Source organism: Pseudomonas yangonensis (assembly GCF_009932725.1).
Classification (GTDB): domain Bacteria; phylum Pseudomonadota; class Gammaproteobacteria; order Pseudomonadales; family Pseudomonadaceae; genus Aquipseudomonas; species Aquipseudomonas yangonensis.
In genome coordinates this window covers 169,402-221,730 of sequence record NZ_BLJU01000009.1, presented here as the reverse complement: position 1 = coordinate 221,730, position 52,329 = coordinate 169,402, and the positions used below count along the sequence as shown (strand labels likewise).

Genomic DNA, 52,329 nt, shown 5'->3' with positions numbered 1-52,329 from the left:
CTGGGGCCTTAAGGCTGGACTGCATCGTGGACCGAAGTGGCCGGCAAGCGCCAGGCCGGAGGCCACCATGCTGATGGATCGCGCCGGCTGGCTGAAGCGGCTACAGGCTGCAGGCCGCAAGCCTGAAGCCTGAAGCCTGAAGCCTGAAGCTTGCAGCTTGCAGCTTGCAGCCTCCGGCTGTTTTACTTCGACGCCCCGCCTAGCCGGGGCGTTGTCTTTTTCCGGAATCGAGGAATCCGCGTGCCGCATCCCGTCCAGCGTCGCTGGTATCCCATCGTCCTAGCTGTCGCCGCCCTGGTGTTGATGCCGCTGTCGGTCTTGCTGCTGAGCTGGCATGAGGTCGATCAGCAGATCTGGACGCACTTGTGGCAGACGCAGATGGCGCGGCTGATCGGCAACACGGTGACCCTGGTGCTTGGTGTTGGTGTGGGCGTGACGCTGCTTGGCGTCAGCCTGGCCTGGCTAACCAGTCTCTGCGAGTTCCCCGGTCGGCGCTGGCTGGACTGGGCACTGATGCTGCCGTTCGCCATTCCCGCCTACGTGCTGGCGTTCGTCTTCGTCGGCCTGCTGGATTTCGCCGGTCCGGTGCAGACGCTGCTGCGTGAGTGGTTCGGCAGCGGCTTTCGGTTGCCCCGCGTACGCTCCACCGGCGGGGTGATCATCGTCCTGGTGCTGGTCTTCTACCCCTATGTCTACCTGCTCGCCCGCGGCGCGTTCCTGGCGCAGGGCAAGGGGTTGATGGAGGCGGCGCGGGTGCTCGGGCAGAGCCCCTGGCAGGCCTTCTGGCGCGTGGCGTTGCCGATGGCGCGCCCGGCTATCGGCGCCGGCCTGGCGCTGGCGATCATGGAAACCCTGGCCGACTTCGGCGCGGTAGCGGTGTTCAACTTCGATACCTTCACCACCGCGATCTACAAGACCTGGTACAGCTTCTACAGCCTGACCAGCGCAACCCAGCTGGCCAGCCTGCTGCTGCTGGCCGTGGCCCTGGTGCTCTACGGCGAGCGTCGCGCCCGCGGCGCAGCGCGGCCGGCCAACGAGCGCCCACGTGGCAAGGCCTTGTATCACCTGCACGGCTGGAAGGCTTTTGCCGCCAGCGCCTGGTGCGGTCTGGTGTTCGCCTGCGCCTTCGTCATTCCGTTGCTGCAGTTGCTGATCTGGTTCTGGCAGCGCGGTCGCTTCGATCTCGACGAACGTTATGCCGGGCTGATCCTGCACACCCTCTACCTGGGCGGCATGGCGGCTTTGATCACAGTCGGCGTGGCCATGCTGCTGGCGTTCGCCCGTCGTCAGGCGCCGACGCGGGGGGTGCGGCTTGGCGTGGCACTGGGCAACCTGGGCTATGCCTTGCCGGGTTCGGTGCTGGCGGTGGCGATCATGCTGGCGTTCAGCTTTCTCGATCGCGAGCTGGTGATACCGTTGTCCAGCGCATTGGGCGGTGCCGGCAAGCCGCTACTGCTGGGCAGCCTGTCGGCGCTGCTGGTGGCCTATCTGATCCGCTTCATGGCGGTCGCCTACGGGCCACTGGAAACCAGCCTCGCACGAATCCGCCCGTCGCTGCCGGAGGCCTCGCGCAGCCTGGGCGTTGGCGGCGTTGGCCTGTTCTTCAAGGTGTATCTGCCGTTGCTGCTGCCGGGCACCCTGTCGGCCGCGTTGCTGGTGTTCGTCGATGTGCTCAAGGAGATGCCGGCGACCCTGCTGATGCGGCCATTCGGCTGGGACACGCTGTCGGTACGCGTATTCGAGATGACCAGCGAAGGTGAGTGGGCACGCGCTGCGTTGCCGGCCCTGACCCTGGTGCTGGTCGGTCTGCTGCCGGTGATCCTGCTGATCCGCCGATCGGCCCGCAGTTTCGCTTGAAAGCCTCTGGTTCCGGCTCTGGGCTGACACAGATCAAGGCTGGGAGCACTGCGCGACCTTTGGTCAGATGACCCCCGCCCACCTTGCGGCTACAATGCGCGCCATTCGCGAGCCGGCCCATCCGGCAGACGTGTCGAGAAGCGTAGGCGACGACTGCATGGATGCAGGAGGTAGAGCGAAGCAGGATGCTCGAGCCGAGGCGGCCAGTGCAAGGCGCAGCTAGGTGAAAAACGCAGTGTGCTTTTGCACATGAGCATTTTGAGTCTGGCTGTAACGCAGCAATGGCAACGCAGCTAGCTTCTCGGGGTCTGAATCGCTTCGCCAAGCCCGGAAGGAGATTTACCCATGGGACAGCGCACCCCCCTCTATGACCTGCACCTGGCGCTGGGGGCCAAGATGGTGGACTTCGGCGGCTGGGACATGCCGCTGCACTACGGTTCGCAAGTGGAGGAGCACCATCAGGTGCGCCGCGACTGCGGCGTGTTCGACGTCTCGCACATGTGCGTGGTGGACCTGAGTGGCAGCCAGGCGCAGGCCTACCTGCAGCGTCTGCTGGCCAACGACGTGGCGCGCCTGGAGAGCCCCGGCAAGGCGCTGTACAGCGCCATGCTCAACGAGCAGGGCGGGGTGATCGACGACCTGATCGTCTACCTCACCGGCTCTTCTTCCCAGGAGCAGGGTTACCGCCTGGTGGTCAATGCCGGTACCCGCGACAAGGATCTGGCGTGGATGCACGCTCAGGCGGGCGATTTCGATGTGCAGCTTAGCGAACGACGCGACCTGGCCATGCTTGCCATTCAGGGGCCGAAGGCCCGCTCGCGCGTCGCCGAGTTGCTGACCCAGGCACGTGCCGCGCTGATCCACGAACTCAAGCCGTTCCAGGGGCTGGCCGAAGGCGACTGGTTCATCGCCCGCACCGGCTATACCGGCGAAGATGGCCTGGAGATCGTCCTGCCGGTGACCGAGGTGGCCTCTTTCCTCAACGACCTGGTCGGCGCCGGTATCTCGCCGATCGGCCTAGGTGCCCGAGACACCTTGCGTCTCGAAGCGGGCATGAACCTCTACGGCCAGGACATGGACGAGCAGGTCAGCCCGCTGGCCGCCAACATGGCCTGGACCATCGCCTGGGAGCCTGTCGCGCGCGACTTCATCGGGCGCACGGCGCTGGAGGCGCAGCGCGCCGCCGGCTGCCCGAGCAAACTGGTTGGTCTGGTGCTGGAAGAGCGCGGCGTGCTGCGCGCACACCAGGTCGTACGTGTAGATGGCATCGGCGAGGGTGAGATCACCAGTGGCAGCTTCTCGCCAACGCTGAACAAATCCATCGCGCTGGCACGGGTGCCGGCACAGACCGGCGATCGTGCCGAGGTGGAGATCCGCGGCAAGTGGTACCCGGTGCGCGTGGTCAAGCCGAGCTTCGTGCGCCACGGCAAAACGCTAATTTGAATGATCGGGCCGCGGCGCTGGCTTTCCCTTCTGCCGCGGCCTGCTAAATTGTCCTGACGGCCCGCTTGCCGTCATCGCTTACGAGGAACGACACATGAGCAATATCCCCGCCGATCTGCGTTATGCCGCCAGCCACGAGTGGGCTCGTCTGGAAGCTGACGGTAGCGTGACCGTGGGCATTTCCGACCACGCCCAGGAAGCCCTCGGCGACGTGGTGTTCATCGAGCTGCCGGAAGTCGGCAAGCAACTGAATGCCGGCCAGGAAGCCGGTGTGGTGGAGTCGGTCAAGGCCGCCTCCGACATCTACGCGCCGGTGGGCGGCGAAGTGATCGCCATCAACGAAGCGCTGGCCGACAGCCCGGAAAGCGTCAACAGCGACCCTTACGGCAGCTGGTTCTTCAAACTCAAGCCGAGCGATGCCGGCGAGCTGGACAAGCTGCTGGACGCGGCTGCCTATGAGGCTGCCGCTGACGCCGACGCCTGATTCATCTGGCTTCGACCTGGAAACCCGCCAAGGCGGGTTTTCGCGTTTCTGGGCTCCGCTAATGAATTCGCATGTAGGGCGTCAGTGGTAGCCCGTATGTAACCCTGGGAGTGACGATACCCCGTGTGGGAGGCGCTTCAGCGGCGAGCTCTTGTCGCGGCTAAAGCCCCTCCCACGATTTGTACTGTGCATGCATCGGTTGATTCAGGTAGGCGCGCTCTTGTAAGGCCCGTTCAATCCCCTCTTTAACCGCTGGTCAGCATGGGTAGCACTTTCATTCAATACAATATATAAAAATACATATTGTATTTAGTTAAGGTGTCCCGTGGCTGAATCCATCGATATCCAGCAATTGCGTGCCAATGCCGATGCTGCCGGACAGTTGCTCAAGGCGCTGGCCAATCCGGATCGTCTGCTGCTGCTCTGTCAGCTGTCGCAGGGCGAGCGCAATGTCGGTGAGCTGGAGGCATTGCTCGGCATTCAACAGCCGACGCTGTCGCAACAGCTCGCCGTGCTGCGTCGTGAGGGGCTGGTAGAGACCCGCCGCGACGGCAAGCAGATCTACTACCGCATCAGCAGCCCCGCGGCGCTGGCAGTCATCGAGACACTCTACCGGTTGTTCTGCGAGGGCCGGCAATGAGCATCGACTGGGCCAGCTTCACGCCCTGGAGCGCGCTGGCGGGCGGTGCCCTGATTGGCCTGGCGGCATCGCTGTTTGCTCTGCTCAATGGCCGTGTGGCCGGAATCAGCGGGCTGCTCGGCAGCCTGCTGCCGCGTCAGAGTGAAGGGCGAGGTGAAAAAGCGGCTTTTCTGTTTGGCCTGTTGCTGGCGCCGGGGCTCTGGGCGATGTTCGCCGCGTTGCCGCCGGTTCACTTCGGCGTCGGCAGCTTCGGCTTGATTCTCGCCGGCCTGCTGGTGGGTATCGGCACCCGCTACGGCTCCGGCTGCACCAGCGGCCACGGCGTTTGCGGCCTTTCCCGGCTGTCGCCGCGTTCGCTGGTGGCCACCTTGTGCTTCATGGCTACGGGGTTCGCTACGGTGTTTGTCCTGCGTCATCTGCTGGGGGGCTGATATGCCCAGACTGAGCGCATTCATCGCCGGGCTGCTGTTCGGCCTCGGTCTGCTGCTGGCGGGCATGGCCGATCCGGCAAAGGTGCTGGCATTTCTCGATCTGGCGGGTGACTGGGACCCATCGCTGGCACTGGTGATGGCCGGTGCCATTGGGGCGGCTGCGTTACCGCTGAATCTGGCGCAGCGGCGTACCAAGGCGTTGCTCGGCGGCGCCATGCATTTACCGACCCGGCGCGATCTGGATGCCCGACTGGTCGGCGGTAGTCTGCTGTTCGGCGTCGGTTGGGGCGTCGCCGGCATCTGTCCGGGGCCGGCGCTGGCCATTCTGTTGGCCGGGCACTGGCAGGCACTGTTGTTCGTCGCCGCGATGCTCGCCGGCATGTTGATCTTTACCGCGCTGGAAGGCCGGCGCGGGTGTTGACCTGGAGAACCTCGATGAAAGCCAATGTTGGAACGCTCGATCGTAGCCTGCGTATTGCCGTGGGTCTGGTGCTTATTGCCCTCAGCCTGGCCGGCGTGATTGGCCTGTGGGGCTGGATTGGCGTGGTGCCGCTGGCGACCGGTGTCTTGCGTTTTTGCCCGGCCTATCCCTTGCTGGGTATCAACACCTGCAAGATGAAATGAAGCCTGTACCTCCATACGGCTGAACGAAAACGCCCGGCAGATGCCGGGCGTTTTCATGCTGCTGCGGTAAAGAGCTGTCAGGTTCCCTGCGGGGCCGGCTGTTGCTGGGTGATGCAATGGATATTGCCGCCACCCAGGAGGATTTCTCGGCCGGGCACCATCACCACGCGATGCTCGGGGAAGATGCGCTGCAGAATCGCGCGCGCCTCTTCATCCTTCGGATCATCGAAGCTCGGCGCGACGATGCCGCCGTTGACGATGAGGAAGTTGACGTAGGAACCGGCCAGGCGCACGTTCGGGCTGCGCTCCTGACTGCCCTCGACCATGTCGACGCCGGCGCACTCTTCGACGCTGGCGTGAAGCGGGCCCGGGATCGGCATCTTGTGCACGATCAGTTGGCGTCCCTTGGCATCACGAGCCTCTTCCAGCACGCGCATGGCAGCCTGGCAGCGCGAGTAGTTGGGATCGTTCTGATCATCGGTCCAGGCCAGCAGCACTTCACCCGGGCGCACGTAGCAGCAGAAGTTGTCGACGTGGCCGTCGGTCTCGTCGTTGTACAGGCCGTCCGGCAGCCAGATCACTGCATCGACGGCGAGGTGCTCGCGCAGCACGGCTTCGATCTCTTCACGCGACAGGTGCGGGTTGCGGTTCCTGTTCAGCAGGCATTCTTCGGTGGTGATCAGAGTGCCTTCGCCGTCGACGTGGATCGAGCCGCCTTCGAGGACGAAACCTTCGGTTCGATAGCGCTTGCAGCCTTCGATCTCGAGAATCTTGCGGGCTACCTGATCGTCGCGCTGCCACGGCCAGTACAGGCCGCCGTCGAAGCCGCCCCAGGCGTTGAAGGTCCAGTCCACGCCGCGCACCTCGCCGCTGTCGTTGATCACGAAAGTCGGGCCGGTGTCACGCACCCAGGCATCGTCGGTGGTGATTTCCACCAGGCGGATGTTGTCGTCGTCCAGGCGGGCACGGGCGTTTTCGTACTGCGCGGCGGAGACGCAGACGGTCACCGGCTCGAACTGGGCGATGGCCTTGGCCACGGCGGTGAAGGCCGCCTGCGCCGGCTTGCCGCCGTTGCGCCAGTTGTCCGGACGCTCGGGCCAGACCATCCAGGTCTGGCTGTGCGGGGCCCATTCGGCGGGCATATGGAAACCGTCGGCGCGTGGTGTGGTGTTGAGGGGGGTCATGTTTCACCTGTAGCCCGGATGCAATCCGGGGAGTCGTGAGAAAAAGCCCCGGATGGCATCCGGGCTACGTTTATTCGGATGGGGTTTCGCCATCGAGCGTGGAAAGTGGCCAGTATAGGTTCGGCCGGCGGTCGCGGAACACACCCCAGGCGGTACGCACCTTTTCCAGTGCGTCCAGGTCGAAGCTGTGCACCAGGATGCCTTCTTCGGTCTGGTTAAGCTCCTTGACCTTCGCGCCATACGGGTCGGCGATGAACGAACTGCCATAGAAGGTGATGTCGTAGCCGTCCTGTTCTTCACGGCCGATGCGGTTGCTGGCTACCAGTGGCATGACGTTGGCGCCGGCATGCCCCTGCTGCACGCGCTGCCAATGCTCGCGCGAGGAAATGCCGGCGTCGTGGGGCTCGCTGCCGATGGCGGTGGGGTAGAAGAGGATTTCCGCACCCATCAGCGCCATGCTGCGCGCGCATTCCGGGAACCATTGATCCCAGCAGATGCCCACGCCGATGCGCGCATAGGCGGTGTCCCAGACCTTGAAGCCGGTATCGCCGGGGTTGAAATAGTACTTCTCGTGGTAGCCGGGGCCGTCCGGGATGTGGCTTTTTCGATAAATCCCCAGATTGCTGCCGTCGGCATCGATGATGGCGATGCTGTTGAAGCGGGCGCGGCCGGCACGCTCGAAGAAGCTGATCGGCAGCACCACCTCGAGCTCTGCAGCGACTTTGCGGAAATGCGCGATGGCCGGGTTGTCCTCGACCGTGGTGGCCAGTTGGGTGTAGTCGGCGTTGGGCTTCTGGCAGAAGTAGGGAGTCTCGAACAGCTCCTGGATCAGGATGATCTGCGCGCCCTGAGCGGCTGCCTGGCGCACCAGCTGTTCGGCCTTGGCGATGTTCGCGGCAGTATCCCAGGAGCAGGCCATCTGGGTCGCGGCAACGGTAACGATACGGGACATAACGCACTACCTCTCTAGCTCGTCATAGGCCTCTGCGGCTATATCGAAAGGCCTTTCGTAGTGCCATGGCGGAACATCGACCATAGCGGGACGGTCGATTTATATCCGATAAATATCGATATTAGAAGGCGTTGGAAGTCTGTGAACAGAAAAATATCGATTTCTGTCGGATTTCTACTGGTTTTTTGTTCTGGCGCTAGGGTGCTCGACCGCGCACCGCCTGGAAGCCGGCGGCTTGCGCGGATCAGGCTAGCGGAGCCGGCCTTTTCGGCAAGGCCGCCGGCAGGTACAGACCCAGGTAGGCATCGAACACGCGCATGCCTTCCTCGGCCAGGCGTTGAGTGATTGCGCCGTGCAGTTGCACCGAGCGGGCATAGACGCGATCACCCAATGACATCGCCAGGCTGAATACCTCGATATCCGTCGGCAATTGCGGCAGGGGAAAGTGGCGGTCGAACAGCGCACGCATCAGCCGGCCCAGCTCCAGGTCGTGCTGGTGATCGGCCTGGGTGACTTCCGCCAGGCCGTGCTGGGCCAGGATCAGCTGGCGCGCTGCGGCATCCGCTTCATAGATCGCCAACATGCGCTGCTCGATCAGGCGTGACAGGTCGTGCCAGCTGCGCAGGGCGGCATGGTCGACCGGCTCCAGCAGGCTGGCACGAAAGGCCGCATGCACGTCGGCGGTCAGCCCTTCGAGCAATGCTGGAACGCTGGCGAAGAAGTGATACACCGACGACGGCGGAATGCCCGCGCGCTCGGCGACTGTGTAGATCGATAGGCTGGCCATGCCCTGCTCGGCCAGCAGTTCGCGCGCTGCCTTGAGGATGACGGCGATACGGGCCTGGCTGCTGGCGCGCGGCTTGCGGGTGCTGGCTGGGCGCGACATGAACAAGCTCCTCTGGTGTGAGGCGCTATTGGACGTCAGGCAGGGTCACTTGGGCAAGCATGCTCAGCCGCCCGCACCCAGGCTTGGGCATGGGCGGCCTAAGTGCTTACACGGTATGCAGGTACCAGTTGTACTCGAGGTCGGAGATGGTGGTTTCGAACTCCTGCAGCTCGGCTTCCTTGCACGCGACGAAGATGTCGATGTATTTCGGATCGATGTACTTGTTCAGCACTTCGCTGTCGTCCAGCTCGCGCAGGGCATCGCGCAGGTTGTTCGGCAGGCTGGGTTCGAGCTGCTCGTAGGCGTTGCCCTCGATCGGCTCGCCCGGTTCGATCTGGTTGGTCAGGCCGTGGTGGATACCGGCGAGGATCGACGCCAGCATCAGGTAGGGGTTGGCATCGGCGCCGGCCACGCGGTGTTCGATACGCACCGCGTCGGCGCTGCCGGTCGGTACACGCACGGCCACGGTACGGTTGTCCAGCGCCCAGCTTGGCGCGTTGGGTACGTAGAACTGCGCGCCGAAGCGGCGGTAGGAGTTGACGTTGGGGCAGAGGAAGGCCATCGACGCCGCCATGGTGTCGAGGATGCCGCCGACGGCATGGCGCAGCGAGGTGTTCTCCAGCGGATCTTCGGCGGCGAAGATGTTCTTGCCGGTCTTCTTGTCCAGCAGCGAGATGTGCACGTGCAGGCCATTGCCCGCCTGGCCCGGATAGGGCTTGGCCATGAAAGTGGAGTCCATCTCATGGTCATAGGCGATGTTCTTGATCAGGCGCTTGAGCAACAGGGCATAGTCGCAGGCCTTGATGGCGTCTTCGACGTGGTGCAGGTTGACTTCGAACTGCGCCGGGGCGCTTTCCTTGACGATGGCGTCGGCCGGGATGCCCTGCTCCTTGGCGGCTTCGAGCATGTCCTGCAGGCAGTCGACGTACTCGTCGAGGTCATCGATCAGGTAGACCTGGGTGGAATGCGGGCGCTTGCCGGAGATCGGCGAGCGCGGCGGCTGCGGGCGGCCGTTCACGTTCTCCTGGTCGATCAGGTAGAACTCCAGTTCGAAGGCTGCGCAGATACGCAGGCCCAGTTCGTCGAACTTCTGCACCACCTGGCGCAATACCTCGCGCGGGTCGGCGAAGAAAGGCGTGCCGTCCAGCTCGTGCATGGTCATCAGCAGCTGCGCGGTCGGGCGCTTCTGCCAGGGTTCATTGCACAGGGTATTGGGGATGGGGAAGCAGATACGATCGGCGTCGCCGATGTCCAGGCCAAGGCCGGTGCTCTCGACGGTGGCGCCGTTGATGTCGAGGGCGAAGAGCGAGGCGGGCAGGTTGATGCCTTTCTCGTACACCTTGTGCAGGGCGTTCCGGTCGATGCGCTTGCCGCGCACCACGCCATTCATATCTGCAATAAGAAGGTCGACGAACTGGACCTCGGGATGTTCCTTGAGGAACGCGTTCGCTTCGTTAAGCTGAACGGCACGCGGGGGTACCGACATGATGCAACACCTTTTTGTTAAATATATCAATCATGCGAGTGCATGGGTGTGAGTCAATCCGAAACGCACTTTACTGTCAAGCTGGCTACATAGTGCCCTGTGGTGGGGCGTGATGGCCATTTTTGGGGCATTTCAAGGCCTTTCAAAACACTCCCAAGGCTGATCTTTCAGGGTGCTCAGTGGGGTGTGTTCGATTTTTTACAGAGCTATTGTGTAAAAAAATGAACAAGGCTAAGCTCGGTTCAAACCCATAACAGCAATAATACGGGTGTCTCATGTTTTGCCTGCCGGCCATAGGTGTCAGCACTTGCGTCAGGACCATCAGCCACGCTCCTGCTTCTCTTCTCAGGGCGCCAGCGGTGAACAGGGCAATGGCCACTGCGACGCGGCAACCTCTCTCTTTCGCGGCTTCTGTGCCGCGCCGCCTGTCTCATCGGATTTTTCCATCGACTCCCCAGCTGCACGATAGCGCAGGTCGCCGCCTGGCGCTGGCGGTTGTGCGCCTTGGCCCGGCTTGTGCACCGAACACATCCGCAGCGGGCTTTACCGCGGGCGCGCTGCACTGCGAGCCAGACCGCTTGATGAGGGCGGGGCAGGGTGAGCGCTTAAATTTCGGTGGAGTGAAATGCCAGGTGCCGGAGGTGCCGCACCCCTAGTAGCATCCACACGAATATCTCGCCTTCTTCCAGGCCTTTGGTGAGGCTTGCAGGGGGAGGGCGGGGCAACGCTGAACCCGCTATAACTCAAGCTGGTTCTACAACCCTGAGGTCTCTATGAGTACCAAGCTAGACCAGCTCACGAGCTGGCTGAAAGAACGCAAAATCACCGAAGTCGAATGCCTGATCAGCGACCTGACCGGCATTGCCCGCGGCAAGATCTCGCCGACCAACAAGTTCCTCGACGAGAAGGGCATGCGCCTGCCCGAGAGCGTGCTGCTGCAGACCGTGACCGGCGACTATGTCGAGGACGACATCTATTACGACCTGCTGGACGAGGCGGACATCGACATGTTCTGCCGTCCGGACCCCAATGCGGTATTCGTCGTGCCCTGGGCCATCGAGCCCACCGCCATGGTGATTCACGACACCTTCGACAAGCAGGGCAACCCCATCGAACTGTCGCCGCGCAATATCCTCAAGAAAGTGCTGCAGATGTATGCCGACAAAGGCTGGAAGCCCATCGTCGCACCTGAGATGGAGTTCTACCTGACCAAGCGCAACAGCGACCCGGACTTCCCGCTGGTCGCACCGGTAGGGCGCTCAGGCCGGCCGGAAACCGGTCGTCAGAGTTTCTCCATCGACGCGGCGAACGAGTTCGACCCGCTGTTCGAGGACATGTACGACTGGTGCGAGTTGCAAGGCCTGGATCTGGACACCCTGATCCATGAAGAAGGCCCGGCGCAGATGGAAATCAACTTCCGTCACGGCGACGCACTGCATCTGGCCGACCAGATTCTGGTGTTCAAGCGCACCATGCGCGAAGCCGCGCTCAAGCATGACGTGGCGGCCACCTTCATGGCCAAGCCGATCACCGACGAGCCGGGCAGCGCCATGCACATCCACCAGAGCGTGGTGGACATCAAGACCGGCAAGAACATCTTCTCCAACGATGACGGGACGATGAGCGAGCTGTTCATGCATCACATCGGCGGCCTGCAGAAATACATCCCCGAGCTGCTGCCGCTGTTCGCACCCAACGTCAACTCGTTCCGTCGTTTCCTGCCCGATACCTCGGCGCCGGTGAACGTGGAGTGGGGCGAGGAAAACCGCACCGTGGGCCTGCGCGTGCCGGAGGCCAGCCCGCAGAACCGCCGCGTGGAGAACCGCCTGGCTGGCGCTGACGCCAACCCCTACCTGGTGCTGGCAGCGACGCTGCTGTGCGGCTACATGGGCATGGTCGGCGGAGTGAACCCCGGCGCGCCGGTCAAGGGGCGTGGTTACGAGCGGCGCAACCTGCGTCTGCCGGTGACCATCGAGAGTGCTCTGGAGCGTATGGAAGCCTGCAAGGACGCTGAAAAGTTCCTCGGCGAGAAGTTCATCCGCGGTTATGTCGCGGTCAAGCGTGCCGAGCACGAGAACTTCAAGCGGGTGATCAGTTCCTGGGAACGCGAGTTCCTGTTGTTGTCGGTGTAATTCGGCTGCCGGCCGTGCCTGGCGCGGCCGCTGCCACGAATCCCTGCGTAGCGTCGCTGGCGCTGCGTGTTAGCAAGGTGTTGGTATGAACAAGCAAGCGAGCAACCCCAAGACTGCCCAATGGCACGCCCTGAGCCAGGCCCACCACCTGGCGCCGTTCAGTGACTACAAGCAGCTGGCCGAAAAGGGCCCGCGCATCATCACCGAGGCTAAAGGCGTGCACCTGTGGGACAGCGAGGGCAACAAGATCCTCGATGGCATGGCCGGCCTGTGGTGCGTGGCCGTCGGCTACGGCCGCGAGGAACTGGTCGAGGCTGCTTCCAAGCAGATGCGTCAGCTGCCGTTCTACAACACCTTCTTCCAGACCGCCCACCCGCCGGTGCTGGAGCTGGCCCACGCCATCTCCCAACTGGCACCGGCCGGCATGAACCATGTGTTCTTCACCGGTTCGGGCTCCGAAGGCAACGACACCATGCTGCGCCTGGTGCGCCACTACTGGGCGTGCAAGGGCAAGGCGAACAAGAAGATCATCATCGGCCGCGAGAACGGCTATCACGGCTCCACCGTGGCCGGTGCCAGCCTCGGCGGCATGAAGTTCATGCACGAGCAGGGCGATTTGCCGATTCCGGGCATCGCCCATATTCCGCAGCCCTACTGGTTCGGCGAGGGCGGCGACCAGTCGCCGGAAGAATTCGGCATCTGGGCTGCCGATCAGCTGGAGAAGAAGATTCTCGAACTGGGCGAAGAGAACGTAGCCGCGTTCATTGCCGAACCGATCCAGGGCGCCGGTGGCGTGATCATCCCACCGGAAACCTACTGGCCGCGGATCAAGGAGATCCTGGCCAAGTACGACATTCTGTTTGTGGCCGATGAAGTGATCTGCGGCTTCGGCCGTACCGGCGAATGGTTCGGCAGCCAGTACTACGATCTCAAGCCGGACCTGATGACCATCGCCAAGGGCCTTACCAGCGGCTACGTGCCGATGGGCGGGCTGATCGTCAGCGACAAGGTGTTCGATGTGATCGAGGCGCACGGCGACTTCAACCACGGCTTCACCTATTCCGGTCATCCGGTGGCGGCTGCGGTAGGGCTGGAGAACCTGCGCATTCTCAAGGACGAGGGCATCGTCGAACGGGTGAAAGCGGAAACGGCACCCTATTTGCAGCGACGACTGCGGGAGCTGGCGGATCACCCGCTGGTGGGCGAAGTGCGTGGCGTCGGCATGCTCGGCGCCATCGAATTGGTGCAGGACAAGGCGACGCGCCAACGTTACCCGGGTGACAAGGCGGTCGGCATGATCTGCCGTGGCCACTGCTTCAACAACGGACTGATCATGCGCGCGGTGGGCGACACCATGATCATCGCCCCGCCTTTGGTGATCAGCTTTGCCGAAATCGACGAGCTGGTGGAAAAGGCACGCAAGTGCCTGGACCTGACGCTGGAGGAACTGGCGCGCTGAGTGGCTGTGAATACACGGCTTGCAGTCGGTTACCACGGGAAAGTTGTATCACCGCGATGACCTTGCCAGACTGCGCCAGAGTGCGCGGGCCGGCCAGACCGGAAGTACTTGCGCTCGATCGCAAAACGACACAACAACAGGAGCTGTTCGCATGAAAATTTTCGGCAAGACTCTTCTTGCGTTGTCCCTGACCGCAGCCGTGGCTGGCGCTGCGCAGGCCGATGACAAGGTACTGCATGTCTACAACTGGAGCGATTACATCGCCGAAGACACCATTGCCAATTTCGAGAAGGAAAGCGGCATCAAGGTGGTCTACGACGTTTTCGACAGCAACGAGACGCTGGAAGCCAAACTCTTCGCGGGCAAGTCCGGTTACGACATCGTCGTGCCCTCGAACAACTTCCTGGCCAAGCACATCAAGGCCAAGGTCTACCAGCCGCTGGACAAGTCCAAGCTGGCTTGGGACAACCTGGACAAAAACCTGCTCAAGACCGTCGAAGTCAGCGACCCGGGCAACCAGTACGCCTTCCCCTACATGTGGGGTTCGATCGGTATCGGCTTCAACCCGGAGAAGGTCAAGGCGGCACTGGGTGAAAACGCCCCGGTGGACTCCTGGGACCTGCTGTTCAAGCCGGAAAACATCGAGAAGCTGAAGTCCTGCGGTGTGTCCTTCCTCGACTCGCCCACCGAGATTCTGCCGATCGCTCTGCAGTACCTCGGCCATGAGCCGACCAGCACCGATACCAAGCAGCTCAAGGAAGCCGAGGATCTGTTCATGAAGATCCGTCCTTCGGTGACCTATTTCCACTCTTCCAAGTACATCTCCGACCTGGCTAACGGCAACCTCTGCGTGGCCGTGGGTTATTCCGGCGACATCTACCAGGCCAAGTCCCGTGCCGAAGAAGCCGGCGGCAAGGTCAAGGTGTCCTACAACATTCCGAAGGAAGGCGCCGGCACCTTCTTCGACATGCTGGCCATCCCGGCGGATGCCGAGAACGTCGATGCCGCCTACACCTTCCTGAACTATCTGCTCAAGCCGGAAGTGATGGCGCAGATCACCAACGAGGTGCAGTTCCCCAACGGCAACGCCAAGGCCACCGAACTGGTCGACGAGGCGATCCGCCAGGACCCGGGCATCTACCCGAGCGAGGAAGTGATGGCCAAGCTGTACGCCTTCCCTGACCTGCCGGCCCCGGCACAACGTGCGATGACCCGCAGCTGGACCAAGATCAAGTCCGGTCGCTGATCGAAGCAGTACATGACCTGGCGGGCACGCCTGCCAGGTCACGCAGCAATAACTTAAAAGGATCACGATAAAAGGCCGGGATGGCCATTCGTTTTGCGCCTGTTTGGGCTGAGAGCCTTGGGAAGTAGCGCTGCGGCTTGATCTGAGTCCGGCGGTCGCTGATTCCTGACGCGTTTTCCTATAAAGTGCCGCGCTTTTTTTAGCGGCGCACCAAAGCGAGGATGAAACTGTGCGAGTAACCCTGCCCAAGACTCTGATCGCCCTGGCAGCCGCTACCCTGAGTGGAGCCGCTCTGGCTCAGCAGACGGTGCATATTTACAACTGGAGCGACTACATCGGCGAAGAGACGCTGGCCGAGTTCGAACAGGCCACTGGCATCAAGCCGGTCTACGACGTCTTCGACTCCAATGAAACGCTGGAAGGCAAGCTGCTCGCCGGTCGTACCGGTTATGACGTGGTGGTGCCGTCCAATCATTTTCTCGGCAAGCAGATCAAGGCCGGCGCGTTCCAGCCGCTGGACCGTACCAAGCTGCCGAACTGGAGCAACCTCGACCCAGCCCTGCTCAAGCAGCTCGAAGCCAACGATCCGGGCAACCAGTACGCCGTACCCTATCTGTGGGGTACCAACGGCATCGGTTACAACGTCGAGAAGGTCAAGGCGGCGCTGGGCGTCGACAAGATCGACTCGTGGGCAGTGTTGTTCGAACCGGAGAACATGAAGAAGCTCGCCAGCTGTGGTGTGTCCTTCATGGATTCGGCCGACGAGATGATTCCCTCGGTGCTCAACTACCTGGGTCTGGATCCGAACAGCCAGAGTGCAGATGACTACGCCAAGGCCGAAGCCAAGCTGATGGAAGTGCGTCCCTACGTGAGCTACTTCCACTCCTCGAAATACATCTCCGATCTGGCCAACGGCAACATCTGCGTGGCGTTCGGTTATTCGGGGGATGTTCTGCAGGCGGCCGACCGCGCCGAGGAGGCCGGAAAGGGCATCGAAATCGCCTATGCGATTCCCAAGGAGGGCGCCAACCTGTGGTTCGACATGCTGGCCATTCCCAAGGATGCCCGCAATGTCGAGCAAGCCCATGCCTTCATCAACTACCTCCTCGATCCCAAGGTGATCGCCGGGGTCAGCGACTATGTCGGCTATGCCAACCCCAACATCAATGCAGGGGAGATCATGGATCAGGACATTCGTCAGGACGAATCGGTGTATCCACCGCAGGCCGTGCTGGACAAGTTGTACGTGATGGCCGAACTGCCGCCCAAGGCGCAGCGTCTGATGACCCGCAGCTGGACCAAGATCAAGTCGGGTCAGTAACCGTTTCAGCCCGGCCGGCACGGTCGGGCGCTATCTTCCGGGAGTTTCCGAATGGCTGTTGCCTCCAGCGCCTATAAAAAAGCCCTCGAAGGGGACCAGAAACCGAAAGAGGTGCTGGTCAAGATCGATCGGGTCACCAAGAAATTCGACGAGACCGTAGCGGTCGACGACGTATCGCTGACCATCAACAAGGGCGAGATCTTCGCCCTGCTCGGCGGTTCCGGCTCCGGTAAGTCCACGCTGCTGCGCATGCTCGCCGGTTTCGAGCGTCCGACCGAAGGGCGCATCATCCTCGATGGCGTCGACATCACCGACATGCCGCCGTACCAGCGTCCGATCAACATGATGTTCCAGTCCTACGCGCTGTTCCCGCACATGACCGTGGCGCAGAACATCGCCTTCGGTCTGCAGCAGGACAAGCTGCCCAAGGCCGAGATCGAAGAGCGCGTGGCCGAGATGCTCAAACTGGTGCACATGACCCAGTATGCCAAGCGCAAGCCGCACCAGCTCTCCGGTGGCCAGCGCCAGCGTGTGGCCCTGGCCCGCTCCCTGGCCAAGCGTCCCAAACTGCTGCTGCTGGACGAGCCGATGGGCGCGCTGGACAAGAAACTGCGTTCGCAGATGCAGCTGGAACTGGTGGAAATCATCGAGCGCGTCGGCGTGACCTGCGTGATGGTGACCCACGACCAGGAAGAGGCCATGACCATGGCCCAGCGCATCGCCATCATGCACCTGGGCTGGATCGCCCAGACCGGCAGCCCGGTGGACATCTACGAGACGCCGACCAGCCGCCTGGTGTGCGAATTCATCGGCAACGTCAACCTGTTCGACGGGCAGATCACGACCGACGAAGTCGACCACGCGATCATCGACTGCCCGCAACTGGACAAGCCGATCTACATCGGTCACGGCGTCAGCACCCGCGCCGAGGACAAGAAAGTCAGCTACGCACTGCGCCCCGAGAAGTTGCTGATGGCCACCGCGCTGCCGGACGACCATGAGCACCCGCAATACAACTGGAGCCATGGCCACGTGCACGACATCGCCTACCTCGGCGGCCATTCGGTCTACTACGTCAAGCTCACCTCCGGGCAGGTCGTGCAGTGCTTCATCGCCAATGCCGAGCGCCGCGGCAAGCGTCCGACCTGGGACGACCCCGTGGTGGTGTACTGGGAAGACGACAGCGGCGTGGTACTGCAATCATGAAAATGAGCAAACTGGCGCGCTATCTGCCCAGTGGGCGGCATGCCGTGATCGGCATTCCGTTCCTCTGGCTGTTCATGTTCTTCCTGCTGCCGTTCGTCATCGTGCTGAAGATCAGCTTCGCCGAGGCTGACGTGGCGATCCCGCCGTACACGGAGATCTACGAGTGGGCGGACAACAAGCTGACGCTGCTGCTGAACTTCGGCAATTACATCTTCCTCACCGAAGACGCTCTATATCTGGCGGCTTACCTCGGTTCGCTGAAGGTCGCTTTCTTCAGCACCCTGCTGTGCCTGTTGATCGGCTACCCGATGGCCTACGCCATCGCCAGGGCGCCGAAGTCGCAGCAGACGGTACTGCTGCTGCTGATCATGATGCCGACGTGGACCGCGATCCTGATTCGCGTCTACGCCTGGATGGGCATCCTCGGCAATAACGGCCTGCTCAACAGCGTGCTGATGGGCATCGGCCTGATCGACTCGCCGCTGCAGATTCTCAACACCAACACCGCGGTCTATATCGGCGTGGTCTATTCCTACCTGCCGTTCATGATCCTGCCGCTCTACGCCAACCTGGTGAAGCACGACCTCAGCCTGCTGGAGGCCGCGTCCGACCTGGGTTCGAGCAACTTCAACAACTTCTGGAAGATCACCGTACCGCTGTCGAAGAACGGCATCATCGCCGGCTCGATGCTGGTGTTCATCCCGGTGGTCGGTGAGTTCGTCATCCCCGAGCTGCTGGGCGGCCCGGAGACCCTGATGATCGGCAAGGTGCTGTGGCAGGAGTTCTTCAACAACCGCGATTGGCCGGTGGCGTCCGCCCTGGCGGTGGTGATGCTGGCAATCCTGATCGTGCCAATCATTCTCTTTAATCGTAACCAAGCTAAAGAGCTGGAGGGCCGCCCATGAAGCGTTTCAGATTCTCCAGCCTCATGCTCTGGGCCGGCCTGATCTTCATCTACCTGCCCATGGTCATCCTGGTGATCTACTCGTTCAATGCCTCGCGGCTGGTAACGGTCTGGGGTGGCTGGTCGGTGAAGTGGTACGTTGGCCTGCTGGACAACTCCCAGCTGATGAACTCGGTGATGCGCTCGCTGGAAATCGCCTGCTACACCGCCATTGCGGCGGTGGCCCTGGGCACCCTGGCGGCCTTCGTGCTGACCCGCATCACCCACTTCAAGGGGCGCACGCTGTTCGGTGGTCTGGTCACCGCACCGCTGGTGATGCCGGAAGTGATCACCGGTCTGTCGCTGTTGCTGCTGTTCGTGCTGATGGCGCAGCTGATCGGCTGGCCGATGCAGCGCGGCATGGCCACCATCTGGATCGCCCACACCACATTCTGCTCGGCCTACGTGGCGGTAGTGGTGTCGTCGCGCCTGCGTGAGCTGGACATGTCCATCGAAGAAGCGGCCATGGACCTGGGTGCACGGCCGTGGAAGGTGTTCTTCCTGATCACCGTGCCGATGATCGCGCCATCGCTGGCAGCGGGCGCCATGATGTCCTTCGCCCTGTCGCTGGACGACCTGGTACTGGCCAGCTTCGTATCCGGCCCGGGCTCGACCACCCTGCCGATGGAGATCTTCTCTGCCGTGCGCCTGGGGGTTAAGCCGGAGATCAATGCGGTGGCCAGCCTGATCCTGCTGGCGGTGTCGTTCGCCACCTTCCTGGCCTGGTTCTTCGCCCATCGTGCCGAGGAAAAACGCAAGAAGGCCATGCAGCAGGCGATGGACGAGACCACCAATCCGTCCTGGCAGCCGGCCGGCAGTCAAAGCAGCAGTCACTGAGCTGCAGGCTGAAAACCAAAACGGGCCCCGCAGGGCCCGTTTTTCATGGGTGTGTGGGAGGGGCTTTAGCCGCGACGTCCACGCTCGCCGCTGAAGCGCCTCCCACGGCTGTGTACCCGATTATTTCACCAGCGCCTTCCACGCCTTGAGGCTGCTTACGATCTGCGCCTGGGTCGCGCGCAGCTGACGCTGCTCGTCGTCCAGTTTCTGCTGCGCCAGGCCATACAGCTTGTTCAGCTCGCCATACAGGCGGTCGACCTCGGGCACCTCCAGCACGCCACGGGCCAGACGCAGCCAGACCAGCAGGCGCTCCAGGCGCGGCATCTGTTCGGCCAGGTCTTCCGGCTGCTGCTGGTAGCGACGCAGCTGCAGGGCAGCGCCTTCTTCGCCCAGCAAAGTCGGCAGCCAGTTACCCAGCGCGGCGTTGCCCTGGCGGGTGCCACGGTTGTTGCGCTCGGTGGTCCAGCTGCGTAGCAGCAGCCAGTGCGACAGCTTCAGCGACAGCAGGCCCCAGCGGCAGCTATCCAGTTCGGCGGCAAACAGCGCCGGAGCGTTGCGCCGCATGCTGTCGTCGTCCTGGCCAGCCGCCAGGCGCGGACGCCAGTCATCGAGCAGCGCATCGAGCGCTTCGCGCAGCTCACGCGAGCTGGCGCGGGGCGCGGCCTGGCCGAGGCTGGCGAGCAGCGCGCGCAGGTCGATCAGCTGCTCCAGCCATTGCTGCAGCAGGCTCCAGTGACCGTTCCAGCGATACTGCTCGGCCAGGCGCTGGCTAGCGCCGAGCAGATGCCAGGCAAGCGCGGCGAAGGCGTCGTCCAGGCTCATTTCGCCATTCAGGGCAGGAGCGGGCAGGCTCAGGCTGTAGCTGCCGGCATCGAACAGTCGATAGCCGCGCTCGGCCTTGCTGATGTCGCACGGCATCAACGGCAGATCGGCGGCCAGCTCGCAGGCCAGCTCCAGCAGCGCCGCCGGTTCGCCCTGGCGCAACTCCAGCTCCAGCTCGCAAATCTCTTCTTCGCCTTCGCCGGCGATCACCTTGCCCAGGTCCAGTGCGGCCTCGATGACTACCTTGGCCTTGCCGCGACCCCAGGCGATCTCGGCCTTCTCGCGGACGAAATCGGTGGTGAACAGCGGCTGCAGGGTTTTCTTGTCCAGATCGGCCAGGCTGGCCGGCCAGCAGCTGTCGTCGAGCTTTTTCAGGTCCAGCTTGGCCTTGCTCAGGTGCCAGTCCCATTCGTTGCGCTCGGACAGGCCGGCGACGCTCTGGCCGCGGCTTTTCAGCGTCTGGATGAACTGTTCGCCATCGCGGCGCAGACGCAGGGCGACCTTGGCATTGGCCAGGTCGCGATCCGGCGTGTCGTAGTACTGATTGAACAGCTCGCCGCGCTGCCAGCCGCTCTTGTTGCGCTTCTTCAGCAGCGGGTGCTCGCGCAGGGCTGCCAGGGTGGCGCGGCTGACGCGCAGTTTGATTTCGGTTTCTTTGGCCATGATGGAGAGCTAGAACGCCTTTTATGAAAATGTGACAGACCGATGACGCGCGCTGGCGGATGGCGAAGCCGGTCCCTATACTTGCGGCCTTCTCAAAACGGGGGCTTACCCTATGCCTATCAATCCCTTTGTCAGCCTGTTCGGCCGTTCACCCATCGGCCCCATGCAACAGCATATCGCCAAGGCCCACGAGTGCGCGGCGAACCTGGTGCCTTTCTTCGAAGCCGTGATGGCCGAGGATTGGGCCAAGGTTGAACAGGTACAACAGGAGATGTCCCGGCTGGAGCACGAGGCTGACAAGCTCAAGAAAAGCGTGCGCCTGCACCTGCCCAAGAGCCTGTTTTTGCCGGTGCCGCGCTCGGACCTGCTTGAGCTGCTCAGTGTACAGGACAAAGTCGCCAACCGTGCCAAGGACATCGCCGGCCTGATGCTCGGCCGGCAGATGGCCATCCCGCAGCCGCTGCAGCCGCTGATGCGTACCTACGTGCAGCGCAGCGTGGACGCCAGCGCCCAGGCGCTGAAGGCGATGAACGAGTTGGACGAGCTGCTCGAGACCGGTTTCGCCGGCCGAGAAGCCGAACTGGTGGAAACCCTGATCGAGGAGCTCGGTTCGATCGAAAACGATACCGATCGCCTGCAGATCGAGGTCCGTCGCCACCTGTTCAAGCTGGAGAAGGACCTTCCCCCGGTCGATGTGATGTTCCTCTATCAGATCATCGACTGGATCGGCGACGTCGCCGACCGTGCCCAACGAGTGGGCAACCGACTGGAACAACTGCTGGCGCGCTAAGCGCCAGTGTCCTTTCTGGGATCTACGGAAACTAATTTATGTCTCTGATTGCGGACTACGGGCTGGTTCTGCTCGTTCTTGCCTGCCTTTTCGGTTTTTTCATGGCCTGGGGTGTGGGGGCCAACGATGTAGCCAATGCTATGGGTACATCCGTTGGCTCGCGTGCGCTGACCATCAAGCAGGCGATCATCATCGCCATGGTCTTCGAGTTCGCTGGCGCTTACCTGGCCGGCGGGCAGGTGACTGAAACCATCAAGAACGGCATCGTCGACGCCAATCTGATCAGCCCCAATCTGATGGTGCTGGGCATGATGTCGGCCTTGCTGGCTGCCGGCACCTGGCTGCTGGTGGCCTCGACGCGTGGCTGGCCGGTATCGACCACGCACACCATCGTCGGCGCGGTGATCGGTTTCGCTGCGGTCGGCGTGTCGATGGACGCGGTGCACTGGAGCGGTGTCGGCCCCATCGTCGCCAGCTGGGTGGTCACGCCGATGCTCGCCGGGATCATTTCCTTCTGCCTGTTCGTCAGCGTGCAGAAGCTGATCATCGACACCGAGAATCCGTTCATGAACGCCAAGCGCTACGTGCCCTTGTACATGTTCATCACCGGTTTCATGATTTCGCTGATGACCATGACCAAGGGGCTCAAGCATGTCGGCCTGAACCTCTCCAGCACCGAGGGCTTTCTGCTCTCGATCGGTATCGGCGTGCTGGTCATGCTGATCGGTATCGCGCTGCTCAGCCGCATCCATGTCGACGCCGAAGCCGACAAGGCTTTCCACTTCTCCAGCGTGGAGAAGGTGTTCGCCATCCTGATGATCTTCACCGCCTGCTCCATGGCCTTTGCCCACGGCTCCAACGACGTGGCCAACGCAGTCGGCCCGTTGGCGGCCATCGTCGGCGTGATCCAGAGTGGCGGCGAGCTGGCCGCTGGCGAAAAATCGCTGGTGCCCGGCTGGATCCTGCTGCTGGGCGCGCTGGGTATCGTCGTCGGCCTGGCGACATACGGCTACAAGGTGATCGCCACCATCGGCAAGGAAATCACCGAGCTGACCCCCAGCCGCGGTTTCGCCGCCGAGCTGGCTGCAGCCACCACTGTGGTCAGCGCCTCGGGCCTGGGCCTGCCGGTATCCACCACCCATACCCTGGTCGGCGCCATTCTCGGTGTCGGCCTGGCGCGCGGCATCGGTGCGCTGAACCTGGGCATGATCGGCAAGATCTTCCTGTCCTGGATCATCACCCTGCCGGCCGGTGCGATCCTGTCGATCGTCTTCTTCTTCATCCTGCGCGCATTGTTCGGCGGAGTCTGATTCCACTTCGGCGGTTTCACCGACAGGACGATGCCCCTATGATGGGGCATCGTTTTTTGGAGAGCGCCGATGCCCCTGCCGTCCTTCCGAGAGCAGTTCGCCGCGCTGATCGCAGCGCCATCGGTGAGCTGCACCCAGCCCGACTGGGATCAGAGCAACGCGCCGGTCATCGAGCTGCTCGCTGCCTGGCTCGGTGACCTGGGCTTCACCTGCGAAACCCAGCAGGTCGCCCCGGGCAAGTTCAACCTGCTCGCCAGTTATGGCTCCGGCCCCGGTGGCCTGGTGCTGGCCGGGCACAGCGATACCGTGCCCTTCGATGCCGCCCTGTGGCAGACCGACCCGCTCAAGCTGAGCGAAGTGGGCGACCGCTGGGTGGGGCTGGGCAGTTGCGACATGAAAGGCTTCTTCGCCCTGGCCATCGAAGCCGTGCGGCCGCTGCTCGACCAGCCCTTCAAGCAACCGCTGCTGATCCTTGCCACCTGTGACGAGGAGAGCTCCATGGCCGGTGCCCGCGCCCTGGCCGATGCCGGGCGGCCGCTTGGTCGTGCGGCGGTGATCGGCGAGCCGACCGGCCTCAAACCCATCCGCCTGCACAAGGGTGTGATGATGGAGCGTATCGATATTCTCGGCCGCAGCGGTCACTCTTCCGACCCCAGCCTCGGCCATAGTGCGCTGGAAGCCATGCAGGATGTGATGGGCGAGCTGCGCGGCCTGCGCGCCCAGTGGCAGCGCGAATTCAACAACCCGCAGTTCGGCGTGCCACAGCCGACGCTCAACCTCGGCTGCATCCACGGCGGCGACAATCCCAACCGCATCTGCGGGCAATGTGCGCTGGAATTCGACCTGCGGCCGCTGCCTGGCATGGACCCGGAGCAGCTGCGTGAGGCTATTCGCGGCAAGCTGCAGCCGCTGGCGCTCAAGCATCAGGTGCGCATCGACTACGGCCCGCTGTTCCCGGAGGTGCCGCCGTTCGAGCAGCGCGCCGATGCCGAGCTTGTGCGTCTGGCCGAGCGTCTCACGGGGCACAGTGCGCAAGCGGTAGCATTCGGTACCGAGGCGCCCTATCTTCAGCAACTGGGCTGCGAGACCCTGGTACTCGGCCCTGGCGACATCGACTGCGCGCACCAGCCGGGGGAACACCTGGAGCTGGCGCGCATCGAACCTACCGTGGCGCTGCTGCGCCAATTGATCCAGCACTATTGCCTGACCCGGAGCGAAGACGTGCAGCGACGATGAGACCGACCATCTGACCGAAACATGACGGCCATGCCGTCCTACGTCTCTACGTTAATGGATTGCCCATGCACGACTACGTCACCTGGTTACGCCACGCTTCACCCTATATCAACGCCCACCGCGACCGCACCTTCGTGGTCATGCTGCCGGGCGAGGGCGTCGCCCATCCGAATTTCGCCAATATCGTCCATGATCTGGTACTGCTGCACAGCCTTGGCGTGCGCCTGGTACTGGTTCACGGCTCGCGCCCGCAGATCGAGGCACGCCTCGCTGCCCGAGGCCTGACCCCGCATTACCACCGCGACCTGCGCATCACCGATGCGCCAACCCTGGAGTGCGTGATCGATGCGGTGGGCCAGCTGCGCATCACCATCGAGGCGCGTCTGTCGATGGACATGGCCGCCTCGCCGATGCAGGGGTCGCGCCTGCGCCTGACCAGCGGCAACTTCGTTACCGCGCGGCCGATCGGTGTGCTCGATGGCATCGACTATCACCACACCGGCGAAGTGCGGCGCATCGACCGCAAGGGCATCAACCGCCAGCTCGACGAGCGCAGCATCGTGCTGCTGTCGCCGCTGGGGTATTCGCCCACCGGAGAAATCTTCAACCTGGCCTGCGAGGACGTTGCCACCCGCGCCGCCATCGACCTGGGCGCGGACAAGCTGCTGCTGTTCGGCGCCGAGGATGGTCTGCTCGACGAGAGCGGCAAACTGGTGCGCGAGTTGCGTCCGCAGCAGGTGCCGGCGCATCTGGCGCGCCTGGGCAGCAACTATCAGGGCGAGTTGCTCGACGCCGCTGCCGAAGCCTGCCGTGGCGGCGTCAAGCGCAGCCATATCGTCAGCTACGCCACCGATGGCGCACTGCTCAGCGAGCTGTTCACCCGCACCGGTAACGGCACCCTGGTGGCCCAGGAGCAATTCGAATCCCTGCGCGAGGCGACCATCGAGGATGTCGGCGGCCTGATCGAGCTGATCAGTCCGCTGGAAGAGCAGGGCATTCTGGTGCGCCGCTCGCGCGAGGTGCTCGAACGCGAGATCGAGCAGTTCAGCATCGTCGAGCGTGAAGGGCTGATCATCGCCTGCGCGGCGCTCTATCCCATCGCCGATTCCGATTGCGGCGAACTGGCCTGCCTGGCGGTCAATCCCGAGTACCGCCATGGCGGTCGTGGCGACGAGTTGCTCGAGCGTATCGAGGCCAGGGCACGGGCACAGGGGATCAAGACCCTGTTCGTGCTCACCACCCGCACCGCCCACTGGTTCCGCGAACGCGGCTTCGAGCCAAGCAGCGTCGAGCGCATGCCCGCTGCGCGAGCATCGCTGTACAACTACCAGCGCAATTCCAAGGTATTCGAAAAGGCGTTGTAGGCGGGGCGAGAGCGGGCCGCAACTGTAGGAGCGGATTTATCCGCGAGTTTCGCGGCTGAAGCCGCTCCTACGCTGGAGCGATGCAGGAGGCCAAGGCCAAGCATGTAGCCCGGATGCAATCCGGGAGAGCGAGCCAGAATACCCCCGGATTTCAGCCGGGCTACATCTCCACCAGCGCAATCCCAGTGTGCGTTCAGAGACTCAGGCGCTGTGCTGCTGCAGGCGCAGCTGTTCGAAGCCATCGTCCCAGCCGGCCTCCCAGGCCGCAGCAGGGATTTCGTCAGGGTAGGGCTGGCGTGTTCTGGGCTGGCCGGTGAGACCGGCCATATAGCCTTGCTGGTAGGCCTTGGTGAGGCTCTCAAGGCTCCATTGCGGCGTGGCGTCTTCGGCCATGGGCGCTGCTCGTCTATCGTCCTTTACCCGGCAATGCTAGCTTGCCGGGCAGCTCCCGAAGTGGCCGCCCATCCCCGGTTTTGCTCCGCTGGTTGGCTTTGTGATGAGGTCGACCTTTTTGTGGCATGCCATCCCTGGCTGCCACCCGGCGGCCGCTACACCGCCAGCGCCAGGATGCTGGCCTGATAGGCCGCGACGAAGGCGTCGAAATCGCCTTTGGGCTGCGCTTCCAGCTCCGCCTGCTCGGCCAGCGATTGATGAGCGGCCTTCTCGAAGGCCTGCTGCTGCTCCGCGCTGAGCGGTTGCGCGCGGAAGTACTCGGCGTGACGCAGGCTCTGCTGCAGGGCGAAGTCGGTGAAGCTCTGGCCCTGTCGCAGAATCGCCAGCACCTGTGCCGATGGCGTCATCTCCACGTCGGCGACCTTGGCCTGCTGTTGCGCCAGTGCCTCGACATGCGCGCCACTGCCCTGGCTGCGGTCAAGCAGCTCGGCCAGTGGCAGGATGCGTTCGAGCAGCTCGCCGGCCCAGGTCTTGAGTTCCACCTGCTGGCTGCCTTTCTGCAGATGCAGGCCGGGACGACGGCCTTCCTTGACCACCTTGAGGAAGTTGCTGGTGCAGCTGCTGCACTCGCCGTTCTCCAGCAGCGGGCTGTCTTCCAGCGCGCAGAACAGCAGGAAGGCATCGATGAAGCGCGCCTGCGCCACGTCGATGCCCAGCGGCAGGAAGGGGTTGATGTCCAGGCAGCGCACTTCCACGTACTGCACGCCGCGGCTCATCAGCGCCTGGATCGGCCGCTCGCCGCTGTGGGTCACGCGTTTCGGACGGATGCTCGAGTAGTACTCGTTCTCGATCTGCAGGATGTTGGTATTGAGCTGCAGCCACTCGTCGCCGCGCTTGGTGCCGGCTTCGACATAGGCCGGGTAGGGCGTGCCGACGGCCAGACGCAGGCTGTCGGTGTAGCTGGCCAGGTCGTTGTAGCAGGGGGTCAGGCCGGACTGCGCGCTGCTCTGGTAGCCTAGGTCGCTCATGCGCAGGCTGGTGGCGTACGGCAGATACAGCGTACTGGCATCCAGCTCCTGCAACTGGTGCGGGCGGCCGCGCATGAAGCCTTTGTCCAGTGCCGGTGAGGCGCCGAACAGGTACATCAGCAACCAGCTGTAGCGGCGGAAATTGCGGATCAGCGAGATATAGCGAGCCGACTGGTAGTCGCGCGCGCTCTGCTCGCTGCCTTCGCTCTGTTGCTGCAGCTGCCACAGCCCTTCGGGCAGGGAGAAATTGTAGTGAATGCCGGCGATGCACTGCATGGTCTTGCCGTAACGCAGCGCCAGACCTTTGCGGTACACGTACTTGAGGCGGCCGATGTTGGAACTGCCGTAACGGGCGATGGGGATGGTCTCCTCATCCGGCAGCGCGCAGGGCATCGATGGGCTCCACAACAGTTCACCATCGAGCTTGTCGTAGGCGAAGCGGTGGATGTTCTCCAGTTCGGCGAGGGTCGCGGCTGGATCCTTGGCGGTACCGGTGATGAATTCCAGCAGCGACTCGGAGTAATCGGTGGTGATCTGCGCATGGGTCAGTGCCGAGCCCAGCGCCTGCGGATGAGGGGTCAGGGCCAACTGGCCGTCGCGGTCGACGCGCAGGCATTCACGCTCGATGCCGTGCAGGCATTCACCCAGCAGGGACAGGTTGGCCGGCTCGCCGAGCTGGGCCAGGCGGCGGGAGAGAAGATCGCTCAAGATGCAATTCCTAACTGGGCAGTCGCCACAATATGAGGACTGCAGCAGTAAGCTTCAAGCTGCAGGCCACAACTAAAGGCGTAATGCCTTGCAGCTTATGGCCTGCGGCTTGTCGCCGCTTATATGCAGGCGAAGGTGCCTTGTGCCTTGGCGACCAGTTTGTCGCCCTGCAGCACCTCGGCTTCGACCACCTGGGTACGACGCCCGGCGTGCAGCACCTTGGCGTGGCACAACACGCTGCCCTCGGAAACGGGGCGGATGTAGTTGATCTTGCACTCCAGCGTCACGCTGCTCGGACCACCATCGCCCAGGCTGTGACTGGCCTGGCCCATGGCGGTGTCGATCAGCGAGAACAGCGCGCCGCCGTGCAGCTTGCCGTGCAGGTTGCGCAGCTCGTCGGTGAGGGTCAGGCGCACGCGCGCCTCGCCGCCGCCGGCCTGGAGAATCTCCAGACCGAGCAGGCGGGAAAAGGCGCTGCTGGCGCCGACCTTGCCTTCCGTAGTCATTTCTTCAGCTGCTTGGCGTTGGCGAACAGGGCTGCCATGCCGCCGGTGGCGGGAGCCGGTTTGTCCTGGCTGGAGTAGCGCTCGCTGCGCGGCGTATTGCCGCCGCGGTTGCCGTTGCCGCGTTGCCCACCGCGCGCGCCCTCGACTTTCTCGCCGGGGGTGTCGCCCATGCGCATGGACAGGGCGATGCGGTTACGCGGGATGTCCACCTCCATCACCTTGACCTTGACCACGTCGCCGGCCTTGACCGCTTCGTGCGGGTCCTTGATGAACTTCTCCGACAGCGCGCTGATGTGCACCAGGCCGTCCTGGTGCACGCCGATGTCGACGAAGGCGCCGAAGTTGGTGACGTTGGTCACCACGCCTTCGAGCACCATGCCCAGCTTGAGGTCGTTCAGCGTTTCCACGCCTTCCTGGAACTCGGCGGTCTTGAACTCCGGGCGCGGGTCGCGGCCGGGCTTGTCCAGTTCCTTGAGGATGTCGCCGACGGTGACGAGGCCGAAGCGCTCGTCGGTGAACTTGGCCGGATCCAGACGCTTGAGGAAGCCCGAGTCGCCGATCAGCGAGCGGATGTCGCGGCCGGTGTCCTGGGCGATGCGCTCGACCAGCGGGTAGGTTTCCGGGTGCACCGCCGAGGCATCCAGCGGGTTGTCGCCGTTCATCACACGGAGGAAGCCGGCGGCCTGCTCGAAGGTCTTCTCGCCCAGGCGCGGCACCTTCTTCAGCTCGGCGCGCGAGGCGAAGGCGCCGTTGGCGTCGCGGTACTGCACGATGTTCTGCGCCAGGGTCGCATTGAGCCCGGAGATGCGCGCCAGCAGGGCGGCGGAGGCAGTGTTCACGTCCACGCCGACGGCGTTCACGCAGTCCTCGACCACGGCGTCCAGGCTGCGCGCCAGCTTGAGCTGCGACACGTCGTGCTGGTACTGGCCGACGCCGATGGATTTCGGGTCGATCTTCACCAGCTCGGCCAGCGGGTCCTGCAGGCGGCGGGCGATGCTCACGGCGCCGCGCAGGGACACGTCCAGGTCGGGGAATTCGCGCGCAGCCAGTTCCGAGGCCGAGTACACCGAGGCGCCGGCCTCGGAGACCATCACCTTGGTGAGTTTCAGGCCCGGCACCTTCTTGATCAGCTCGGCGGCCAGCTTGTCGGTCTCGCGGCTGGCGGTGCCGTTGCCGATGGAAATCAGGTCGACGCCATGCTTGGCGCACAGCTTGGCGAGGATCGCCAGGGTGCCGTCCCAATCGTTGCGCGGGGCGTGTGGGTAGACGGTGGCGGTTTCCAGCACCTTGCCGGTGGCATCGACCACCGCCACCTTGCAGCCGGTGCGCAGGCCCGGGTCCAGCGCCAGGGTGGCGCGCGGGCCGGCCGGGGCGGCCAGCAGCAGGTCGTGCAGGTTGCGGGCGAACACGCTGATCGCCTCGTCCTCGGCCTTCTCGCGCAGCTCGCCGAGCAGATCGGTTTCCAGGTGGTTGTACAGCTTGACCTTCCAGGTCCAGCGCACCACCTCGGCCAGCCACTTGTCGGCGGCGCGGCCTTGGTTCTGCAGGCCGAAGCGTTCGCCGATCATCAGCTCGCAGGGGTGCAGGGTGCCGGGCAGCTCTTCGCCTACCTTGAGGCTGGCGCTGAGGATGCCTTCGTTGCGCCCGCGGAAGATCGCCAGTGCACGGTGCGACGGCACGCCCTTGAGCGGCTCGTCATGCTCGAAGTAGTCGCTGAACTTGGCGCCTTCGTTTTCCTTGCCCGGCACCAGGCGGGCGCTGAGAGTGGCGTTGTCCTTGAGGAAGGTGCGCAGCTTGTCGAGCAGTGCGGCGTCTTCGGCGAAGCGCTCCATGAGGATGTACTTGGCGCCTTCGAGCACCGCCTTCACATCGGCAAAGCCCTTCTCGGCGTCGATGAAGCGCTCGGCTTCCTGCTCGGGCGCGAGATTCGGGTCGTTGAACAGCGCATCGGCCAGCTCGCCGAGGCCGGCTTCCAGGGCGATCTGGCCCTTGGTGCGGCGCTTCTGCTTGTACGGCAAATACAGGTCTTCGAGGCGTGTCTTGGTGTCGGCCAGGTCGATCTCGCGCTTGAGCTCTGGGGTCAGCTTGCCCTGCTCCTCGATGCTGGCGAGGATCGCCACGCGGCGTTCGTCCAGCTCGCGCAGGTAGCGCAGGCGTTCTTCCAGATGGCGCAGTTGGGTATCGTCGAGGCTACCGGTCACTTCTTTACGGTAACGGGCGATGAAGGGCACGGTGGAGCCTTCGTCGAGCAGGGCCACGGCGGCGGCGACCTGTTGCGGGCGCACGCCCAGTTCATCGGCGATGCGATTGTTGATGCTGTCCATATAAAAACTACCCACTGAAGCGACAGGGCGGCCGTAAACATGCCGGCCAGATACGAAAGCGGCGCATTATAAACACCGCATTCGCGAGAGCTGCGAACCGTTCGGGGAAAAATCTGCTAACAATGGCTCAAGCGCCCATCCATGCGCCTGAGCGATAATGCCGCCACTTGCCGTCCTTAGTACGGCTGTCCAAGGAGACGCCATGACCCAGTCCGCTGCCCCTGCCGCCGAAGGCGAGAAAATTCTCATCGTCGATGATGACGCCCGTCTGCGCCGCCTGCTCGAGCGCTTCTTCGATGAGCAGGGCTACCGGGTACGCGCAGTGGAGAATGTCGAGCAGATGGACCGCCTGCTGGCTCGCGAGCTGTTCAACCTGGTGGTGCTCGACCTGATGCTGCCCGGCGAAGACGGATTGTCTGCCTGCCGCCGTCTGCGCGAATCGAACAACCAGATCCCCATCATCATGCTCACCGCCAAGGGCGATGAGTCCAGCCGTATCCAGGGCCTGGAACTGGGCGCAGACGATTACCTGGCCAAGCCTTTCAACCCGCGCGAGCTGCTGGCCCGCATCAAGGCCGTGTTGCGCCGCCAGGCACCGGTAGTACCGGGCGCACCCGGTACCGAGGACGAGAGCGTGAGCTTCGGTGACTACGAGCTGTCACTGGCCACCCGCGAGCTGAAGAAAGGCGAAGAAGTGCACATGCTCACCACCGGCGAATTCGCCGTGCTCAAGGCTTTGGTGCAGCATGCGCGCGAGCCGCTGACCCGCGACAAGCTGATGAACCTGGCCCGCGGCCGCGAGTGGGATGCGCTGGAGCGTTCCATTGATGTGCAGATCAGCCGCCTGCGTCGCCTGATCGAGCCGGACCCGTCCAAGCCGCGTTATATCCAGACCGTCTGGGGCGTCGGCTACGTCTTCGTTCCTGACGGCAACAAGTGACGCGTAGGAGCGAGCCCTGCTCGCGAATTGAAGCCACGTTTTCGCGAGCAGAGCTCGCTCCTACGGTTCTGCGCTGATGAAAGCCCCCTACTGGTTCCCGCAAAGCTTCTTCGCCCGCACCCTCTGGCTGGTGCTCGTCGTCGTGCTGTTCTCCAAGGCACTGACGCTGGTGTACCTGATGATGAACGAGGACGTGCTGGTCGACCGCCAGTACAGCCATGGTGCGGCGCTTACCTTGCGGGCCTACTGGGCGGCCAACCCCGATGACCGCGACCATATCGCCCAGGCCGCCGGGCTCAAGCGCATCCCGCGCGACAAGGTGCCGGCCAGCGAACAGCACTGGCCCTACAGCGAAATTTTCCAGCGGCAGATGCAAACCGAGCTCGGCCCGGACACCGAAACCCGCGTGCGCGCGACCACACCGCCGGCGCTCTGGGTGCATGCACCGAGTCTCGGCGATGGCTGGGTGCGGGTGCCGATGTATCCGCATCCGCTGCGTGGCCAGCGTATCTGGAGCGTGCTCGGCTGGTTCCTCGGCATCGGTCTGTTATCCACTGCCGCGGCCTGGATCTTCGTGCGTCAGCTCAATGCGCCGCTCAAGCGCCTGGTCTTCGCCGCTCGCCAGCTCGGCCAGGGGCGCAGCGTGCGTCTGCCGGTGAGCGATACGCCGAGTGAAATGACCGAGGTGTACCGCGCCTTCAACCAGATGGCCGAGGACGTCGAGCAGGCCGGCCGCGAGCGGGAACTGATGCTGGCCGGTGTCTCCCATGACCTGCGCACGCCGCTGACGCGCCTGCGTCTGGCGCTGGAGTTCATGGACAACGATTCGGAACTGACCGAGGACATGGTGCGCGATATCGAGGACATGGACGCCATCCTCGATCAGTTCCTCGCCTTCATCCGCGACGGCCGCGACGAGCCGGTGGAAGAGGCCGACTTTCCCGAGCTGGTGCGCGAAACCCTGGCGCCCTACAACCAGGGCGGCGAGCGCGTGCGCCTGTGCCTTGAAGCCATTCCACCCTTCCCGTTGCGCCGGGTATCGACCAAGCGCCTGCTCACCAATCTGGTGGAGAATGCGCTCAACCACGGCGGTGGCGATGCCGTCGAGGTGGTCGCCAGTCTGGCCGGCGATCAAAGCGCGCCCTATGTGGTGTTGAGCGTGCTGGACCGCGGCAACGGCATCGATCCCGCCGAGCTGGACACCATCTTCAACCCCTTTATCCGCGGTGATCGGGCCCGTGGCGGGCGCGGTACCGGCCTTGGCCTGGCCATCGTCAAGCGCATCGCGGCGCTGCATGGTGGCAGCGTCGAGCTGCGCAATCGCAGCGGCGGTGGGCTCGAAGCCCGCGTACGGTTGCCGCTGGGGTTGTTGCTACCGCGCGACGCCGTCTAACCGGCCGTCCAGTCACCACACCCAGGTGCTGGCAATTTGCTGCCAGGCGCCCGGGCACTGGGCTATGCTGTGCCAGCGCATCACTTCGAGGCCTGCATGCCCGCCGCCGTACCCGACCGCTTGCCTAACTGGACCTGGTGGCTACCGCTGCCGATCTTCCACCTGGCAACCTGGATTTCCCTGGGGACCCGCCTGAACGACGGGGTGGCGCTGTGCTACCTGCCGATGGTGCTCGGCCTGGCGTTCTGCCTGTGGTGGGGGCCGCGCGTGTTGCCGGCGCTGTACCTCAATGCGCTGTTCAGCGTGCCGCTCTGGGGCCTGCCCTGGCAGTGGGCGCCCCTCTACGCCGTGCCGGAAACCGCCGCCGTGGCGCTGGGCTGGTGGCTGTTGCGGCGCCACTCGTTCGATCCGGCCCTGGGGCGTCTGAGCGATGTACTGAGATTTCTTGCCTTCGCCGTGTTGATGCCGGCGACCCTGGTAGCGCTCGGTCTGCAGGGCAACCTCTGGCTTACCGGCTTTCAGACCAGTGAACGGTGGGCGCAGGCGAGTCTGGCGGTGTGGTTGAGCGACACCATCAATCTACTGGCGCTGACCGCGCCCTTGCTGGCGTTCTGCACCCCGCTGCTGCATGCACGCGGCTGGCTGCGTGAGCGAAGCGATACGGCTATTGCGACGCTGCCCATCAGCCGTTCGCCCGGCGGCTGGTCATTGGCGAGCGCGGTGTTTCTGGCGTTGCTGTTGCTCAGCGCCAGCCTGCCGGCGCAGCTTGCCTTGCCGCTGCTGGGGCTCAGCATGTTGGTGCTGGCACTGCGGCACGCCTTCGCGGGGGCGCTGTATGGCGTATTGCTGGTGTACGCCGCCACTCTGCCACTGCCACTTTGGCGCGGCAGTCTGAGCTTTACCGAGCTGGATCTGCAGCATAATCAACTGCACTTCACCGCACTGTTGCTGATGGGCGCCGCGCTGGTGGTTGGGCGTGCACTCAGCGACCTGCGCCAGGCGCTGGCACGCAGCGCGCAGATGCAGCGGCAACTGGCGCGCGCCAACCTGGCGATGGAAGCCAGCCCGCTGGGGGTGACCATCGCCGACGCGCGTCAGGCCGATCTGCCACTGGTCTACTGCAATGCGGCGTTCACCCAGATCACCGGCTATCGCGCCGAAGAGGCGCTGGGGCGCAACTGTCGTTTTCTGCTCGGCAAGGATCTTGCCCAGCTGGAAGCGCAGCCACTGCGTGCCGCCCTGCGTGACGGCCGCAGCGGCCATGCCGTGGTGCGCAACTATCGCAAGGACGGCCGGCCATTCTGGAACGAGGTGGTGCTGGCGCCCATGCGCGACGAACAGGGCATCAGCCATTTCGTCGGTCTGCAGCACGATGTCACCGAGCGCGTCGAGCTGGCGGCCAAGGTCGAACTGCAACGTTCGCAGCTGCTGCGCCAAAGCCATCTGTTCAGCCAGACCGAGGACATTGCCAACCTGGGTGGCTGGGTGCTGGAAATCAGCGACTACAGCATGTTCTGGAGCGATGGTTGCTACCGTATCGTCGACCGTGACATCCAGCAGGGGCCGCCCGATCTGCAGCAGTCGCTGGACTACTGTGACACACCGAGCCAGGCGCTGATCATGCAGACGCTGCAGGCAGCCTCGAGCGGGATGGATGATCTGGATATCGAGGTCCGTCTGGCGTCGCGCCTGGGCGGCCGGCTGGTGCGCCTGCGCGGCATGGCCGAACGCGATGAAGACGGCAGCCTGGTGCGCATCTATGGCGTGGTGCAGGACATCAGCGAGCGCAAGCGCGCCGAGTCGCAGCTGCGCGAGCGCGACGAACGCCTGCGTCTGTTCTTCGAGGCGCCGTTGATCGGCATGGCGCTGACCACCCAGAGCTTCGGTTGGGAAGAGGTAAATCCGAAGCTGTGCAGCATTCTCGGCCGTAGTCGCGATGAATTGCTGGCCAGCAGCTGGCAGCAACTGTCGCACCCGGACGATCTGCCGACCGAGCAGGCCAGTGTGGAGCAGGTGCTGCTGGGCGACAGCGACGGTTTCGAGATGGACAAGCGCTTCCTGCGCGCCGATGGCCGGGTCGTGTACACCCGTGTCAGCCTGCGTGCGGTACGTGGTGGCAGTGGCCGGCAGACCGTATTCCTGCTGCTGGTCGAGGACATCAGCGCGCGGCACGAAGCCGAGGCGCGCTATCGCACCCTGGTCGAGCATGCGCCCGAGGCGATTTTGCTGTTCAGCCCGGACGGGGGCATCGTCGAGTGCAACGAGAACGCGCTGCGGCTGTTCCGCTATCGCCGCGAAGAGCTGCTCGGTCGGTCGATCCAGAGCATCAGCCCGCTACGCCAGGCCGATGGCCGCTTGTCTTCGCGTGCCGGCAAGAAATTCATGCGTCAGGCCGTGGCCGGCGAAGCGCCGGTGTTCGAGTGGACGCACCGTGACAGTGCCGGGCGTCAGCTCCCGTGCGAGGTGCGCCTGGTGCGTATGCCCGGCGAGGCGCTGCTGATTCGCGCCAGCGTCACCGATATTTCCGAGCGCCAGCGTTACCAGCGTGAGATCGAACGCCTGGCATACAGCGACGAGCTCACCGGCCTGCCCAATCGCCGTCTGCTGCTCGACCGTCTGCAGCACGCCATGGACCGGGAGAATCGCGAGGGCAGCCTGGGCGCACTGCTGTTCATCGATCTGGATCACTTCAAGACGGTCAACGACAGCCTCGGCCATCTCATCGGCGATGCGCTGCTGGTGGAAGTGACCACGCGCCTGGCGCGCGAACTGCGTACCGAGGACACCCTGGCGCGTCTCGGCGGCGATGAGTTCGTGGTGCTGCTCGAAGCCCTGGGTCACGAGCCGCAGGCCGTTGCCGAGCATGCCGCGGCAGTGGGGGAAAAACTGTTGCGCGGGCTGCAGGGTAGTTGCCTGGTCGATGGCCATGAGCTGGCGATCAGTGCCAGCATCGGTATCGCTCTGCACCCGATGGGCCTGCAGCAGGCCGCGGACATTCTCAAGCAGGCCGACACCGCCATGTACCGGGCCAAGCACGCCGGGCGCAACGCCTTGCATTTCTTTGCCCCGGAGATGCAGGCGGCCATCGACCAGCGCCTGCAGCTGCAGGGCGAGCTGCGCCAGGCCATCGCCCGCCAGCAGCTGCAACTGGTGTTCCAGCCGCAGCTGATGCTGGCCGATGACAGCGTGGCTGGCGCAGAGGTGCTGTTGCGCTGGATGCATCCCGAGCGCGGCGAGGTCGGCCCGGACCAGTTCATCCCGCTGGCGGAGGAAACCGGGCTGATCCAGGACATCGGCCAGTGGGTGCTGGAACAGGCCTGTGCGGCCCTGGCGCGCTGGCAGGCGCAGTGGCCGCAGCTGGTGCTGGCGGTCAACCTCAGCCCGCGCGAATTGCGTCAGGCAGGCTGCGTCGAACGCGTCGAGCAGTGCCTGCGGGATCACGGAGTGCCGGCGCAGTCTCTGGAGCTGGAGATTACCGAGGGCGTGTTGGTCGAGGACGTCGAGCGTTGTATCGGCAATATGCAACGGCTCAAGGCGCAGGGCGTGCGCTTCGCCATCGATGACTTCGGCACCGGCTATTCGTCGCTCACCTACCTCAAGCGCCTGCCGCTGGACCGGCTAAAGATCGACCGCAGTTTCGTCGCCGATCTGGACGGCGCGGCGAGCGGGCGCATGCTGGTGCAGACCATTCTGATGATCGCGCGCAACCTGGATCTCGAATGCGTGGCCGAAGGCATCGAGCAGGACAGTCAGTTGGCGTTCCTGCGCGAGCAGGGTTGCGCCCTGGGCCAGGGCTATCTATTCGGCCGACCGATGACGGAGGCGGAGTTTCTCGCCTGGATGCAGGCGCGCCAGCGCTGAAACGCTTTACCAGCTCAGGCTGCTGCCGCCCAGACGCGCCTTCTGTCCGCAGGGCCAGGGGAAATTGCTGTCGCCATGGCCGCTGGGCAACTCGCCATAGAGAGGGATGCCCAGAGGCGCCAGATATTCGCTGAATATCTGCTCCAGACTGTGGTGCACGCCGCGCCGCGGGCAATCGGTGAAACCGCCCAGGCACACCGCCCGTGGTCTTCTTCCGGCAAAGCTGTGCAGCAGTTGCCAGAGGCTGCGTTCCAGTCGGTAATACGTCTCGCCGACGTCCTCCAGGATCAGGATCGAATCCTCTGCCAGGTGCAGTTCCGCGTCGGTACCGCAGACGCTGGCCAGGGCTGTGAGGTTGCCGCCCTGCAGGGTGCCGTCAATGGCATGTTGCGGGCCGCTGATATGCCGCAGCGGCAATTGACGATGCTGGCCCTTGAGCAAATTCCATAGTGCCTGCATCGAGGCCAGCCGCTCGCGGTGGCCGCTTGGCGCCGAGAGCACCTGATGGCCGAGTGCGGTGGCCACCGGGCCATGAATGGCCGGCAGGCCCCGCTGCGCGAAAGCGCTGAGCAGAATCGACAGGTCGGAGAACCCGATCAGCGGGCGCGGGCGCGCCCGTTGCAACAAGGCCCAGTCGATATCGCTCACCAACTGTGCGCAGCCGTGGCCGCCACGCAGGCACCAGACGGCGTCGATGTCGGGCAGGCTGAAGGCTTGATGCAGGTCTTCCAGACGCTGCTCCTGCGTGCCGGCCAGGTAGCGATGGCGCGCGCGTACATGTTTGCCCAAGTGATAATCCACGCCCAGCACATCGAGCTGGGCCAGGGTCGCCTCAAGCACATCTTCGGCAATGGCTGAGGCCGGTGCGATCAGCGCCACACGGCCATCGAACACAGCGCTCATCCGCGGCCCTTGGTGCGGGTCTGGCCGGGTTCGGCGTTCTTTTCCAGGTACTGGATGATCATTCCGGCCACGTCCTTGGCGGTGGTGGTCTCGATGCCTTCCAGGCCCGGCGAGGAATTGACCTCCATCACCAGCGGGCCGTGGTTGGAGCGCAGGATGTCCACCCCGGCGACATTCAGGCCCATGACCTTGGCCGCACGCACCGCGGTCATGCGTTCTTCCGGGGTGATCTTGATCAGGCTGGCACTGCCGCCGCGGTGCAGGTTGGAGCGGAACTCGCCGGCCTTGGCCTGGCGTTTCATCGCGGCGATTACCTTGTCGCCGACCACGAAGCAGCGAATGTCGGCGCCGCCGGCTTCCTGGATGTATTCCTGCACCATGATGTCCTGTTTGAGGCCGAGGAAGGCTTCGATCACCGACTCGGCGGCCTTGTGCGTTTCGGCCAGCACCACGCCCATGCCCTGGGTGCCTTCCAGCACCTTGATCACCAGTGGCGCGCCGCCGACCATCTGGATCAGGTCGGGAATGTCGTCCGGCGAGTGGGCGAAACCGGTCACCGGCAGGCCGATACCCTTGCGCGACAGCAGCTGCAGGGCGCGCAATTTGTCACGCGAACGGCTGATGGCCACCGACTCATTGAGCGGGTAGACGCCCATCATCTCGAACTGGCGCAACACCGCGCAGCCATAGAAGGTCACCGAGGCGCCAATGCGCGGGATCACCGCATCGAAACCTTCCAGCGGCTGGCCGCGGTAATGGATCTGCGGCTTGTGGCTGGCGATGTTCATGTAGGCCCGCAGGGTGTCGATCACCACCATCTCATGGCCGCGCTGCTGCCCGGCCTCCACCAGTCGACGGGTGGAATACAGGCGCGGGTTGCGCGACAGCACGGCGATCTTCATTGGGCACCTGGAAGGGACGAGGAAAGGGAGGGTTTGTCCTGCACATAACTGAGTGCCGGGTTGACCACCAGTTGGCCGGTGATCAGCGCCTTGGAACCGAGCAGTACGCGATAGCGCATGGTCTTGCGGCAGGCCAGGGTGAATTCCACCGGCCACAGCAGATCACCGAGGGCCAGATGGGTGCGGATCACGTAGCGGCTCTGCGCCTGGCCGTTGGAGCTCTTGATGCGTTTGACCGACACCAGCGGCGCCTCGCAGCGATGACGACGCTGTACCTGAGTACCGAGGTAGGCGGTGAAGCGCACCCAGTCCTCGCCGTCACGCCGGAACGGTTGAATATCGCTGGCGTGCAGGCTCGAGGTGCTGGCGCCAGTGTCGATCTTGGCGCGCAAGCCGATGATGCCGAGCTCGGGCAGATTGATCCACTCACGCAGGCCGATCACGCTGAGCTGGTCGAAAGTCTTCAAGGTGAGAGTGTCCCCTGCGGCGTACAACGCCTATGATTCCGCGCATTCTAGTTGTGTCGTGTGACAACTGCATCCGCCGCGCGTGCGAATGCCAAACCCCTTTCAGAGTGTGAGATGAGCGAAAAAGACGACGATAAGGTGCGCCTGGACAAATGGCTGTGGGCGGCGCGTTTCTACAAGACCCGGGCCCTGGCCAAGGCGGCTATAGAAGGTGGCAAGGTGCATCACCGCGGCGACCGCTGCAAGCCGAGCAAGGAGCCGAAGGTCGGCGATGAATACGTGCTGCGCACCGGTTTCGACGAGCGCACCGTGGTCGTGCTGGCGCTGTCCGGCGTCCGTCGTGGCGCGCCGGAAGCGCAACTGCTGTATCGCGAGACCGAAGAGAGCATCGCCCGCCGCGAACAGGCCGCGGCCATGCGCAAGGCCGGGGCCCTTGGCGTACAGACCGATGGCCGGCCGAGCAAGAAGCAGCGGCGGCAGATCCATCAGTTCAACGAACAGCAGGGCGGCGGCCTGCGCCACCCCTGGGCGGATGAGGATTAGGCGCAAGCCTGTAGGAGCGAGCTCTGCTCGCGAATGCGAACTTGCTCGTTCAGTTTGTAGCCCGGATGAAATCCGGGGAATCGTATCGACCCCTCCCGGATTGCATCCGGGCTACCCGCTTCAGCGCCCGCTGACGATGCTCATGCGGCCCAGCAGCGGGAGCCTGGCCAGGCGCGAGGTGATCGGCAGGGTGATCTTCTCCAGCCATTCGCTGGCGCGATAACTCAGCGGCGTATAGCAGCTCCAGGCCAGGGCCAGCAGGCTGAGGAATACGCCGCCGACGAAGGCATCCGCGCCCCAGTGAGCCCCGGCTACCAAACGTGGCAGGATGCCGATCGCGGTAATCGCCCAGACCAGGATCAGGCGCCAGCCGCGGGCGAAGAAGGACATGAAGTAGGCCCAGATCAGCAGCACGGAGGCGTGATCGCCGGGGAAGCTGCGGCTGGCGCTGTCTTTCAGGTCCCAGCGCTCTTCCCAGGCCGGGAACATTTCCGTCAGGCGCGCACTGCCTTCGACCACCAGCGACGGGCTGGCGTGCTGCAAGCCCATGTATTCGACCAGGTCGGCGAACAGCACGCGCATCAGCAGCATCACTGTCAGGGCGACGAGAAAGGCGAACAGCGCGCGACGCACCTGGGGACCGGTGAAGACCAGATCAGCCTTGAGCATCACCGCCAGCATCACCACGCCGACGCCGGCGTCGACCGGACGCATGCTGCCGATGGCCCAGATGTGGGCCCACAGGCCGCCAGCCTGTACCGGATCGTTGAGCAGCTTGAACAGCCACAGATCGAAGACGTTCCACAGTTCACGGGTAGGCTGCCAAAGCCAGCTGGCGAGCAGCACGATGGCCACGATATGGCAGACCAGCATGGCGCGTGGCTGCCAGTGGCGATTGATGAAAGTGCTCGACATGGACGATCCCTTTTCAGATTGATGACAGGCTCTACCTCAGGCGCGCGGATGATAGGCAGTGCTGACGGCAGTACAAGGCCGGCAGCCCAGTCGTTCAGTCGAGGTTCAGCGGGCGGTGGGTGGAAGGTGAACGCCTGCATATGACGGCCGGACCTTGGTTGTGCTGGCGTTTGTGCATAAAATCGCCAGCCTTTTTCCAGACCCGGGCCAGCCGCTATGAACGACTTCAGTCAACGTTTCCTGTTCGACGACACCGATGTGCGTGGCGAGATGGTCGCGCTGCGCGAGAGCTACGCCCATGTGCTGGCCAAGCACGCCTACCCGCAGCCAGTGGCGCAACTGCTTGGCGAGATGATGGCCGCCGCCGCGCTACTGGTGGGTACGCTGAAGTTCGACGGCCTGCTGGTATTGCAGGCACGCGCCGAAGGCCCGCTGTCGTTGCTGATGGTGGAATGTTCCAGCGCGCGGGAACTGCGCGGCATCGCCCGCTACGAGGCCGAGCAGATCGGCGCCGATGCTGACCTGCAGAGCCTGATGCCCAATGGCGTGCTGGCCATCACCATCGACCCGACCCGCGGCCAGCGCTATCAGGGCATCGTCGAACTGGATGGCGTGGACCTGGCCGAGTGCCTGTCCAACTACTTCGCCAGCTCCGAGCAACTGCCGACCCGCTTCTGGCTCAAGGCTGACGGCCAGCGTGCTCGTGGTCTGCTCCTGCAGCAGCTGCCGCCGCACCATCAGAGCGAGCCACAGGAGCGCGCCGAGAGCTGGAACCACGTGCTGACTCTGGCCGATACCCTGACCGCCGAAGAGCTGCTCGGCCTGGACAACCCGACCCTGCTGCATCGCCTCTATCACCAGGAGAACGTGCGCCTGTTCGACGAGCAGCCGCTGCAGTTCCGCTGCAGCTGCTCGCGCGAGCGATCCGCCAGTGCCCTGGCCAGCCTGGGCCAGGCCGATGCCGAGCTGCTGCTGGCCGAGCAGGGCGGCAGCGTGGTGATCGATTGCCAGTTCTGCAACGAGCGCTACGCCTTCGATGCTGCCGATATCGCCCAGCTGTTTGCCGGTGCCGGCAGCGAGGCGCCGTCGCAGACCCGTCACTGATGAACCTCTCGCGCCAATAGACTGTCACTAGCGGGGCAAGATCGGATCGGAGGCTGCCAAGCCGTTCGCTTTTCTGGCATACTCCCGCGACTTTTTTACCGTGTAGTGCAGTTGCCCCTGTACTACACAACGTTCGGAAGACTCGGCCAGCGGCCGACGGGGACCCTCATGACGCAAGCCAACAACGCCGTGTACACCGACATCAGCGCCGCGCAACTGGTCGAAGAAGCCATTCGCCGTGGTGAAGGGGAACTGGCCGCCAACGGCGCGCTGGTCGTTCGTACCGGTCATCGCACTGGCCGCTCGCCGGCCGACCGCTTCATCGTTCAGGAGCCGAGCACCGAGGCGCAGATCGCCTGGGGCGCCATCAACCGTCCGTTCCCGGCCGACAAGTTCGATGCCCTGTGGGATCGCGTCGAGGCTTTCAACAAGGCTCAGGATCACTTCGTATCCCACGTTCACGTAGGTTCTGCCGAAGCGCACTACCTGCCGGTGAAGATGACCACCGCCACCGCCTGGCAGAACCTGTTCGGCCGTCAGCTGTTCATCAACCCCGAAGCCTACAACCCGGCCGGCAAGGCCGAGTGGCAGATCCTCAATGTCGCCAACTTCGAGTGCGTGCCGGAGCGTGATGGCACCAACTCCGACGGCTGCGTGATCATCAACTTCGCCGCCAAGAAAGTGCTGATCGCCGGTATGCGCTACGCCGGTGAAATGAAGAAGGCCATGTTCTCCGTGCAGAACTTCCTGCTGCCGGAGAAGGACGTGCTGCCGATGCACTGCGCCGCCAACATTGGCGAAGACGGCGACGTGACCCTGTTCTTCGGCCTGTCCGGCACCGGCAAGACCACCCTGTCCGCCGACGAGTCGCGTTACCTGATCGGTGACGACGAACACGGTTGGGGCGAAGGCGTGGTGTTCAACGTCGAAGGCGGCTGCTACGCCAAGTGCATCGACCTGTCCGAGAAGAACGAGCCGGTGATCTGGAAAGCCATCCAGTTCGGCACCGTGCTGGAAAACGTCGTGCTCGACGAGCAGCGCACCCCCGATTACGCCGACGACAGCCTGACCCAGAACAGCCGCGCGGCTTACCCGCTGGAGTACGTCGAGAAGCGCAGCGAGAAGAACCTGGGCGGTGAGCCGAACGCCGTTATCTTCCTGACCTGCGACCTGACCGGCGTACTGCCGCCGGTGTCGATCCTCAACAACGAGCAGGCGGCCTACCACTTCCTGTCCGGCTACACCGCGCTGGTCGGTTCCACCGAAATGGGTTCGGGCGGCGGCATCAAGTCGACCTTCTCCACCTGCTTCGGCGCACCCTTCTTCCCGCGTCCGGCCGGCGTTTACGCCGAGCTGCTGATCAAGCGCATCAACGCCTTCGGCTCCAAGGTCTACCTGGTCAACACCGGCTGGACCGGCGGTGGCTACGGCGTCGGCAAGCGTTTCAACATCCCCACCACCCGTGGTGTGATCGCTGCCATCCAGAGCGGTGCGCTGATCGGTGCCGAGACCGAGCACCTGCCGATCATCAACCTGGACGTGCCCAAGGCCGTTCCGGGCGTCGAGACCAATCTGCTCAACCCGCGCAACACCTGGGCAGACAAGAACGCCTACGACGAGGCCGCCAAAGGCCTGGCCAAGCTGTTCATCGACAACTTCGCCAAGTTCGATGTGAGCGAGGCGATCAAGAACGCCGGCCCGCAGCTGTAAGCTGAGCCGCGTTCTCTGACAAAGCCGCCTTCGGGCGGCTTTGTCGTTAATGGCCAACGCTGGCGAACCACGTTATGGTCATGGGCCATTCGGCGGTCAATGGAGTGACAGCGCATGTCCACCCTCAAACGCGTCTTCGGTTTCGATCAGCTGCGTCCCGGTCAGGAGGCGGTGATCAGCGCCGTGCTCGCCGGTCGTTCGGCGGCGGCGATCTTCCCCACGGGCTCGGGCAAGTCCCTGTGCTACCAGCTGCCGGCCCTGCACCTGCCGCACCTGACCCTGGTCATCTCGCCGCTGCTGGCGCTGATGCAGGATCAACTCGCCTTCCTGCACGCCCATGGCATCGCGGCGGCCAGCATCGACTCGGCGCAGAGCCGTGAGCAGAGCATGGAGGTGATGAACCGTGCACGCAGCGGCGAGCTGAAGATCCTGATGATCTCGGTGGAGCGCCTGAAGAACGAGCGCTTCCGAAATTTCATCGCCCAGGTGCCGATCTCCCTGCTGGTGGTCGACGAGGCGCACTGCATTTCCGAGTGGGGCCACAACTTCCGCCCGGATTACCTCAAGCTGCCGGACTATCAGCGCCAGTTCGGCATCGCCCAGGTGCTGCTGCTCACCGCCACGGCGACGCCCAGGGTGATCACCGACATGCGCGAGAAGTTCGCCATTGCCGAGGCGGACGTGGTCACCACCGGCTTCTACCGGCCCAATCTCAATCTGCTGGTGGAGCCAGTGCCTGGCGGTGCCAAGGCGCAGCGCCTGCAGCAATGGCTGGCGCCGCGGCGTGGTCAGGCGAGCATCGTCTATGTCACTCAGCAGAAGACTGCCGAGCAGGTCGCCGAGCGTCTGGCGCGGGACGGTTTGGCAGTCAGCGCCTACCACGCCGGCATGGCCCATGAGGTACGCGAGTCGATCCAGCGGCGCTTCATGGCCGGCGAGCTGGAGTGCATCGTCGCCACCATCGCCTTCGGCATGGGCATCGACAAGCGCGATATCCGCAACGTGGTGCACTTCGACCTGCCCAAGTCGGTGGAGAACTACAGCCAGGAAATCGGCCGCGCCGGGCGCGATGGCCAGGCCTCGGACTGCCTGGTGCTGGCCAGCCGCGACGGTCTCAGCGTGCTGGAGAACTTCGTCTATGGCGATACGCCGGAGCTTGCCGGCATTCGCGCCGTGCTCGACGACTTGCGTTCGGTCGGCACGGGCGGGCAGTGGGAGCTGATGCTTGGCCAGTTGTCGGAGCTGAGCAATATCCGTGCGCTGCCGCTCAAGACCCTGCTGGTGCAGCTGGAGCTGCGCGGCATCATCGCGCCGCGTTATGCCTATTTCGCCGAGTATCGCTTCAAGCTGCTGCTGGAAGACGAGGCGTTGCTAGTGCAGTTCGAGGGCGAGCGGCGCCAGTTCGTCGAGGCGATCCTTGCCTGTTCGAAGCGCGCGCGTACCTGGTCGACGCTGGACTTCGACGCGCTGTATCAACAGCACGGCGCCGAACGCGCGCGGGTGGTCAAGGCGCTGGATTACTTTCAGGAAAAGGGCTGGCTGGAGCTGGAAAGCAAGCAGATGACCGAGGTCTACGCCGTGCTCGACGGCGGCTTCGACAGCGAGACCCTGGCGGCCGATCTGCATGCGCATTTCCACGCCCACGAGGCCAGCGAGATTGCCCGTATCCAGGCCATGCTGGCGCTGTTCGAGAGCCGCGAATGCCTGAGCCGGCGTCTGGCGCTGTACTTCGGCGATGCACTGGCGCCCGAGCGCTGCGGGCATTGCTCGGTGTGCCAGGGGCGCGTCGCGACCCTGCCGCAACCACCGGAATTACCACCCTTGAGCAGTCGCGATGCCCAGGCGTTATGCGCCGCCTTCGTCGAGAAGCACCGGCAATACGCCGGGCACGACCCGAGCCATGAGTGCCTGACGCGTTTTCTCTGCGGGGTGACAACGCCATTGTTCACCAAGCTCAAGGCACGCCAGCTGGCCGGCTTCGCCGCGCTGGAAGATTACCCCTATGCCGAGGTGCGCGACTGGTTGCAGGGCGTTTAGCCAGAGAGCGCAAATCCTGTGGGAGGGGTTTTCGGCTCCGGCATCCTGCTTCGCCCTACCGCCTGCCTCCATGCAGTCGTAGCCGCGATACTTGCGGTGTAGCGCACGGCTGTCGCCGCTGAAGTGCCTCCCTCGGGGTAAGTTCGTCGACCCGTCAATCAGCGGCTGCGCTGCCCTTCGGCCAGGGTCCAGTCCACCAGTTCACGCGCCAGCTTATCCCCGGCCTGGCCGAAAGCCGCCACCACCGAGGCAATCGAGGTATCGCCAGCCGCCTGGCTGACGCTGAAGCGGCGGCTGGCGATGATCTGCTGGCTGCGCGTATCGACCAGGTTGACGTCGAGACGGATCAGCGCGTGCGGGATGCCGTCGCGGTATTCGCTATGGAAGCTGCGCAGGTCGCTGACCAGTTCCAGATCGGCTTGCAGGCGCTGCTCTTCGTTGCTCAGGGCCTGAATCCGGCCGTCATCCTGAAAGGCGTCGAGCAGGCGGCCGCGCAACAGCTGCGGCGTGCGCTCGCTCCAGCGTACGCCCTGGTAGGTATTGACCCGGTCGGGCTCGGGCAGCACGACGATCCGTGTGCCGTCGAGCAACTGGCTACTGACCGGGCTGCCTACCCGCAGTGACCAGCCGACGCGCTGCGTCTGTGCCGGCAGTGCCGTGGCCGGCAGCAGGTAGATGTCCAGCGGTTCGCTCTGCGGCAGGATCGAGCAGGCGCCGAGCAGGGCGGCCGCCAGCAACAGGGTAAGACGCTTCATGGTTGGAACTCCTTGATGCTGTCGCTGCGCAGCAGGTAACCGCTGGGGTCCTGCTCCAGGCGGCGAGAGAAACCGCGCAGGGCGCCCAGGGTTTCGCGCAGTTCGCTGATCGTCGGGCCCAGGTCGCTCAGGCCCTGCATGCCGCTGTCGAGTGCGCCGCGGTTGTTCTGTAGCAACTGTTCGATGGTACGGCTACTGCGCTCCAGCGAGACCATAAGACGTTCGGCGCTTTCCAGCACCTGGCTGCCCTGGCTGTCGAGCAACTGATTGGCGTTTGCCATCAGCGTGGCGGCTTCACGGGTGGCGGCACTGGTCTGGCGCAGCGCTTCACTCAGTTCGCCACGCTGGTCGGCGATGCCGGCGGTGGCCTGTTCGAGGTTCTCCAGGGTGCGCGACACGCGCTCGGCGTTCTCGCGCGAGAGCATGCGATTGGCGCGGTTGAGCAGGCGGGTGATATTGCTCACCAGATCCTCGCCGTTGGCCATCAGTCGTGATAGCGGCGAGCGGTCGGCGATGATGATACCGGGTTGGCCATCCTTGCCCTCCAGCGGCGGGCTTTCGGGGCTGCCACCGTGTAGCTGGATCACTGCCAGGCCGGTTATGCCGGTGATCGCCAGGCGGGCACGGGTATCCTGCTTGATCGGCGTCTGGCCGACGATGCGAATGCGCGCGCGCACCGTGCGTGGGTCATCGGGGTCGAGGCCGAGGCTGATCACGTCACCGACCTTGATGCCGCTGTATTGCACGGCGCTGCCCTGCGACAGACCGGTGACCGCCTCGTTGAAGATCACCTCGTAATCGGTGAAGGCGCGATCCGCTCCGGCCTTGTTCAGCCACAGGCCGAACAACAGCGCCGCGCCGACCGTGAGCACGGTGAACAGGCCAATCAGCACATGATGGGCTCTGGGTTCCATTCATTGTCTCCCTGCCGCCGAGGCGGCCTGTGCGGCCGCGCGTCCACGCGGGCCGTGAAAGTATTCCTGAATCCAGGCGTCGTCGGTGGCAGCCACCACGTCGAGGCGGTCGGCCACCAGCACCTTCTTCTGCGCCAGCACCGCGACGCGATCGCAAATGCTGTAAAGCGTGTCCAGATCGTGGGTCACCAGAAATACACTCAGACCCAGGCTGTCACTGAGGGTGCGGATCAATTGGTCGAAGGCCGCCGCTCCGATTGGGTCGAGGCCGGCGGTGGGTTCGTCGAGGAACAGAATGTCCGGGTCGAGTGCCAGGGCACGGGCCAGAGCGGCGCGTTTGACCATGCCGCCGGACAGCGAGGCGGGAAATTTGCCGCCGGCGTCCTGGGGCAGGCCGGCCAGGGCGATCTTGACCCGCGCCAGGCGCTCGGCCTCGGCGCGCGACAGGCCGGCATGCTCGATCAGCGGCAGGGCGATGTTCTCGCTGACCGTCAGCGAGGAGAACAGCGCGCCGCGCTGATAGAGCACGCCGAAGCGCCGCTCCAGCTGCGAGCGGCGCTCGGTCGGCAGGTTCAGCAACTCTTCGCCGAACACCCGCACGGTGCCGGCGTTGGGCTGGCGCAGGCCGACGATACTGCGCAGCAGCACCGACTTGCCGGTACCCGAGCCACCGACCACGCCGAGAATCTCGCCGCGATACAGGTCGAAATCCAGGTGCTCGTGCACCACCTGGCTGCCGAAGCGGTTGTTAAGGCCGCGTACCTCGATGACCTTGTCCCGGCTCACCAGCCCATCTCCATCAAGAACAGCGCAGCCATCGCATCGAGCAGGATGACCACGAAGATCGACTGCACCACTGCCGAGGTGGTGTGTTCGCCCACCGATTGCGCGCTGCCGCTGACCTTGAAGCCTTCCAGGCAGCCGATCAGGGCGATCAGGAAGGCGAAGATCGGCGCCTTGAGCAGGCCGACCAGGAAGTGCCGCAGCAGGTCGCTGTCCTGCAGGATCGACAGATACATCGTCACCGGAATGCCCAGGGACACGGCGCATACCACACCCCCGCCGACTATGCCGCTGAGCATGGCGATGAAGGTCAGGATCGGCAGCGCGATCAGCATGGCGAACACCCGTGGCAGCACCAGCAGTTCGATGGGGCTCAGGCCAAGGGTGCGGATGGCGTCGATTTCCTCGTTGGCCTTCATCGAGCCGATCTGTGCGGTGAAGGCGCTGGCGGTGCGCCCGGCCATGAGAATCGCGGTGAGCAGCACGCCGAACTCGCGCAGGAATGAGAACGCCACCAGGTTCACCGTGTAGATGGTGGCACCGAAGTCGGCGAGGATGGTGGCGCCGAGAAACGCCACCACGGCGCCCACCAGAAAGGTCAACAGAGCGACGATGGGCACGGCGTTGAGGCCGCACTGCTCCAGATGGGCCGCCAGCGAGGTGAGGCGCCAGCGCATCGGGCGCACCAGGATCGCCAGCATGCTGGCCAGGGTCAGACCCATGAAACCGAGCAGTGCGCGGCCCTGGTGCCACATGCCTTCGACCACTTCGCCGATATGGCCGAGCACTTCACGCAGTACCGAAGGCTCAGGCGCGGCTTGTGCCTGGGCGCTGTCTGCCATGGCATCGGCGACCGTCAGCAACAGGGCGCGGCGTCGTTCGTCGAGTTCGGCCTGCTGGATCAGGTGACGCAGGCGCTCCCGGCCGAACAGCTCCACCAGCAGCGCTGCACCGGCGGTGTCCAGCGCGGCCAGGTCCTTGAGGTCGACGCTTTCCTCGCCGCGCAGGCGTTCGCGCAGGGCCAGCACCTCGGGTTCGAGCCGGCTGTAATGGGCCAGCGTCCAGTCGCCGCCCAGCCGCAGATCGCTGGCGGCGTCCGTGCTGCTGGTCTGCTGCAAGGTCAGGTAGGGTGTGGTCATCGCCACAGCTTAGCGCTGCAGGGGCGCCTCAAGCCAGTCACGACAGTCAGCGGATGTGAATGGAGCGGCGAATCAGCTGCCAGCTCCCGCAAAGACCGGATGACAGTTGCATGGACTAAGGTGATGCTCATTGTCCCGAGGCAAGCGAGGCTGAGTCATGTCCGTTGAACATCTGGATGTCCTGATCATCGGCGCCGGCCTGTCCGGAGTCGGCGCGGCTTGCCACCTCAAACGGCTGTGCCCGACCAAGCGTTTCGCCATTCTCGAGGGGCGCGAGGCCATGGGCGGCACCTGGGATCTGTTTCGTTATCCGGGCATTCGTTCCGACTCGGACATGTACACCCTCGGCTACAACTTCAAACCCTGGAGCGATCCGCAGGCCATTGCCGACGGTACGTCTATTCGCCGTTACATCGAGGAAACGGCCGCCGAGCATGGCGTCGACCGCTTGATCCGCTATCGGCACAGGGTGCTCGAGGCCAATTGGTGCAGCGCCAGCGCCACCTGGCAGTTGCGGGTGCAGCGCGGCGAGGAGAGCGAGCCGCTGCGCATGAGCTGCCAGTTCCTGATGATGTGCACCGGCTACTACCGCTACGAGGCTGGCTACACCCCCGAATTCACCGGGCGCGAGGATTATCAGGGCACCTTCATTCATCCACAGCTGTGGCCTGAGGGCTTCGACTACAGCGGCAAGCACGTACTGGTGATCGGCAGCGGCGCCACGGCGGTGACCCTGGTGCCAGCACTCGCCGAGCGCGCGGCTCAGGTCACCATGCTGCAGCGTTCGCCCAGCTACGTGATCAACCTGCCGCAGCGCGATGCGCTGTCCAATGCACTGCGCCGGGTGTTGCCGGAGAGGTGGGTGTATCGCCTGGCGCGCGGGCGCAACGTGACTCTGCAACTGGTCTTCTACAAGCTGGCCAAGCGCTTTCCCAGTCTGGTGCGGCGGATACTGCTGGGGCTGGTGCGGCGGCAGATGGGCGAGGTCGATCTGCGCCATTTCAGCCCCCGCTACAAGCCCTGGGACCAGCGCGTCTGCGCAGTGCCGGATGGCGACCTGTTCCGCGTGCTGCGCCAGGGCAGGGCGCAGGTGGTCACGGCCGAGATCGAGCGTTTCACCGCCCAGGGCGTTCGGCTCAAGGGCGGCGAGGAGCTGGCTGCCGATGTGATCGTCAGCGCCACCGGTCTGCAGTTGCAGTTGTTCGGCGGCATCGCTGTGCAGGTCGATGGCGCGCCATTCGAGGCGCCGAAGAGCATGGGCTATCGCGGCATCATGCTGCGCGATCTGCCCAACCTGGCGGTGGTGATGGGCTACACCAACGCCAGCTGGACGCTCAAGGCCGATCTTTCCAGCGAGTACTTCTGCCGCCTGATCAATCATCTGGACGCCATCGGCATGCGTCAGGTGACACCACGCGACAAGGGCGGCAGCGTCCGCCCGGAGCCCTTTCTCGATTTGCAGTCGGGCTATATCAAGCGCGCCGCGCACCTGTTGCCGGCGCAGGGCGACCGGGTGCCGTGGAAGCTGCATCAGAACTACCTGCTTGATCTGGCGCTGCTGCGCTACGGCAAGCTCGAAGACGACTACCTGGTGTTCTCTGCGCCTCAGGAGGAGCCGCAAGCGGTGTTGGCGCAGCCTTGATGTGACGGGGCTATAGCGAATGTCCTACAAAATATTACACAATCGCGCCGCTTACGTTCCTGGCAGAGCGCCACTACACTTTTGCGAGCTGCGTCACGGAAGAACAACAAGGTGCCAAGCGCCTAATCAACCAGAGGTCGGCCATGAAGGAACAGCGCCATCTACCCGCACTGCGCGCTCATATCGAACAGCTGCTGAGCAAGGGCTGGGTCATCTCCAGCCGCAGCCCTTTGATGCTGCAGAACGGCCATCGTTGCTATCTCGTTTCCCACGGCATGCTGATCAGCGAATCTTCAACGCACGCGGCCTGAACGCTTTCCCGACCGTTGCGCCTCGGCCTTGCCTGGCGCAGCGGCATTTTGGTTACCGGATATTGCATCCCTAGCCTGCCTCATTCTCCTCTTCGTCCCGTGATAAGCGCCTGTGCCCGTCTGGCTTCGCTCTGACCGCTTCCCCACACAGAAGCCACTGCGGATGTAACGCCTTGGTCAGCGCGTGGTCAGTGCCTATAACCAACCGGTCACTGAGAGAGGAGCCTGGTCATGCCCAGTCGTCGTCGAGTCCTGCAAGGTAGCGCCAGTCTGGCTGCGCTGGCTGCCCTGATGCCCTGGTTGCCGTCGTCCGCCTTTGCCTCAGGCCCCCTGCTGAGCCGGGCGATTCCCAGTAGCGGCGAACAGCTGCCGGTGATCGGTCTGGGCACCTCACGCACCCATGACGTGGCGCTGACAGATGAAGCGTTGCAACCGCTGCGCGAGGTGTTGCAAGCGCTGGTCAACGGCGGCGGCAGCCTGGTGGATACCGCGCCCAGCTACGGGCGGGCCGAGGCAGTGTGCGGGGCGCTGGCCGCCGAGGATGGCATGCGCAAGCGCCTGTTCCTGGCCAGCAAGGTGTCCTCGACCGGGCGTGCGGCCGGTGAGCGTCAGGTCGAGGCCAGCTTCGCCGCGCTCAGGGCCACTACCATCGACCTGATGCAGGTGCACAACCTGCAGGACACCAGCACTCAACTTGCGCTGCTGCGCGAGCTGAAAGAGCAGGGCCGGGTACGTTACATCGGCGTGACCCACTATCTGGACTCCGCCCATGAGCGCCTGCTCGAGGTGCTGCGCAACGAGCCGGTGGATTTCGTCCAGTTCAACTACTCCATCGGCGAGCGCAATGCCGAGCGCGAGTTGCTGCCCTACTGCGCCGACAAGGGCATCGCGGTGCTGATCAATCGCCCGTTTCAGCGCTCGGCACTGTTCGACCGGGTAAAGGGGCAAAACCTGCCTGACTGGGCGGCGATCGAGCTGGATGTCACCTCCTGGGCGCAGCTGATGCTCAAGTTCATCCTTGCCAATCCTGCGGTGACGGCGGTGATTCCGGCCACCTCCAACCCGCGTTACATGGCTGACAATATTCTCGCCGGTCAGGGCCGCCTGCCGGACGCGGCGCAGCGCAAACGCATCATCGAGCTGTTCGCCTGAGATGCAGGCGCTCAGCTGGCGCCTGGCGCGGGCGATCAATGCCGAGAAGCAGGAGCTGGCGGCGGTGCTGGCCGGATTCGCCCTGTTCTTCTGCCTGTTCGCCGGCTACTTCATGCTGCGGCCGATCCGTGAGGCAATGGGCATTACCGGCGGGGTGAACAACCTGCAGTGGCTGTTCACCGCCACCTTCGTCGTCATGCTGCTGGCGGTGCCGCTATTCGCCTGGCTCAACTCGAAGGTGCCGCGCATCCATTTCATCGACTGGGTGTACGGCTTCTTCTGTCTCAACCTGTTGGTCTTTGTGCTGCTGTTTCGCCTCGACCACGACAGTGTCTGGCTGGCGCGGGTGTTCTATGTGTGGATCTCGGTCTACAACCTGTTCGTCGTCTCTGTGGCCTGGAGCCTGATGGCCGATGTGTTCGATGGCGCCCAGGCGCGCCGGCTGTTCGCCTTCATCGCTGCGGGCGCCAGTGTCGGCGGGTTGTGCGGGCCGCTTGTGAGCACTGTACTGATCGGGCCCATCGGCGAGTCCGGGTTGATGCTGATGGCCGCCGTGCTGCTCGGGGTGGCCATGGCGCTCAAG

General features: G+C 64.1%; 46 protein-coding genes (1 of these 46 only partly in view). 29 read left to right on the top strand and 17 right to left on the bottom strand.

Annotation, left to right across the window (positions count from 1 at the left end; translation table 11 throughout):
• The first annotated feature begins 240 nt into the window (after positions 1–240).
• The 7 genes from GYB81_RS13685 (at position 241) to GYB81_RS13655 (ending at position 5,479) form a co-directional block, all read left to right on the top strand.
• Positions 241–1,857, top strand: a complete 1,617-nt coding sequence (locus tag GYB81_RS13685) for an ABC transporter permease (RefSeq protein WP_161865712.1) — start codon at positions 241–243, stop codon at positions 1,855–1,857.
• A 345-nt stretch (positions 1,858–2,202) separates the two neighbouring features.
• The gene (gene gcvT, locus GYB81_RS13680; RefSeq protein WP_161865713.1) at positions 2,203–3,300 is read left to right on the top strand and encodes a glycine cleavage system aminomethyltransferase GcvT; all 1,098 of its coding nucleotides are present in this window, start codon (positions 2,203–2,205) and stop codon (positions 3,298–3,300) included.
• A 94-nt stretch (positions 3,301–3,394) separates the two neighbouring features.
• Positions 3,395–3,784: a glycine cleavage system protein GcvH gene (gene gcvH / locus GYB81_RS13675; RefSeq protein ID WP_161865714.1), complete on the top strand. Its 390-nt coding sequence runs from the start codon at positions 3,395–3,397 to the stop codon at positions 3,782–3,784.
• A gap of 325 nt (positions 3,785–4,109) precedes the next feature.
• On the top strand, positions 4,110–4,424 hold the full coding sequence (locus tag GYB81_RS13670) for an ArsR/SmtB family transcription factor (protein WP_161865715.1): 315 nt from the start codon (positions 4,110–4,112) through the stop codon (positions 4,422–4,424).
• The gene (locus tag GYB81_RS13665) at positions 4,421–4,855 is read left to right on the top strand and encodes a YeeE/YedE family protein (protein WP_161865716.1); all 435 of its coding nucleotides are present in this window, start codon (positions 4,421–4,423) and stop codon (positions 4,853–4,855) included. The genes GYB81_RS13670 and GYB81_RS13665 overlap by 4 nt, the downstream gene beginning before the upstream one ends.
• Before the next feature lies 1 nt (position 4,856).
• The gene (locus GYB81_RS13660; protein ID WP_161865717.1) at positions 4,857–5,276 is read left to right on the top strand and encodes a DUF6691 family protein; all 420 of its coding nucleotides are present in this window, start codon (positions 4,857–4,859) and stop codon (positions 5,274–5,276) included.
• 14 nt (positions 5,277–5,290) lie between these two features.
• Complete coding sequence (locus tag GYB81_RS13655) at positions 5,291–5,479, top strand: YgaP family membrane protein (protein ID WP_161865718.1); 189 nt, start codon at positions 5,291–5,293, stop codon at positions 5,477–5,479.
• A 77-nt stretch (positions 5,480–5,556) separates the two neighbouring features.
• Here the strand turns inward: GYB81_RS13655 and aguA are convergent, their stop codons facing one another.
• The 4 genes from aguA to GYB81_RS13635 form a co-directional block, all read right to left on the bottom strand.
• Positions 5,557–6,663 (bottom strand): agmatine deiminase, encoded by a 1,107-nt coding sequence (gene aguA, locus GYB81_RS13650; RefSeq protein ID WP_161865719.1) that lies wholly within the window; start codon positions 6,661–6,663, stop codon positions 5,557–5,559.
• Positions 6,664–6,733: 70 nt separating this feature from the next.
• The gene (gene aguB / locus GYB81_RS13645) at positions 6,734–7,615 is read right to left on the bottom strand and encodes an N-carbamoylputrescine amidase (RefSeq protein ID WP_161865720.1); all 882 of its coding nucleotides are present in this window, start codon (positions 7,613–7,615) and stop codon (positions 6,734–6,736) included.
• A 244-nt stretch (positions 7,616–7,859) separates the two neighbouring features.
• Positions 7,860–8,501 (bottom strand): TetR/AcrR family transcriptional regulator, encoded by a 642-nt coding sequence (locus GYB81_RS13640; protein ID WP_161865721.1) that lies wholly within the window; start codon positions 8,499–8,501, stop codon positions 7,860–7,862.
• Between the two features lie 106 nt (positions 8,502–8,607).
• A complete protein-coding gene (locus GYB81_RS13635) occupies positions 8,608–9,987 on the bottom strand; it encodes a glutamine synthetase family protein (RefSeq protein WP_161865722.1) in 1,380 nt (459 codons plus the stop codon).
• Positions 9,988–10,760: 773 nt separating this feature from the next.
• Here GYB81_RS13635 and GYB81_RS13630 point away from each other — a divergent pair.
• The 7 genes from GYB81_RS13630 (at position 10,761) to GYB81_RS13600 (ending at position 19,131) form a co-directional block, all read left to right on the top strand.
• Positions 10,761–12,119 carry a glutamine synthetase family protein gene (locus tag GYB81_RS13630; protein ID WP_161865723.1) on the top strand — a complete coding sequence of 453 codons (1,359 nt, stop codon included), beginning with the start codon at positions 10,761–10,763 and terminating at the stop codon, positions 12,117–12,119.
• Positions 12,120–12,204: 85 nt separating this feature from the next.
• Complete coding sequence (locus tag GYB81_RS13625; protein WP_161865724.1) at positions 12,205–13,578, top strand: aspartate aminotransferase family protein; 1,374 nt, start codon at positions 12,205–12,207, stop codon at positions 13,576–13,578.
• A gap of 151 nt (positions 13,579–13,729) precedes the next feature.
• A complete protein-coding gene (locus GYB81_RS13620) occupies positions 13,730–14,824 on the top strand; it encodes a polyamine ABC transporter substrate-binding protein (RefSeq protein WP_161865725.1) in 1,095 nt (364 codons plus the stop codon).
• Between the two features lie 241 nt (positions 14,825–15,065).
• Positions 15,066–16,145, top strand: coding sequence for a polyamine ABC transporter substrate-binding protein (locus GYB81_RS13615; RefSeq protein WP_249186654.1), 1,080 nt, complete (start codon positions 15,066–15,068; stop codon positions 16,143–16,145).
• A gap of 51 nt (positions 16,146–16,196) precedes the next feature.
• Entirely contained in the window at positions 16,197–17,351 is a 1,155-nt protein-coding gene (gene potA, locus GYB81_RS13610; protein WP_161865727.1) for a polyamine ABC transporter ATP-binding protein, read from the top strand.
• Between the two features lie 23 nt (positions 17,352–17,374).
• Positions 17,375–18,256, top strand: a complete 882-nt coding sequence (locus GYB81_RS13605; protein ID WP_161865848.1) for an ABC transporter permease subunit — start codon at positions 17,375–17,377, stop codon at positions 18,254–18,256.
• Positions 18,253–19,131, top strand: coding sequence for an ABC transporter permease subunit (locus GYB81_RS13600; RefSeq protein ID WP_161865728.1), 879 nt, complete (start codon positions 18,253–18,255; stop codon positions 19,129–19,131). Before GYB81_RS13605 ends, GYB81_RS13600 begins: the two co-directional genes overlap by 4 nt.
• 120 nt (positions 19,132–19,251) lie before the next feature.
• On the opposite strand, the gene GYB81_RS13595 is transcribed toward GYB81_RS13600, so the two are convergent.
• Entirely contained in the window at positions 19,252–20,616 is a 1,365-nt protein-coding gene (locus GYB81_RS13595; RefSeq protein WP_161865729.1) for a CYTH domain-containing protein, read from the bottom strand.
• Between the two features lie 112 nt (positions 20,617–20,728).
• Between GYB81_RS13595 and GYB81_RS13590 the strand changes: the two genes are divergently transcribed.
• From GYB81_RS13590 to argA, 4 genes are all read left to right on the top strand, one after another.
• Positions 20,729–21,406, top strand: a complete 678-nt coding sequence (locus GYB81_RS13590) for a TIGR00153 family protein (RefSeq protein WP_161865730.1) — start codon at positions 20,729–20,731, stop codon at positions 21,404–21,406.
• Positions 21,407–21,444: 38 nt separating this feature from the next.
• Positions 21,445–22,716, top strand: coding sequence for an inorganic phosphate transporter (locus tag GYB81_RS13585; RefSeq protein ID WP_161865731.1), 1,272 nt, complete (start codon positions 21,445–21,447; stop codon positions 22,714–22,716).
• 69 nt (positions 22,717–22,785) lie between these two features.
• Positions 22,786–23,952, top strand: coding sequence for an acetylornithine deacetylase (gene argE / locus GYB81_RS13580; protein WP_161865732.1), 1,167 nt, complete (start codon positions 22,786–22,788; stop codon positions 23,950–23,952).
• Between the two features lie 65 nt (positions 23,953–24,017).
• Positions 24,018–25,316 carry an amino-acid N-acetyltransferase gene (gene argA / locus GYB81_RS13575; protein WP_161865733.1) on the top strand — a complete coding sequence of 433 codons (1,299 nt, stop codon included), beginning with the start codon at positions 24,018–24,020 and terminating at the stop codon, positions 25,314–25,316.
• Positions 25,317–25,517: 201 nt separating this feature from the next.
• Here argA and rmf read toward each other — a convergent pair whose 3' ends face one another.
• The 4 genes from rmf to GYB81_RS13555 form a co-directional block, all read right to left on the bottom strand.
• Positions 25,518–25,709: a ribosome modulation factor gene (gene rmf, locus GYB81_RS13570; protein ID WP_161865734.1), complete on the bottom strand. Its 192-nt coding sequence runs from the start codon at positions 25,707–25,709 to the stop codon at positions 25,518–25,520.
• Positions 25,710–25,864: 155 nt separating this feature from the next.
• Complete coding sequence (gene gshA, locus GYB81_RS13565; RefSeq protein WP_161865735.1) at positions 25,865–27,445, bottom strand: glutamate--cysteine ligase; 1,581 nt, start codon at positions 27,443–27,445, stop codon at positions 25,865–25,867.
• Positions 27,446–27,564: 119 nt separating this feature from the next.
• Positions 27,565–27,951, bottom strand: a complete 387-nt coding sequence (locus GYB81_RS13560; protein ID WP_161865736.1) for a PaaI family thioesterase — start codon at positions 27,949–27,951, stop codon at positions 27,565–27,567.
• On the bottom strand, positions 27,948–30,275 hold the full coding sequence (locus GYB81_RS13555; protein ID WP_161865737.1) for a Tex family protein: 2,328 nt from the start codon (positions 30,273–30,275) through the stop codon (positions 27,948–27,950). Before GYB81_RS13555 ends, GYB81_RS13560 begins: the two co-directional genes overlap by 4 nt.
• Before the next feature lie 202 nt (positions 30,276–30,477).
• Here GYB81_RS13555 and ompR point away from each other — a divergent pair, with 202 nt between their 5' ends.
• The 3 genes from ompR (at position 30,478) to GYB81_RS13540 (ending at position 36,469) form a co-directional block, all read left to right on the top strand.
• Complete coding sequence (ompR, locus tag GYB81_RS13550; protein WP_161865738.1) at positions 30,478–31,215, top strand: osmolarity response regulator transcription factor OmpR; 738 nt, start codon at positions 30,478–30,480, stop codon at positions 31,213–31,215.
• A gap of 76 nt (positions 31,216–31,291) precedes the next feature.
• Positions 31,292–32,608 (top strand): ATP-binding protein, encoded by a 1,317-nt coding sequence (locus GYB81_RS13545; RefSeq protein WP_161865739.1) that lies wholly within the window; start codon positions 31,292–31,294, stop codon positions 32,606–32,608.
• Between the two features lie 96 nt (positions 32,609–32,704).
• The gene (locus GYB81_RS13540) at positions 32,705–36,469 is read left to right on the top strand and encodes a bifunctional diguanylate cyclase/phosphodiesterase (protein WP_161865740.1); all 3,765 of its coding nucleotides are present in this window, start codon (positions 32,705–32,707) and stop codon (positions 36,467–36,469) included.
• 6 nt (positions 36,470–36,475) lie between these two features.
• Here GYB81_RS13540 and GYB81_RS13535 read toward each other — a convergent pair whose 3' ends face one another.
• The 3 genes from GYB81_RS13535 to rimB are packed head-to-tail and all read right to left on the bottom strand — an operon-like array spanning position 36,476 to position 38,741.
• Positions 36,476–37,372 carry a S66 peptidase family protein gene (locus GYB81_RS13535; protein WP_161865741.1) on the bottom strand — a complete coding sequence of 299 codons (897 nt, stop codon included), beginning with the start codon at positions 37,370–37,372 and terminating at the stop codon, positions 36,476–36,478.
• A complete protein-coding gene (rimK, locus tag GYB81_RS13530) occupies positions 37,369–38,274 on the bottom strand; it encodes a 30S ribosomal protein S6--L-glutamate ligase (protein ID WP_161865742.1) in 906 nt (301 codons plus the stop codon). The genes GYB81_RS13535 and rimK overlap by 4 nt, the downstream gene beginning before the upstream one ends.
• The gene (rimB, locus tag GYB81_RS13525) at positions 38,271–38,741 is read right to left on the bottom strand and encodes a retropepsin-like aspartic endopeptidase RimB (protein WP_461818195.1); all 471 of its coding nucleotides are present in this window, start codon (positions 38,739–38,741) and stop codon (positions 38,271–38,273) included. Before rimB ends, rimK begins: the two co-directional genes overlap by 4 nt.
• Positions 38,742–38,855: 114 nt before the next feature.
• On the opposite strand from rimB, the gene GYB81_RS13520 reads away from it, so the two are divergent.
• Complete coding sequence (locus GYB81_RS13520; protein ID WP_161865743.1) at positions 38,856–39,284, top strand: RNA-binding S4 domain-containing protein; 429 nt, start codon at positions 38,856–38,858, stop codon at positions 39,282–39,284.
• A gap of 120 nt (positions 39,285–39,404) precedes the next feature.
• On the opposite strand, the gene GYB81_RS13515 is transcribed toward GYB81_RS13520, so the two are convergent.
• On the bottom strand, positions 39,405–40,199 hold the full coding sequence (locus tag GYB81_RS13515) for a phosphatase PAP2 family protein (RefSeq protein WP_161897861.1): 795 nt from the start codon (positions 40,197–40,199) through the stop codon (positions 39,405–39,407).
• 216 nt (positions 40,200–40,415) lie between these two features.
• Between GYB81_RS13515 and hslO the strand changes: the two genes are divergently transcribed.
• From hslO to GYB81_RS13500, 3 genes are all read left to right on the top strand, one after another.
• Complete coding sequence (gene hslO, locus GYB81_RS13510) at positions 40,416–41,303, top strand: Hsp33 family molecular chaperone HslO (RefSeq protein WP_161865745.1); 888 nt, start codon at positions 40,416–40,418, stop codon at positions 41,301–41,303.
• Between the two features lie 168 nt (positions 41,304–41,471).
• Positions 41,472–43,013, top strand: a complete 1,542-nt coding sequence (locus GYB81_RS13505; RefSeq protein WP_161865746.1) for a phosphoenolpyruvate carboxykinase — start codon at positions 41,472–41,474, stop codon at positions 43,011–43,013.
• A gap of 114 nt (positions 43,014–43,127) precedes the next feature.
• A complete protein-coding gene (locus GYB81_RS13500) occupies positions 43,128–45,050 on the top strand; it encodes a RecQ family ATP-dependent DNA helicase (protein ID WP_161865747.1) in 1,923 nt (640 codons plus the stop codon).
• 158 nt (positions 45,051–45,208) lie between these two features.
• On the opposite strand, the gene GYB81_RS13495 is transcribed toward GYB81_RS13500, so the two are convergent.
• The 4 genes from GYB81_RS13495 to GYB81_RS13480 are packed head-to-tail and all read right to left on the bottom strand — an operon-like array spanning position 45,209 to position 48,641.
• Positions 45,209–45,805 (bottom strand): ABC-type transport auxiliary lipoprotein family protein, encoded by a 597-nt coding sequence (locus GYB81_RS13495; protein ID WP_161865748.1) that lies wholly within the window; start codon positions 45,803–45,805, stop codon positions 45,209–45,211.
• Positions 45,802–46,719, bottom strand: coding sequence for an MlaD family protein (locus GYB81_RS13490; protein ID WP_161865749.1), 918 nt, complete (start codon positions 46,717–46,719; stop codon positions 45,802–45,804). The genes GYB81_RS13495 and GYB81_RS13490 overlap by 4 nt, the downstream gene beginning before the upstream one ends.
• Positions 46,720–47,505, bottom strand: a complete 786-nt coding sequence (locus GYB81_RS13485; RefSeq protein ID WP_161865750.1) for an ABC transporter ATP-binding protein — start codon at positions 47,503–47,505, stop codon at positions 46,720–46,722. It abuts the gene before it with no gap.
• Positions 47,502–48,641, bottom strand: coding sequence for an MlaE family ABC transporter permease (locus GYB81_RS13480; protein ID WP_161865751.1), 1,140 nt, complete (start codon positions 48,639–48,641; stop codon positions 47,502–47,504). The genes GYB81_RS13485 and GYB81_RS13480 overlap by 4 nt, the downstream gene beginning before the upstream one ends.
• Positions 48,642–48,798: 157 nt before the next feature.
• On the opposite strand from GYB81_RS13480, the gene GYB81_RS13475 reads away from it, so the two are divergent.
• From GYB81_RS13475 to GYB81_RS13465, 4 genes are all read left to right on the top strand, one after another.
• Entirely contained in the window at positions 48,799–50,283 is a 1,485-nt protein-coding gene (locus tag GYB81_RS13475; RefSeq protein WP_161865752.1) for a flavin-containing monooxygenase, read from the top strand.
• Between the two features lie 143 nt (positions 50,284–50,426).
• Positions 50,427–50,594, top strand: a complete 168-nt coding sequence (locus tag GYB81_RS24475; protein ID WP_178101817.1) for a hypothetical protein — start codon at positions 50,427–50,429, stop codon at positions 50,592–50,594.
• A gap of 231 nt (positions 50,595–50,825) precedes the next feature.
• Positions 50,826–51,746, top strand: a complete 921-nt coding sequence (locus GYB81_RS13470) for an aldo/keto reductase (RefSeq protein ID WP_161865753.1) — start codon at positions 50,826–50,828, stop codon at positions 51,744–51,746.
• Between the two features lies 1 nt (position 51,747).
• Positions 51,748–52,329, top strand: partial view of an NTP/NDP exchange transporter gene (locus tag GYB81_RS13465; protein WP_161865754.1) — the start only. 702 nt of this gene lie beyond the right edge of the window; only the first 582 of its 1,284 coding nucleotides appear in the window; its start codon is at positions 51,748–51,750; its stop codon lies off the right edge, out of view.

Coding starts and splice junctions, on each gene's coding strand:
- GYB81_RS13560 (WP_161865736.1), bottom strand. CDS start 27,951: ATGACTACGGAAGGCAAGGTCGGCGCCAGCAGCGCCTTTTCCCGCCTG.
- GYB81_RS13555 (WP_161865737.1), bottom strand. CDS start 30,275: ATGGACAGCATCAACAATCGCATCGCCGATGAACTGGGCGTGCGCCCG.
- GYB81_RS13505 (WP_161865746.1), top strand. CDS start 41,472: ATGACGCAAGCCAACAACGCCGTGTACACCGACATCAGCGCCGCGCAA.
- GYB81_RS13590 (WP_161865730.1), top strand. CDS start 20,729: ATGCCTATCAATCCCTTTGTCAGCCTGTTCGGCCGTTCACCCATCGGC.
- argE (WP_161865732.1), top strand. CDS start 22,786: ATGCCCCTGCCGTCCTTCCGAGAGCAGTTCGCCGCGCTGATCGCAGCG.
- aguB (WP_161865720.1), bottom strand. CDS start 7,615: ATGTCCCGTATCGTTACCGTTGCCGCGACCCAGATGGCCTGCTCCTGG.
- GYB81_RS13630 (WP_161865723.1), top strand. CDS start 10,761: ATGAGTACCAAGCTAGACCAGCTCACGAGCTGGCTGAAAGAACGCAAA.
- GYB81_RS13500 (WP_161865747.1), top strand. CDS start 43,128: ATGTCCACCCTCAAACGCGTCTTCGGTTTCGATCAGCTGCGTCCCGGT.
- gcvH (WP_161865714.1), top strand. CDS start 3,395: ATGAGCAATATCCCCGCCGATCTGCGTTATGCCGCCAGCCACGAGTGG.
- GYB81_RS13585 (WP_161865731.1), top strand. CDS start 21,445: ATGTCTCTGATTGCGGACTACGGGCTGGTTCTGCTCGTTCTTGCCTGC.
- argA (WP_161865733.1), top strand. CDS start 24,018: ATGCACGACTACGTCACCTGGTTACGCCACGCTTCACCCTATATCAAC.
- GYB81_RS13660 (WP_161865717.1), top strand. CDS start 4,857: ATGCCCAGACTGAGCGCATTCATCGCCGGGCTGCTGTTCGGCCTCGGT.
- GYB81_RS13480 (WP_161865751.1), bottom strand. CDS start 48,641: ATGACCACACCCTACCTGACCTTGCAGCAGACCAGCAGCACGGACGCC.
- GYB81_RS13535 (WP_161865741.1), bottom strand. CDS start 37,372: ATGAGCGCTGTGTTCGATGGCCGTGTGGCGCTGATCGCACCGGCCTCA.
- GYB81_RS13620 (WP_161865725.1), top strand. CDS start 13,730: ATGAAAATTTTCGGCAAGACTCTTCTTGCGTTGTCCCTGACCGCAGCC.
- GYB81_RS13470 (WP_161865753.1), top strand. CDS start 50,826: ATGCCCAGTCGTCGTCGAGTCCTGCAAGGTAGCGCCAGTCTGGCTGCG.
- GYB81_RS13495 (WP_161865748.1), bottom strand. CDS start 45,805: ATGAAGCGTCTTACCCTGTTGCTGGCGGCCGCCCTGCTCGGCGCCTGC.
- GYB81_RS13655 (WP_161865718.1), top strand. CDS start 5,291: ATGAAAGCCAATGTTGGAACGCTCGATCGTAGCCTGCGTATTGCCGTG.
- ompR (WP_161865738.1), top strand. CDS start 30,478: ATGACCCAGTCCGCTGCCCCTGCCGCCGAAGGCGAGAAAATTCTCATC.
- GYB81_RS13490 (WP_161865749.1), bottom strand. CDS start 46,719: ATGGAACCCAGAGCCCATCATGTGCTGATTGGCCTGTTCACCGTGCTC.
- GYB81_RS13475 (WP_161865752.1), top strand. CDS start 48,799: ATGTCCGTTGAACATCTGGATGTCCTGATCATCGGCGCCGGCCTGTCC.
- GYB81_RS24475 (WP_178101817.1), top strand. CDS start 50,427: ATGAAGGAACAGCGCCATCTACCCGCACTGCGCGCTCATATCGAACAG.
- GYB81_RS13545 (WP_161865739.1), top strand. CDS start 31,292: ATGAAAGCCCCCTACTGGTTCCCGCAAAGCTTCTTCGCCCGCACCCTC.
- GYB81_RS13600 (WP_161865728.1), top strand. CDS start 18,253: ATGAAGCGTTTCAGATTCTCCAGCCTCATGCTCTGGGCCGGCCTGATC.
- GYB81_RS13520 (WP_161865743.1), top strand. CDS start 38,856: ATGAGCGAAAAAGACGACGATAAGGTGCGCCTGGACAAATGGCTGTGG.
- aguA (WP_161865719.1), bottom strand. CDS start 6,663: ATGACCCCCCTCAACACCACACCACGCGCCGACGGTTTCCATATGCCC.
- hslO (WP_161865745.1), top strand. CDS start 40,416: ATGAACGACTTCAGTCAACGTTTCCTGTTCGACGACACCGATGTGCGT.
- GYB81_RS13640 (WP_161865721.1), bottom strand. CDS start 8,501: ATGTCGCGCCCAGCCAGCACCCGCAAGCCGCGCGCCAGCAGCCAGGCC.
- GYB81_RS13635 (WP_161865722.1), bottom strand. CDS start 9,987: ATGTCGGTACCCCCGCGTGCCGTTCAGCTTAACGAAGCGAACGCGTTC.
- rimK (WP_161865742.1), bottom strand. CDS start 38,274: ATGAAGATCGCCGTGCTGTCGCGCAACCCGCGCCTGTATTCCACCCGT.
- GYB81_RS13515 (WP_161897861.1), bottom strand. CDS start 40,199: ATGTCGAGCACTTTCATCAATCGCCACTGGCAGCCACGCGCCATGCTG.
- potA (WP_161865727.1), top strand. CDS start 16,197: ATGGCTGTTGCCTCCAGCGCCTATAAAAAAGCCCTCGAAGGGGACCAG.
- GYB81_RS13595 (WP_161865729.1), bottom strand. CDS start 20,616: ATGGCCAAAGAAACCGAAATCAAACTGCGCGTCAGCCGCGCCACCCTG.
- gcvT (WP_161865713.1), top strand. CDS start 2,203: ATGGGACAGCGCACCCCCCTCTATGACCTGCACCTGGCGCTGGGGGCC.
- GYB81_RS13540 (WP_161865740.1), top strand. CDS start 32,705: ATGCCCGCCGCCGTACCCGACCGCTTGCCTAACTGGACCTGGTGGCTA.
- GYB81_RS13625 (WP_161865724.1), top strand. CDS start 12,205: ATGAACAAGCAAGCGAGCAACCCCAAGACTGCCCAATGGCACGCCCTG.
- rmf (WP_161865734.1), bottom strand. CDS start 25,709: ATGGCCGAAGACGCCACGCCGCAATGGAGCCTTGAGAGCCTCACCAAG.
- GYB81_RS13665 (WP_161865716.1), top strand. CDS start 4,421: ATGAGCATCGACTGGGCCAGCTTCACGCCCTGGAGCGCGCTGGCGGGC.